Source organism: Photobacterium sp. AWH4_225, assembly GCF_056158405.1.
In genome coordinates this window covers 978,974-1,036,644 of the sequence record NZ_JBSWTF010000001.1, presented here as the reverse complement: position 1 = coordinate 1,036,644, position 57,671 = coordinate 978,974, and the positions used below count along the sequence as shown (strand labels likewise).

Genomic DNA, 57,671 nt, shown 5'->3' with positions numbered 1-57,671 from the left:
GTGTCTCTACCATATTCATCAGTTCACCTTTAGCTTGATGCCCAATTCGAAGGTCCTGCCCCAAGGAGCATAAGCTTCAACATTGATATCTTGCGGGAGGGAGCCCGCGGTCAAATCACGGTATTGCTGCACCAATCGCAGGGCTGTGTACTCCATTGCCTGTGACTCTTGCTCTGGCTGATAAGATGTGTGACCAAAAGACGCATCCGCGAAGTAACGCTCAAGCAATTCACGGCGTACCACAGACTGGTAGCAAACATCCTCGAGTACATGGTAAATCACATTCTCCACCACAGCAGGCTGCCCAATATCAGCAATCATCCCTGCACCTAAGGTTGTGCCGAGCGTGTTGCAATTGGTATTCCACCCTTTATAAGAGGCCAGTTGCCCGAGGATGCCAAGTTTGTTAAGGAAGCGGATCAGTTCGAGATCACCACCATTGGCAAAGGCACTATCAGCCACCACGACTTTCTTGCCCGCTTCAAGGTAGTCTTTGATCCTAAGTGCAAAATCTTGCAGGTTTCGACCAGAGCTATAGGTTAGGTCCTTATTGCCCTGCTGGGCAGCTTCCTGCATGACCTTGCCCGGAGCATTAATCGCCAATATCAGGTCGGCTTCTTGGCTGTTATCACACCACCGGCCACCGACGGCACGGATATGTGATTTCACCGATTCATTCATCGGCCGATCTTCGTAAAGTGGAATGATCTGTGGACCAAGGGTCGAAGCATAGAATGGGAAGACCTTCGGCACCTTGCCATGGTATTCATTAAATGCCCGGCCAAGCAGGGTTACCCCGACCTCATCAGCCCCGGGATAAATGGCAATATCAAACGAGAGATCCTGCTGCTCGATATATTCCAACACCCGTTTCTGATCCAGTGCGGTATATCCATATGGGCTGGAGTCATCCTGAGGGATCACCAGAAAATCAATGACCTTATCCTTGACCAGTTCAGCAACAGCCATGTTAACTGATGAGTTGAAACGACGACGGCTTTCAAAATCTGCTAGCACATTTTGCGGCACGGCATCCTGAAGGCCAGCAAGGCATTCGCTCTCATCGGCGTCCAAGCCATGGCGTGCCAGCTTGTCCTGCAAGTACTTTCGCTTGAAGATTTCAGCACCGAAATCATCATAGTAATCGGGCTCTTCATCGCTGGAGCTATAGCTCGGGCAGCGCATGATGCAGTTATACGCGTAGATTTTGGTATCCGGGAACTCATCGCGCAGACGGCGAAGATTGGCAATAAATGCTTCTTTGTCATCTTCCTCTAATGCATGGAGCCGAGATGGGATCAATCCACCGTACATCAGCATTTCTACCGACAGGATCACCGCATCAGCACCTGCCATATTGTCAAACACATACTGCCAAAGCTGCCCGGTATTTGCCGGACGTTTTTTATTGCTCAACAGAGGATCGGGGACGTTAACCAGTTCAATATCGGCGGTATTGGCTATGTACTCGGGATAGAGCTTATTACATGGCCGCTCGTCTAAAGGAATAAACAAAGTTTTCATTCGCGCTCCCCCTTGAGGTCACAGCCATTGACTTGATTAAGTGCTATACCATGCTGCTTGGCGAGTGTACAAGCACGACCTGCGGCATCACCCATGTCCCGGCAAGTGTGCTGAATACGGATACTCGACTGCATTTTGAAATCGCAGGAAATGATCCGGCCAACGAAAATTAAATTAGCCACTTCACCACAAACAAGTGAGCGATAAGGGATCTCATAGTATTCACCCTTATCATATTTCTTCTTGAATGACTCGTCTTCGACGTCAAGGTCATCGCTGTGGATATCGATATACCAATCCCCCCTCGCAATGCCATCATCGAATTTGCGGCGCTGGGCGTAATCATTAGCCGTCATCACATAACGCCCTTTGACGCGGTTGGACTCCCGAACCCCGAGCATATTGGCTTCCTGGGAGATAAACGCTTGCTCAAAACCTGGAATATTAGCGGCAAGGAAAGCTGCCAGTTGATGCTGCATCTTACGGCCGTAGCGAACATACTCCGAGAAGACCTGGGGATCCTCAACATTTCCCAGCTGTGGCATTTGCGGGTTGTTGAAAGACAGGCAGCCCGGCTTACCCGGCATCGAGAAACCTTGGATGTAACGTGCAATCTCTGGCGTCAACTCACCATTTTGCTGAGCCTTGGCAAACACTTCTAAGAGACCACCACAAGCTTCGACACCCGGCACGTGGACAAACTCCATGAAGGTTTCATCTGCCGGATCACAGAAGGTGTAATTCGCCTGAGCCAAGTATTGGCGTAGGCGGGCGAAATCGATGTTGGCCATTTCAAAACGGAACGATACTGACTGGCGGCTACCATCGGTATCACCGGTCATCAACTGGGCACCAGCAAACCGCGATAATAGCGCATCACCAGAAGCATCAATAAATTGCTCGGCTTCAAACATGTAGAAGTTATCAAAAATCAGTGCCGTCACTGATTTAATCACCCCATCCTCAGTGTCCGCCGCTATCACAGTCGCATCGTAAAATATCTCGACACCGTTTTCAGTCAATACTTGCTCATTGAGCAGCTTGAAGCTCTCCGGGGAGTACAATTCCATATTTCCCGGCAGGGTCAAACGGCCTTGGCCTACCATGTGCTTACGATAAGCGTGGGTTAACAAATCCGCGGTTGCAGAGCCATGTACATGGGACGGCATGAACGGCGTAACCATCGCATTGGCCTGGGTGCCGGTCAACGCAATTCGTTTCTCGAGCAAGGCAACTTTCAATCCTTGCAGTGATGCCGATAGTGCAGCAGCAACACCTGCTGTACCACCACCGACCACCACAACATCATAGCCAGCATAGGTCTTATTGGGTTTCACTTTCATCCCCTATGAATAATTCGTCAATTAGCAATGGGTTAAATGGCGCCTGACAGGCTCTGTGGGCAAAACGGTTGCTGGCAATCTCAGAGGGGGAATGCAGGTGGCCGTAAAACGACTTACCCAGCAGGGTCAACCTGACAACCTTGCGCTGCAAGACCGGATCCTCAACTTTCCCTGACATTTCCAACAAATGGAAAAACTCGTGAGCAAGATAGAGCGACTCGATCATTGCCGAACTCGCCTCAACGCCAATTCGAGCCAGATCAACAATGGCTTGGTCAATACTGTCACGGTAGATCAGTACCCGTTTGCCAAGGTTGTCTTCAATGATCTCTGCCCGCATCATCAAGCCGTGCTTGAGGGCCTGCTCTAGGTTTCGGGTATATTCAATCTTGTAGCCCGCTTGCTCAAAAGCCTGGTGGAAGTTGGTGTGGCGGTATACATCCGCCACACGCTCACCCAGTGCCAATGCCTGCTCCACAATGCCTTGGCGCTGATCTACCGGGATCTTAGCGGCATATTTATCCATATCCAGTTGCTTCAGCGCATAGGCAAAATCGGTATCAGACATCATTTATCCCTGTTATTTTTTGGCTGCGACCAACAGGACATCCTGCTGGGAATCAAGGTGTTCAAGATCCATACTCATCATTGAGCTAAGCTGGTCGGTGCTAAATAGCCCGGAGTAGTCAAACATCCTCGAGCCGGTAAAGGCATACACTTTAGGGATAGTTTGGCCAGCATCTGAATAGGAAGATAGCTGGGCAACCAGGGTATTGAGGGCGTCGCCATAACCGCTGCGGGCGGTTTTGATAAACTGCGCGCCCTTGAGCTTAAGCGGGATCATGCCATCGTTTTTCACGACTGCGTAATGCTCTTCCGTCTTGCGGATCAAATTGAACAGCTTGCGTGATTCCTTCGGCGCCTTGACGATGTGGAACGCGCCTGACTGGGCCTTAGCTTGCACCAACTTGCGGTCAACCGAAAACACATCTGCCACCTTGGCGGTAATGGCCTCTTCGGTCAGGTTCTCCGCCCCACCATCATTAGAAAACTCGGTCGCGCCAGTAGCTGTGGCAATCAAAATATTACGTTGCTTGTCTACTTCAATGGCTATCTCAACCGATTCTTCCTTGGCCCCCTGGGCAACAATCTGATCCATGATATCGGCACGGATCTTTTGGATATCACTGGACGAAGGATCCACCACCGAGCGCTCGATCTGCTCTCGCACCATCGCCATTGCTACCCCGATCGTTGAGATATAAGGTGCATTCTGGGCAGTTTTAGCCTTGAAGCCATATTTCTCACCCAGGGCAAATGTGGTGATCGCGGCACTACCACCACCGCCGACAAACTCAATGTACTCAGGATTGACTTCGTACTCTTTGATCATTGGGCCGACGATATTCCAAATTTTCTCACAGGCAATATCCATCACTTCCCGGGCAACTTCGTCGACAGTTTTCCCGCAGTAGTCTGCCAATGGCTGCCAAGCAACTCGTGTCGCTTCAACATTGGCATAAGCGTAATCATCTTCTGGCACATAACCGAGAATATTCGCCGCCCCCGCAAGGGTATAGGCGTAATCACCTTGATCTGAAGTGATAATGGCATGGTCTGGGCTATCACCCGGCAGTGGTGTGATTTCTTTCAGTTTGGCATTCGTCACCGGCGCATCGACAAAACACTCATAGTGCTTGTCTGCGAGGTGGGCCGAGCGTGGGCCAACATCAATCACCTTTCCACCTGCGATGCGGATCATCGAACCACCCGCAATACCAAGGGTACGGACGTCAAGTGCCTTGAGGTAAGTCTTGTGTTTACCCACTTGGGCATTGTTGACAATCACCTTACCGTCTTTGATCACCGAAATATCAATCGACGTACCACCTACTTCAAAGAACACGCCGTCAGAGATTTTTTCGTACATCAGTGCGCCGGCAACACCGGCAGCCAGGCCAGATAGCATGGTCAGGATGGGCCGCTGTCGGACTTCGTTCACTGACATCACGCCGCCATCGGCACGCATGATCATCAGCTCTGAAGGGATCCCTACACGCTTGACCACTTGCTCGGTCATATTTGCCGTTTCGATCATTTTCGGGATCAGCGATGCATTGACTACCGCAGTACGGGTACGCATGCGCAGGCCATAAAGCTGGGAGATCTCATGGCCACTGGTTGCATAAAGCCCTTTCTCGCGAGCCAGTTCGGTGACAAGCTTTTCCAAATGAGGGTCATCGACCGCATAGGCTTCAGAAGCGACAATCACCTCGCACCCTTTGGCAACCAACTCATTAATGGCCTGTTCCGCTTTTTCTTTGGTGATCTCATCAACATCAAAATAGCTGAATTCAGTTTCAAGAAACTTACCCGGTGCCAACTCAATGTGTTTTACATTCAATTCGTTGAATGCCGCCTTGCTCTTACCCATCCCTATGATGCCAACTTTTGCCACATCGCCTTCCAACAAGGCATTGGTTGCCTGTGTCGTGCCATGGGCAATAAACACCACCTGCTCTGGGGAAATATTATTGTTGGTCAGTACTTCGTTGATGATCTCAACAATGCCTTGGGCCACACCATCTTCATGGTGGTGGGTTGTTGGCCGTTTGGCCTTGGCGATCACTTCACCCGTCTGGTTATCAATAACCACGGCATCGGTAAACGTACCACCGACATCAATACCAATTCGTACTTTACGCATTCTTCTCTACCTTATCAGTGTGCATGAGCGGGTGCCCGGCACCCGCACCGTGGGTTAAATCAATGGGATTTGGTCGATAACAATGGCCCAAGTCAGGGCAATGAAGGTGATCACCAGGCCGACCCAGAACAAGCTCTTGGTAATGTCATTCGGGTCAACTTGGACGAAGTCGGCAATCCAGATATTCTGCGAGTTTGTCGGGTCACCGAAGCCCTGCATCATACCGGTTGAACGAAGTACCCAAACCACAGCAATCGGTGAGAAGCCGGCAGTTGCAAAGATTGCTGGCAGTGAACCGCCGATACCCCATGAGTTCAATGGACCGCGGTACAGCACCAATGGCGTCGCAAGGGTAAAGCCAATCACATACGTCATCGGGCTTTGCAGCATTGCAACCAGTGTTTCGATAGCAGGGGTAATAATCGGTGTCACGGTATAGAACTGCACACCGCGGATAAGGATACCCAAGCCTATTAGTAGCACCACGGCACCAGCCACTTCTTGGGTGCCCTGGACGAAAGACTGGGCGATTGCATTAACCTTATCTTTGATTTTGCAGACAAAAACGGTGTAGAGGATACCGACAATGATTGCCAGCTCAGCTGTTATGACTTGCGGTAGCAAGTAAATTGAACCCAGTACCAGAGCGACCGGGACAATAGGAGAAATCAGCGCCCAGTTGCTAAGCTCATAGGCTGATTGGGTTTTTCTAGTATGCCAGGCACTACGCTGTGAATTTTTCACATTCAGCAGGATATAACCTACCGATACGACAGCTGAAATGATGAACAGCGTAATTGCCATACGGGCAACTATCTCATACGCGGCATCATAACCACCGGCAATCACTGGCTCAAGAATAGTGGCAAAGAAGGCGAAGCCTGCTGGGTTCATCACCCCTCCGGTCGTTAAACCAAGCAAGATAATTGCACCAGCAACGGTACCAGAAATACCTGCAGTCATCATGATTGGCAGGGCCACCGAGCCAATCAGGATAACAGCCCCTAGGCCACCGATGGCCGAGAAAATGACCACAGTGGCAAGGTAGAAAATAAAGGCAATCACGCGAACACGGTCTCCGGCAAGTTCAGCCGCTTTCTTAATGATTGCCTCAGCAATGCCAACCTTGCGCAGCAATACCGCAAAGGCCCCACCAAAGATTGAGGCGGCGATGGTTGAAGCCATCATGCGTGCACCGTCACCAAGAACGGCATTCATGATACCCTGAACTGTCTCGCCCTGAGCATTTTCATGGGCAAACAAGCCAAGGAAAGGCAAGGTACCGACACTGGCAACCACTGCTGTCAGCACACCCATTATTGGAAGAGCAATTAAAGTGGAAATACGTTTGGTGATCATGGCATACACGAAGTAGACCAGTATCGCCGCGATTAAAAATAAACGAATCAGTTCCAAGTTCGTCATAGTTCGCCTCAAGAGTTACAGAGTAGATGGGGCATGCCTGCCCCATAACGTTCAAATTATTGGGAATGTGCGATACGCACTGTAAGAATTTGTTTTGGTTTAATTTCAGAGACCGTAGCTAGGTGTCGTCCATCAAGGGCAACCACCCGGTAAGCCTTATTCAGGGTAAGTGGCTGGATGTCTGCGGTTGGGTTCCATACCCTCAGTTCGAGCTCATCGCCTAGGCGCCTTACCGCAGAGACCTGTAATGCCTCATTGCTAAGCACCACATTATCCAACCATTTTTGGCTATGGCCCTGAAGCAACATCGGCTTGTGCCTGAACCATGCCGCGCGGTTGCAAGCTGCTGCAGGTTCAAAGTCCGCCATTACTAAGCTAAAGCGATATTCATGCTGGCCAAGGCACTGTGCTCCTGGGGTGGGCAGGTCTGGCCCTGCACCATTGCCACGGGTTGAGAAATCACGGCGTGACAACCAGCCCACACTGCGTAGCAGAGTAATAGCCAGTTCGTCGCAGTCATCTGCAACCACACGGTATTCTGGTGTTCCCTGGTGGATGTACTGAACCCCACCAGCATGGACAAAACTCTGGCTCGGGTTAACTGAAACCTTGGCCTCTCTGTTAGCCTGAACCGGGTTGTTATCTTGATAAACCACTTCACGGCTAACCACTTCAAACGCGCTGTCAGCATGGGTGACTGCAAGCTTTTCGCCGGTAGGGATATGCAATGACAGGCGATGATCTTGGGCGTTGTTTTGCCACACCAAACGGCACTCAATATGCTCACTTCCCTTGAACAGGCGTACTTGCATCTGGCCATGGCTTAGCACTTCAGTCTCTACCGCATGGCGTCGGTGATCAGACAGTGCCGCAGGCTGCGCGAGCTCAATATCAAAGTTCAGCTCGCTGAATGACGGGTGCAAGCGCGTTTGTAGGTTGCCACTCAATTTAGCCTGGCTGAAGTTATCCTGCATAGGAGGCGCAAAGTTGTAGCTATCCCCCGCATCCATACTGCTTTCAACACGGCCTACCCCGTTAAGTACCTTACCGCTTCGTTTGTCGGTGATAGTCAAAGTGGCATCATCCCGTAGCTCAATACGGTAGATATCATTTTCAATGGAACGGCGGCATACCTGTTCCGCGATTTGCATAGCCTGGCGTTCAGTCACGGTAAACTCGCAGTGGGACAAACCCTCAACTTCAGAAATAAAGCCAAGCTCATACCAGTGGCCTTCGATTCTGTCCGGGAAGTCATCGATCGGAGAGGTGAAACGGAAACCCGGTTCAGCCTTAATCACTACCGGTTCAAACTCATCGCCCTCCTGTTGCGAGAGCACCAAGTGTTTACGTAACTCGCCTTGAAGGAAGATCTTTTCGGTGATCCAACCTTTATAACGTTTAGGGCTTGGGTTAAACAATGTGAAGCGGACATCATCGGCAAACGGGTCCACGCTACCTTCAGCATTCTTTTCATCGCTGATACAACCGAGAGATAGCAATGCCATCGATTCCATCGCATCACAGCGCTGGGCCAGCTTTTCGGTTCTTGATTCCATTTCACGGTGGACTTCATCAACAGAACAGCCACAGATTGAATCATGGGCATGCTGTACCAGCAGCATTTTCCAACTTTCTTCCAAATAGCGATTTGGGTAATGTTCGATCGGAGCCATTGCCAGCAGTGGCTCAACCTGTGCTGTCAGGCGGTCTTCACCCTGCTGGTTCTGCTGCTTGAGATAACGCCGGGTAGAGAGTACATCCGGCAACACAAATGCTTTTTCGTTACCGCGCAGCTCACCCTGCATAGAGGGTAATTGCCCCAGTGCTAACCCTTGCTGAAGTTCATTAATGTAATCAGTCAGGTTGCTCTGCTTGAGTTGATAGTGCTCGGACTGGGTGTTGAACAGTGCAATACGTTCAGCCATGTTGCCCTCGGATGGACGTAGGTGGTCCCCTCCTTGAGTCAGCAGCAACTTGTCACTGGTAGCCCGTTCAGTAATTTTATCGAGATAGACATTGATGCCTTCAACAAAGTTGTCGATATTCAACGGGTGCTGATAGTAGCCTTCGCTCAAAAACAGCATGAACACTTCACTGCCATCTTCAGCCTGCCAGCACAACTCGGATGATTGCTGATCGATACCGCGCCACATCACGGCATTATTAATATCGAAGCCTTGCAGTAGCTGAGGCATCTGGCCAATGTGGCCAAAAGTATCAGGCAGGTAACCGACCTTCTGGTAGTTACCCAGTGACAGAGCCAGCTTGCAACCCACCTCAAGGTTTCGGATCAGGCTCTCACCACTGCAAAGAAACTCATCCGCCATCACATACCATGGGCCCAATACCAAGCGGCCTTGCTGCATCAAGATATTCAGGCGCTCGGCCAACTCAGGTTCACAAGTGGCCAAAAGGTCTTCTGCCGCAACCACTTGGCCATCAAATAAAAAGCTATCAAGCTCATTATTCTCAAGGGCCGATGCCACCCGCTCCATCACCCTGATCAAACGAGCACGAAAAGTTTCAAACGGGAAGTACCACTCTCTATCCCAGTGCGTATGAAAAACAACTGAACAAATTTTCTTAGTCATGATTTTTATCCCAGGCTACATTTTGCAACCCGTTAGGTCTTAATCTTGTTGATGTTTGATTGATTCGAAGTGGTTGAAAACCATACGGGCCGCACCGTACATACCGGCATCATTACCGAGGATTGCCGGCCGTATCGGGGTCATCACGCCGCATTCCTTAAGGTGGCGGGCCAATAAGTCCCACCAATAATCACGGGAGTTGATCATCCCGCCGCCTAGCAGTACCAATTCAGGGTCAACGGTCCAGCGAATGTTGGCGATGGTTTTTGCAAGCAATTTGAAGAAGTCTTCAACAGCCGCGATCACCTTGGGATCCCGGTTGGCATAGGCTTGGATGATGCTGATACCGTCTGGGTAGTTTTCATGTTCCTGTGCTGGCAATTGGAACAGCAAGGTTTCACGTAAGCCTGTGCCTGATAGCAAAGATTCAAGGGTTACCCAATGCTGCGGGCGGTAAGGGTGTGGTACTTCCATCCTGCCCCAGTGGCCTGCCAAGAAGCCCGCACCATGGACAAGTTCACCTCCGCTCGACATCGCACCACCAAGTCCTGTGCCTAAGGTCAGCATCACCACGTCCTGGTAATCTTTTGCCCCCCCAAGCCATTGCTCACCTAGCAACGCGCAGTTGACATCGTTATCGGTGCAAACATGCAGGCCGAATTCTTCCTCGAGCAAATAACCCAACCTTGTTCCGCGCCACTGCGGCAGGCTATCGGTAGCGTCGATGACCGTACCAGAACGCACGTTGATCACACCAGCAGCAGAAATACCAATCCCCATCAACAACTTGCCTTCTCGGCGAGCACGAGTGAGCAATGGGGCAATAGCACTGATAATGCTATTCATAATGCCTTCACGGCCATTGGAGATATCGGTTGGGTAGGTATTGGCAATGACCAACTGACCCTGTTGGTCAATCAACCCTGCCCGAATTTTGGTTCCACCCAAATCTAAGCCCAGAGCAAGTTCACTCATTACGCATCCTCCGAGTAGCTTGCCATGGCATCACTGAAACGTTTGGCAATCAACTGAGGACGGGTAATCGCTGATCCGACAACCGCTGTGTATGCACCGGCAGCCAACACCTGACCCAACTGCTCTGGGCTCCAAATGCGGCCTTCGGCAATAACGGGAACGGATAGCGCTTGGCTTAAGCGGCGAATCAAGGAAAAATCAGGAGTATCACCGCGATGTTGAGTATCCGGGGTGTAACCTGACAAAGTGGTGGAGACACAATCAGCACCAATCGCCTCGGCAACAATGCCCTGTTCGTAAGTTGCAATGTCTGCCATCACCTGGCGGCCAGCACGATGAACAAGCTCGACCAATTCTTCAACTTGTTCATTCGCAGGTCGGGCACGCCCTGTCATATCCAGAGCAACCATCTCAGCGCCCGCTTCAATAATGGCAGTCACTTCTTTCTTAGTTGGCGTAATGAAGATTTCCGAATCACTGTAATCTTGTTTAATCAGGCCAATGACAGGGATTTCAGGGAAGGCAGATTTTACTGCACGGATATCATCAACTGATTGGACACGGAGTGCCTTTGCCCCACCATCCAATACAGCACCGGCCATTTTTACCATGGTCTCAGAGCCATGTAATGGTTCATCCGGCAGTGCCTGAACCGAAGCAATCAATTGGCCTTTTAGTGCCTGTAACATAATCAACCTCTGCATAAATATTCTTTTACTTTGCTCTTTTTTGCTAAAGAACGGCTAGCAGAACAAACTAAAAGAAGCTTTTCTTTCTTATCAATCACTTAGCCGACAGCGAAATTTCAGGGATATTTCCCCTTGTTGATGGAGCGAATGCAGAATAATAAAAATTTTCATAGCCCGAGATTTGCTCGGGCTTTTTTTTCATTCAGGTGATCAATGTCACATCGAGGGACTGACTTTGTGATGGGTGCAGCGATCAAGATCACACAGCATTGTTCTAACTGTTTTCAAAGCCACTCAAAAGGCCAAAATACACGTGCCAGAAAACAGAGCTATAGCATAGGATGCTTGTAAGGCACTGAATTAAATCACTAAAAAATAACGCCTGACAAACAGCCGATCGGGTTCACAAAAATGCGAACGTGATAAGCATCACATACGCCTTGATTTTATGAACCACTGTTTCGATAAGGATCACTTATTGAGGATTTATTCATCATTGACTGAATGAATCTTGAATTTTTGCTGAATAATCGCTGCGACAATGAACATCTAGCGAGACTACAATGACAATTACTACAAATAAAACGCTTCTGTCAGCAGCAGTAGCCCTGAGCCTCTTACCCGCTGTAGCTATGGCTAATAACGGCGGGTGGATTCAAAACGAAACAGAATACCGCCATTTCCGTTATGACTACGATAATGCGCCCAACCCATATTCCCGTGATGAAGTAGAAGTCAACAAGAAGCTGCTGCAGGGTATGCTTCAGCTAACCGAAAATGTAGACCTGTGGCTCGATCTACGCCGCATTGATTACTTCACCGATTTTGATGATGGCCGTGGCATGGTCAAAAATGGCTACCACTGGGACCATGAGGCCCACCTGCGTTACCATTTCCGAGGCTTGAATTTCTGGGGTCGCGAGTGGACTTTCCGACCAGCCTTTGCCTGGGAAGGGGACTGGAACTTCAAAAATACAAACAATGACTTCAACTGGAGTTCCAATGACTACTATTTACAATTTGATTTCCTGACTTCTTTCCCCAACGGTATCACGCCTTGGGATAGTGGCAGCCACACCTTGAATTTCCGCCCGCTGTTAACCGAATACATTGTGTTGGGCGGTGCGAGTAAATTCCACGAAGACGGCAATACAGGTAACGTCCGAGGACACCGCCAGCAGGTGATGAATTTCTTCCTTGTCTCGAAATGGAATGACCGCCTGAGCTCCATCGTAAGCTTCCGTAACTACCTAGATACCATGGCAAAAGATGGCATTAAGTATCATTACGGTTCAGAGAACGAAATGTGGTTTGATATTATCCAGCACGACAACTTCAAGCTGACGTGGCACAACAAACTTGAGTTTTATCTCGGTATGGATGATTCGAGCGAGGTGCTAAGAGATAAATTCGTCGAATTCTACACCCGTATTGAAGCCAGTTACCGCAAAACTTTCGATAACGGTATTACAGTCACAGGCTTGGTTGGTCAAGATATGTGGGATTACCACTACAATGACAGCCCTTGGGTTGGCGGCGAATACAGCCGAATGGAAACCATCGGTAAACTAACCATCAACGTGCCTTTAGGCTACTAACTTAACAGCAGGAAATCTATGTACCGTCTTGGCCTTGATATTGGTGGAACCAAAATTGCCGCCGCTGTTTATTCTCCGGCAGGTGTTCAGGTTTACTACCAGCGCTATGAAACTGAGAAGCAAAGTTATAATGCGTTTATCGCTCAAATAAAACAGATCGTGGCCTGTGCAGCCAACCAGATCCCAGAACGATTTAGCATAGGTATCGGCTTACCGGGAGCTATCTGCCCGAATAGCGACAAGATAAAGAACTCCAATATTCTGATCCTCAATGGCAATGCCTTAAAAGAGGATTTGAGCCGGGAGTTGGGGCAGCCAGTATGGCTAGCCAATGATGCCGACTGCTTTGCGCTTAGCGAGGCAATTAACGGTGCAGGGCAAGACTTCCATAGCTGCTTTGGTGCCATATTAGGTACGGGTTGTGGCGGCGGGGTTGTTTATAACAAACACCTTGTCAAAGGGCCTAATAATGTTGCCGGTGAATGGGGACACAACCCTTTAGCTGATTACCACCCGGTTACAGATGGCACACCCGAACCATGTTACTGCGGACGAAATGTCTGTAACGAAAGCTTTCTATCTGGAACCGGTTTTGCCAAAGGGTATAACCAAAAACACCAGACTGCCTTTAGCAGTAAAGACATTATGGATCTCGCTAACCACGACCAGTCAGCCCAAGCGCACTATGAGCTTTATCTCGATCAATTGGCCCGAGCTTTGGCCCAGGTGATTAATTTCTTTGACCCTGCTGTTATTGTGCTAGGTGGGGGTATGTCGAATCAACAAAGCCTATATGATGATCTGCCGTCACGGCTCGGCCAATATGTCTTCGGTGGTGTGTGCAATACCCCTATCCGCCAAGCAAAACTTGGCGATGATAGTGGCGTACTTGGTGCTGCATTGCTTCCTGTCTAAATTAGCTTCCTGCATAAACTGTCCCCCTGTGGTGGCTGCCCGGATCTTGGTTTAGGCAGCTATCACCCCAATAAAAAAGGTTGCCAATAGGCAACCTTTTCTTATTTCGATTCAGGTACATCAAACCCAAAATGCAGATAGGCCCGGTGGGTGGCAATACGGCCACGCGGGGTACGCTGCAGGTAACCTTGCTGGATAAGGTATGGCTCAAGCACATCTTCGATAGTGTCACGCTCTTCACCGATAGCTGCAGCAAGGTTGTCCAAACCAACCGGACCGCCCATGAACTTATCGATAATCGCCATCAGCAGTTTGCGGTCCATGTAGTCAAAGCCACTGCTGTCGACATCGAGCATATCCAAGGCTTTTGCTGCCACATCCGGGCAGATATGGCCATTGCCTTTTACTTCAGCAAAGTCACGCACTCGGCGCAGCAAGCGGTTGGCAATACGCGGTGTGCCGCGGGCTCGCATCGCGACTTCCAAAGCACCCGCCTCTTCCATTGAGAGGTCAAGGCAGTTTGCACTGCGCTGGACAATCCCCTTGAGATCTTCCACCTTGTAATATTCAAGGCGCTGGGTAATACCGAAGCGATCACGCAGCGGCGAGGTCAACGAGCCAGCCCGGGTCGTAGCACCGATCAGGGTAAAGGGTGGCAAGTCAATCTTGATGGAGCGTGCCGCCGGGCCTTCACCAATCATGATATCCAGCTGGTAGTCTTCCATCGCCGGGTACAAGACTTCTTCAACCTGCGGGCTGAGGCGGTGGATCTCATCGATGAACAACACATCGTTCTCTTCGAGGTTGGTCAGCAGCGCCGCCAAATCACCGGCTTTTTCCAACACAGGGCCAGACGTGGTACGAATGCTCACCCCCATTTCATTGGCAACAATGTTGGCCAGCGTGGTTTTACCCAACCCCGGAGGGCCGAATATCAGCAAGTGATCCAGAGCTTCATCTCGCAGCTTGGCAGCCTTGATAAAGATTTCCATCTGATCACGGACATGATCCTGCCCCTTATAGTCCTCAAGGAGCTTGGGGCGGATCGCGCGATCAATAATGTCTTCTTCACGCGTGGTCGGGTAATCATTGGCGACCAGTCTGTCTGCTTCTATCATCAAGCCTTACCTACATTCAAAATCAATAAAAACAGCACTTACACCATTGAACGCAGCGCGTCACGGATAATGGCTTCGCTGGTCATCTCCGGCTGGGCAACCTGGGCCACCACTTTAGAGGCTTGTTGTGGCTTGTAACCAAGGGCAACAAGGGCACTGACCGCTTCGTCTTCGGCACGAGCCTGAGAGGCCGTGTCCTGAATCGGCGCGTTCGATGCAGCAGTATCAAGCGCCGGGGTAAACAGATCACCCTCGCCCCAACCTTTAAGGCGGTCTTTCATTTCGACCACCAAGCGCTCGGCAGTCTTCTTACCGACACCTGGGATTTTCACCAGAGTGGTCACATCTTCGTTTTCAACGCTCAATACGAACTGGCTCGCCGTCATTGCCGACAGAATCGCCAAACCAAGCTTAGGGCCTACACCGTTAGCTTTAATCACTTCACGGAACAGGTCACGCTCACTTTTCTTATTAAAGCCATACAGCAACTGCGCATCTTCACGCACCACAAAGTGAGTAGAGATAACCGCTTCTCGGCCAACTTCCGGCAGCTCGTAAAAGCAGCTCATCGGCATCTGGACTTCATAGCCCATGCCGTTCACCTCAAGCAATACTTCAGGTGGTTGTTTTTCAATGATGATTCCACGTAGTCGGCCAATCACAGCAAGATCTCTTTTCTCAATCCACAAAATTGGCTCTAGGATAGTAAAGAGCTGGATGTATATCCAGCTCTTTTTTCTTGTTGATGATTACCGACAGCCCAAACATTACGCCATACGCTGACGCAACCCCACAACCTTATTGAGGCTATCGGCTAATGCATTCAGTCGTTCAACCTGCTCGGCCAACAACGCCCCTTGCGAAGCCACCGCATCGGACACCTGGTTGGTTTCCACCACACTACTTGCTACTGCCTGACTGGCAACCGTCAGCTCTCTAAGTGCTTCAACCTGCTGACTGATGGTAGCAGCCAACTGACTGACATCTACCGAGACACTGCTTACCTGTTCGATGATCCCGGTTAATTCAGCGGTACTGTTTTCAATCACCGCCTGGCCTTGAGATACCTCTCTTCGACTACGCTCGAGCAAGGCACGAATATCCACCGCAGAACTATTACTCTTGGCAGACAGCTCCCGCACTTGATCAGCAACAACGGCAAAGCCCCTTCCCTGCTCTCCGGCCCGTGCGGCTTCTATCGCAGCATTGAGTGCCAGCAAGTTAGTCTGCTCAGCGACCGAGGTGATCACATCGGCTACCGACATGATTTCATCATTACTGCTAAGAATACGGGCAATGGCCTCTTTAGAGGCTTGCAGGGATTCAGAGCTGGTTTCTGCCTGACGATAGATAATATCGCTACGCTGTTTCAGCTCAGTCACAAACTGATCGGACGCTTCCATGCCTTGGGTAAGGTGCTTGACCTGTTCGCTCATCTGCTCTGCCGCACTGGCCTGTGATTCACAGTTTAGGTTGAGTGTGCCTACCTGCTGATGCAACTCGGTCGACTGCTGCTCTATCACGGTAGAAACATCGCTCAATGATGCAGCATTGCCACTTGCCTTATCGAGCACTTCAGCCAGCTGACTCGCTCCTTGCTTGGCCTGCTCAGCAATTTCTTCACTGGACTGGTGAGCAGACTCTGCCTGCGAAATGGCCTGTTGCCGCTGGCGAGAAGCCCATGCCTGCGCCATCACTATCACCACCAAAGGTAGTAAAAAGCCCGACCAGGTTTCTACAGCCAACGCAGAAGGGCTAAGTTCAACGTTAGGGAAACTCTGACCCGCCAAGTGACTGTTGACCATCCATGCAGATACTACCACCACTAGCAGTGACCATGCGGTAGCCATAAAAAGCCGAGCCGATAAATAAAACGCCACAATCAATAAAGGCAACCAGAAGGCTTGGGTCGATTCTACGATACCACCGGTTTGGTAAATAATATTCACCGCATGGATCACCATACCGAGAAATCCAACGTTCAACGCCGCTTCCGCTTGTTTGCTCAATCGAAAGATGATGCCGGCCAAGCACTCCAGTACCACCAGCAACACAGAGGTCATCACCAGCGCACTGTGATCGTGGCTATACCACTTAAACAGGCTATATATGCCGACAAAGAAAGAAGTGAGAGTAAAAAATAAGAATGTATCGACATAGCGTGCGCTCTCACCGTGCCAACTTGCGTTTGTCGGCAAAAACAGCGCGCGCCAAATAGCCAATGGCGTCATGGAATCCGTTCCTTGTTGTGTCTAGGTTATTATTGTCAGTTATGTTCGAGCTTGATATGTAGCTATCACCATCACAAGGTCATATGACCTCTGACCAATATATGCCAAGAAACAATATCGCAACAAAATAAAAAAGCAGCCAAGGGCTGCTTTTTTGATCAATCACTCATTATGCATATATCTTAGTAACGATATAACACTTTGTATTAAATGTAGTTATCTATATCGTCCACGACGAGCACCACGAGCTTGGCCCGCCATCGCCACCAAGGTTTTATGGGTATGGGCATGACAAATTGCCACCGCCAAGGCATCGGCGGCATCCGCTTGCGGCTTGCCCGGCAACTTCAGCACTGAACATACCATGTGCTGGACCTGGGCCTTGTCTGCCCCGCCGGTACCTACCACTGCCTGCTTAATCAAACGCGCAGCATATTCATTGACAGGCAAGTCAGCATTCACTGCCGCAACAATGGCACTGCCTCGGGCCTGACCCAATTTCAGTGCCGAACTGGCATTCTTGCCCATGAATACTTCTTCGATTGCAAAGACATCGGGCTGGAACTGGGTAATGACCTCGCTCACCCCGGCATAAATTTGTTTGAGCCGGCCGGGGATATCCTCGACAGAAGTGCGGATACAACCACTGCCGAGGTATTCAAGATGTCGCCCAACTTGGCGGATCACACCATAGCCGGTGATCCTTGAGCCGGGGTCTATCCCCAAAATAATAGACATACTCTTCAGACGTTACAGCTGAGCCGCAACCTCATCAGAAATATCACCGTTATGGTACACTTCCTGGACATCATCCTGATCTTCCAATGCATCAATCAGGCGCAGTAGTTTCGGTGCCGTGTCGGCATCCAACTCTGCTTTGGTAGAAGGTACCAAAGTAACTTCGGCGTTCTGGGCTTCAAAGCCAGCTGCATCCAAAGCATCTTTTACCGGGCCGAAATCGGCTGGTGCAGTGTAGACATCGATAGAACCGTCATCGTTGGTTTCGACATCATCCGCGCCACCTTCCAATGCCGCTTCCATCACTGCATCTTCATCAAGACCCGCCGCGTATGAGATAACCCCTTTCTTGTCGAACAGGTAGTTAACACTGCCATCGGTACCCAAGTTACCACCGGCTTTGGAGAACGCATGGCGAACACCTGATACAGTGCGGTTACGGTTGTCAGTCATACACTCAACCATAACCGCGGTACCACCAGGCCCGTAACCTTCGTAGATCACGGTTTCCATGTTGTCGTCGCCTTCACCGCCAGCACCGCGGCTGACAGCACGGTTGACCGTATCACGGGTCATGTTGTTTGACAGTGCTTTATCGATTGCAGCACGCAGGCGTGGGTTGTTTTCAATCTCACCACCGCCTTCTTTTGCCGCCACCACGATCTCACGGATCAGCTTGGTGAAAATTTTACCGCGCTTGGCGTCCTGTGCCGCCTTACGGTGTCGAATGTTGGCCCATTTACTATGACCTGCCATATCACTCTCCAATTTATTGCTCGCCAACTGGCGAATGTTCCACAAATAACCAACCTAAAAATATTTTGATAAGTGCCTGAGTCGGCTTGCAAGTAAAGGTTGGGAAAATCTAGCCCTAAAACAAAGACTGGCCTTTCGGCCAGTCTTAATCAAGGTTGTTGCTTACTCTTGCTCAGCGCTTTCTTCTTTCGCCAAGTTGACCGCAATCGCCAGCTCTTCAAGCGCGGCCGGGTTAGCCAGGCTCGGTGCGTCTGTCAGCAGACATGCCGCTGCCGTTGTTTTCGGGAAGGCAATCACGTCACGGATGTTTTCCGTACCGCAAAGTAGCATCACCAAACGGTCAAGACCAAACGCTAGGCCTGCGTGCGGCGGTGTACCGAACTTCAGTGCATCCAATAGGAAGCCAAACTTCAACTGCTGCTCTTCGGCATCAATACCTAGAAGATCGAATACTGCAGACTGCATTTCAGCGTTGTGGATACGTACAGAACCACCACCAACTTCGTAGCCGTTGATAACCATGTCGTAAGCGTTAGAGTTCGTCGCTGCTGGGTTTGCCTTCAGCTCTTCAGGGCTAACGCCTAGAGGAGAAGTGAATGGGTGGTGCATCGCGTGCAGGTTACCTTCGTCGTCTTCCTCGAACATTGGGAAGTCAACAACCCATAGCGGTGCCCAAGCATTTGTATCAGTCAGCTCAAGATCAGTGCCTAGCTTCAGACGAAGTGCGCCCATTGCTTCTTCAACAATACGCTTCTTGTCTGCGCCGAATAGGATGATGTCGCCAGACTCAGCCTGAGTACGGTCAAGCAGCTGTGCAACCACTTCTTCGTTCAGGAACTTAGCTACTGGAGACTGAACACCTTCGAAGCCCGCTTCGCGGTCGTTCACCTTCATCCATGCCAAGCCTTTCGCACCGTAGATGCCAACGAACTTGGTGTACTCGTCGATTTGCTTACGTGTTAGCTTTGCGCCACCCGGTACACGGATAACTGCCACACGGCCTTTCTCGTCGTTCGCAGGGCCAGAGAACACTTTGAAGTCTACATCTTTCAGAATGTCGGCGACGTCTACTAGCTCAAGCGGGTTACGTAGGTCTGGCTTGTCAGAGCCGAAACGGCGCATTGCTTCTTCGAATGGCATGATTGGGAACGTGCCTAGGTCTACGTTTAGTAGCTCTTGCCACATTTCAGTGATCATGCGCTCAGTCACGCCACGTACCTGCTCGGCAGACATGAATGAGGTTTCGATATCGATCTGGGTGAATTCTGGCTGACGGTCAGCACGTAGATCTTCGTCACGGAAACACTTAACGATCTGGTAGTAGCGATCGAAGCCAGACATCATCAGCAGCTGCTTGAATAGCTGTGGTGACTGAGGCAGAGCGTAGAAGCTACCTTTGTGAACACGGCTTGGTACCAAGTAGTCACGTGCACCTTCAGGTGTCGCTTTGGTCAGTACTGGCGTTTCGATATCCAGAAAATCGTTGCTGTCTAAGAAACGGCGAACAAAGCTAGATGCTTTTGCACGTAGCTTGATGCGGTCGCTCATTTCTGGACGGCGTAGGTCTAGGTAACGGTACTTAAGGCGCTGCTCTTCAGTGTTCTTCTGGTTGAAGTCTAGCGGTAGCACGTCTGAACGGTTGATGATTTCCAGGCCAGTTGCCAAGATTTCAACTTCACCAGTTGCCATGTCTTTGTTTACTTGGCTTTCTGGACGTACACGTACTTCACCAGTTAGGCGAATACAGAATTCGTTGCGCAGTTGGTTAGCGATCTCGAATACATCTTTCATATCCGGATCAACAACAACCTGAACAATACCTTCACGATCTCGCATATCAATGAAGATAAGACCGCCTAAATCACGGCGACGGTTAACCCAGCCGCATAACTCTACTGTTTGCCCTGCTAGGGACTTGTTCAGGTGACCACAATATTGGGTGCGCATATGAAATTCCCGATCTGTTTACTAACTTTCCTGTGCGTATGGCTGTGCCCAAAGCAGTCGGCCACACACAAGCTGAATCCTTCCCGGCCAATTTGGTTAAACATCGCGCAACTATCGCGATCAGCCAGGCCGAGAGACAAAAATAACGAGGCATTATATACCCAAGCGCCTTCAACATACATGATCCACGAGAATTAATTGGCAATCCGCCTCACCCGAAAACACTTGAGCTGGCAGCTTGTCGTAGACGTAGCACTTTATATGTAGAAAATGCAGGGGAAATAAAGCGAAATACCACTTTAGGGAAAAGTGCCTAATGAGATCAAGGAAAAATCCAAGATCAATGACTTAAAAGATTGACCTAGTACTCAAACCCTACGCACAATGACCAGTAAACACAGCTAGGAAGCCTCGCCATGTCCGCAAATCAAGCTAACCTCCCTGTTCGCCTCGGCCTTGCCATGTGGTCCCATAACCACTGGCAGCAAAGCTTATATGGCAGCGGCTGCAAAGCAGGCGACAGACTGGCAAGGTATGCCGAGATTTTTCATACCGTCGAGGGCAACACCACCTTCTATGCCACACCGGGGATCCCAACCGTTAAGAAATGGCATGATGCAACGGGTGACGACTTTCGTTTTACCTTCAAGCTGCCGCAAGCGATTACCCACCAAAACCAGTTAGTGCATTGCGATCAGCTGCTGGCTGACTTCTTTACCACCATGGCACCGCTTGAAGGCAAAATCGGGTTATGGAAAGTCCAGCTACCGGCCCAGTTCGGTCCGGCCGCACTTCCTGCTCTAGAGAAGTTTCTCCAAAGGCTGCCTGCCAACTATCCCATTGGGGTTGAAGTACGTCATCCGGCATTCTTTGCCAAGGGTGAAGAAGAAAAACAGCTAAACCGCCTGCTCATCGAACACGGCGCCAACCGCATTATTATGGATAGCCGCCCGGTGTTTGCCGCGCCGCCGACAACTGAAGCTGTGATCGACGCCCACCAGAAAAAACCAAAGGTGCCGGTCCATGCTATCTCTACCGCGGGCTCGCCGATGATCCGATTTATCGGTCATCCCGATGACGCCAGCAACGACGCTTTCTTTGCCAACTGGCTAGTCCGCCTTCCCCAGTGGCTTCGCGACGGCAAGCAGCCATACCTGTTCATCCATACCCCGGACAATAACCATGCGCCGGAGTTGGCAACCCGGTTATATCGCTTGCTGCAACAAAAGGCCACGGACGTAAACCTACCAAACGTGGAGCTGCCAAAGGCCGAGCCAGATCCGCAGATCACCTTGTTATAGTAACGGTGTTGTAGCAGCGAACTGTCACCAAATGACCTAATCACTTGGTGAGGTGATGCTAAATTAGCAGGCTTACAAGGCGCACTTCCACGCCTTGTGACTTCCACACCTTGTGAATAGCTGTTAAGGAGATTTCACCATGAAGATAAGCGCTGCACTGTTCGTTACCGCCCTATTGACTGCTGCGCCTGCATGGGTCTCAGCCGAGCCCGTCACCCAACCCAATAATGCCTCTGTGGTTCGCCTTGACCATGTCGCGATGAGAGTTAGCAACCTCGATACCACGATAGAGTTTTACCGGCAGGCTTTTGGGTTCGACGTGAAAACACGGTGGGATAGCATGACATTAGGTAGTGGTGAAAATGCCCAGACCGTTAAAATGACAGGTGCGATGTTGCAAGACGATGCGGGCGGCATAATCGAGATATTCGGTGATGGTGATGCAGAACAGCGCCAGCCCTACCAGCAGCCAATCAATCATTTTGGCCTAAATGTCACGGATATAGAAGCCGTTTACAACAATGCACTCAAAGCCGGGGCAACCGCTATTACACCACCGACGGAAGTCAACGCCCGAGGGATGGGCGCAACCATAGCATTTGTATTAGGCCCTGATAGCGAGCGGGTTGAGCTGATTCAGTATGCGAAGTGATAGTCGGATCGAGTAGTGAACGATGGTAAAGGGACAAGAATGCCATATGGCTCCCACAAACCTAGCCGCTACGATTAAATTTTTGAAATTTATATAGTTAACCGCTAAATTCTGCCTCGAGGACAAACAAAACATTCAAACTTTAAGCTTGCGAGGATAGTCTGTTGAGAACGATCTTTATACTGCTGCTTCTGCTTCTCAGTGGCTGTGGCTCGCTTAGCGCCTTGAATAAAAATATTATCCAAATAGATAAGCAATATAAGGAAGTGACTATTACACTTCCTTCTTCAGACCGCTATGTCATTATCCAGCTAGGCTCGGATGACATCGCTGATATCAAAAATGTCGATATCAGTGATGGCACCAATAAGATCATTATACCGTCACTGATTGACCGTGTGAGTGTTATCTATCTGTTTAAAGATAAAAGCCACTCCCTCTCTTACCAAAAAGGACAACCGCTTTACCGCATCGAAACGGCTGATTTACCAGACTCGGGCCAAGCACTCGTCATTGATGATCAGTTGCTAAGTCCGCACCCACTGGAAAACCTAGAGTCAGTACCACTGCTTAGCTACTTTGATATTGATATTAAGCAAGCCAATATTGGCAATATCGTTGACTTTGAAAATGATGTTTTCAGCCCTGATGCCCAACATATGGGAATGTGGCAACCATTAGAGTTTATCGAGCGTCGGTATTCTGGTGTCTTTTTTCTCGAACCTTTGGATAAAAACAAAATTCCTGTGCTGTTTATTCATGGCATGGGAGGTAGCGGAAAAGAATTTGAATATCTAATAGATCATATGGATAGGGAACGCTATCAAGCTTGGATAATCAACTATCCGAGTGCCTTATCACTGACAGTGCTAGCCCATTCTCTCTCGTCGTTAGTCACCGCTATTGGTGATAGATATGATTTCAAAGCGCCTTTGCATATTGTCGCCCACAGCATGGGGGGCGTATTAACCCAACACTATCTCAATATCTGCAGTCTACAAACACAATGTAATCGCATTAGTTCTTTCACCTCGATAGCATCTCCATTTAATGGTGTCAGCTCAGCACAGCGAGGCGTGCAGTTTTCTCCGGTTGTTATGCCGTCATGGCGCGATATTGCACCGGATAGCTTGATCATTAAAAATCTCTTCAACCCTGAATTGGCACAGTACAAACCGCCCCACTACCTGATGTTTGCCTTTGACAATAGTGGCCTAACATCAAGAACGAGTGGAGATGGCACTATTGCACTTTCCAGCCAGTTGGTTCCGGCAGCACAAGATCAGGCGACACGTATTTCCGGATATAATGAGAACCATACTAATGTTCTGAAGAGTAAAGAGCTTAGTGATGACTTAAATGCGTTTTGGCTGGACATTGATAGTGCAAACTAATGAAGCTGTAAAGCAATTGCGAAAAAAACACCCCGCAGGCTTAAACTACGGGGTGTTCTATTTTGCAACTATAGCATATGGCTATTACTGCAAAATCTGGCCGTTGTACTCACCGTTCAGCGTCTCTAGGTAAGCCGTGATCTTACCAATCTCGGCTTCCGACAACTTCACGCCCACCTGATAGTACGCCATCTTATCAACGGCTTCTGCCAAGGTCTCTACGCTACCGTCATGGAAGTACGGCGCAGTAAGTGCAACATTACGTAGGGTTGGTACCTTGAAACGGTGCATGTCATTGTCATCACCAGTGGCATTGAAGCGACCGTTATCTACCTCGGTAACATTGCCACGATCCGCAAAGTAGTCTTTTTTAAGCCCCATGACTTCAAAGCTCTGCCCACCCATGGCTTCACCGACGTGACAGGTACTGCATTTATGCTGCTTGAACAATGCGTACCCTTCTTGCTCGTCGTCAGTCAGCGCCTCATGGTTACCACGTAGGAACTGGTCGAAGCGGCTATTTGGCGTGACCAAGGTTTTCTCGAACTCGGCAATCGCATCGGTAATACTGTGCTCTGTGATCCCTTCAGCATAAATCGCAGCAAAGGCAGCATTCATTTCGTCGTCAACCGCTAGTTTTTCGATGATCTGCTCCCAAGACTCAGACGCCATCTCAAGTGGGTTGAGTGGCGGACCACCAGCCTGTGCCTGCAAATCATGGGCACGACCATCCCAGAACTGGTGGGTATTGAACACCGAGTTAAACACCGTTGGCGCATTGATTGGGCCAATTGCACCGTCAACACCAACCGAGCTCACCAAGCGGTCAACACCACCGGTCTCTAGGGCGTGGCAGCTGGCGCAAGATACAGTGTTATCGCCTGAAAGACGGGTATCGTGGTAGAGCTTGTCACCCAGCTCGACTTTCGCCATATCCACATCGAATGTGGTACGAATTGGCTGTACCGCCTCATATTTGAATTCTTCGGTGATCTTGGCTTGGCCTTGGTGGTGACGCAAACGCTCCTGCTTCACCCAGTCCTGCAGCGTAGCCGTCTCTTCTTCAGACAGTTTAGATCGCCAGTGCATGGTCAGGTACATCGCCGGCGGCATCGAGTTGTCTTCCATCACCGACTCCAGCTTCGCCAGATCGACTTCGGAAACCAGCTCACCGGTGCGAACCTGCTCCATCATGGCTTCGATATTGAAGTGACGCATACCGCGCGTGACATCGGCATCCATCAGCTGCTTGGCAACCGGAAGGTTGCCGTAGAACGGCATTTCGCTATCGCTAATGTGGCAGTATGAACAGCCGTTTTTGTTCAGTACATCAAACGCCGCCGTTGAAAGTGGGTTGATATCCTGCTTGGCAATTTCATGGTAGCGGGTCACCGCCAGTTGCAGGTCAAACTTATCAACCGTATAAACTGAGGCCAGGTAGCCGACAAGGCCCACACCGACCGCATAATAGAATTTACGCATTTACTACTCCCCCTAAATGTGCGGGGAAGATAAAAGCTCGTAAATGAGGTTTCCAATTGAAAAAAGCGTAAAGGCTGATTGATTTATCCGATAAAACATTACCTTAACAACCATTAGCCAAGTAATAAGCAGTTTGATGCAGTTGTGCCGAGTAAATGTTATTTTTCTACACTATCGCAACAAACATTTTGTTACAGCTTAGCCAGCCATCGTTTGGCAAAAGCCGCTGAACTCTGGAGGGAGATTTTCAAACATATATTGCTAAGGATCATCAAGCCGTCACAAAAACAGTAAAGACAAATGGCCTGATTTTCACTACAATACGCGACCTTTCAGCGGTGATGGATCACCCCAGTATGTAGACTGACGCCAACGGCGCAGAAAAGTTCATACTTATCATTTGGGATCCCTGTTTTTTTGTATAGATGAGGTTCGTGAAGATGGCCGGTCACGACAATATTTTTGCGGCGCCGATAGATAAAATCGGTGATTTTACGTTTGACGAACGCGTAGCCGAAGTTTTTCCGGATATGATCCAGCGCTCGGTACCGGGCTACAGCAACATCATTTCAGCCATTGGTATGCTGGCTGAACGCTTCGCCAAACCGCACTCGAAAGTGTACGATCTGGGCTGCTCGCTGGGAGCGGCAACCTTGTCAATGCGTCGCCATATCCAACAGGAAGGCTGTGAAATCATCGCTGTCGATAACTCCAGCGCTATGGTGGAACGCTGCCGCCTACACATTAATGCCTACCGCTCAGACACGCCGGTTCAGGTCGTGGAAGCCGATATCCGTGATATCGAAATAAACGATGCCTCGGTGGTGGTACTGAACTTTACCCTGCAGTTCCTAGCGCCCGATGATCGCCAAACTCTGCTTGAGAAAATCTATGCCGGCCTGCGTCCGGGCGGTATTTTGATCCTGTCGGAGAAATACATCTTCGACGATGAGCGCGCCCATGAGCTGCTTATCGACCTGCACCACGACTTCAAGCGCGCCAATGGTTACAGCGAACTGGAAATCAGCCAGAAACGCAGTGCCATTGAAAATGTCATGCTGCCAGACAGTATCGATACCCATAAACAGCGCTTTGAAAAAATTGGCTTCACCAGCTCAGAAGTCTGGTTCCAATGCTTCAACTTCGGCTCGATGTTTGCCATTAAATAAGGTTTCTAATGTCTATCTTTACCTTTGCTGAGTTTTATCAGCTTCTCGCCCAGCATGAAACACTGCGCCCTTGGCTAAATACCCTGCCTCAGCAACTGAGTGACTGGGAAGAGAAAGCCCACGGCGACATGGCCCGCTGGATGCGTGCCCTGAAGAAATTCCCAACCGACAAGCCAGACATCATTGACCTGAAAAACGCGGTCAGTGTGCGCAACGAAGACGGTATTGCCGACGGTGAGCAAAAGCGCCTTGAAAGCCTGCTTCGCCTACTTCACCCATGGCGCAAAGGACCTTACGAAATGCACGGTATCCATATCGATACCGAGTGGCGCTCAGACTGGAAATGGGATCGTGTACTGCCGCACATCTCGCCGCTGAAAGGCCGTACGGTGCTGGATGTCGGCTGTGGTAACGGTTACCACATGTGGCGCATGCTGGGTGAAGAAGCCAAGCTAACTGTCGGTATCGACCCGTCAAACCTGTTCCTGATCCAATTCGAGGCCATCAAACGCCTGATGGGCATGGACGATCGCGCTTACTTGCTGCCGCTGGGGATCGAACAGCTACCCGAGCTGAAGGCTTTCGATACGGTATTCTCGATGGGTGTGCTATACCACCGCCGCTCACCGCTTGATCACATCATCCAACTCAAGAACCAGCTACGCAAAGACGGCGAGCTGATCCTGGAAACACTGGTGATTGACGGTGACGAGAACGATGTACTGGTGCCGACCCACCGCTACGCCCAGATGCACAATGTATACTTCTTCCCGTCAGCCAAAGCACTGAAGGTATGGATGGAAAAATGTGGCCTTGTTGATGTGAAGATTGTCGATGAATGCGTCACCACCACTGACGAACAGCGCTCGACAGGCTGGATGACCAATAATTCCCTACCGGAATATTTGGACCCTAACGACCCATCGAAAACGGTCGAAGGATACCCAGCACCTAAGCGTGCCGTGCTAATTGCACGAAATCCTGACTAACTACTGACAAGGGGGTGCTGTTCGCATCCCTTTTTGTAAGTTAAAATATTGCCGCCTAAGAAAAAATTAGAAGTACCTCCGGGAGACATAATGCTTCGCCGCTTTGTACCATTACTGACCTTTGCCATCCTTTCAGGCTGTAGCCTTACCCAGCCACAACAAGACCATGAGCAAACTATGCAAGCGATTAACGTCATGGAAGATCGTGTAAATTTCCAGCTTGCAACAATGATCAAACAAATTGATGACCAAAACGCTAATATTGACAAGTTAGAGAAGCAAATATCTACCCTGTCGGATGATATGAGCCAGCGCTATACGGATTCTGCCCTGCTGACTTACACCGAAGAGGAAGAAGAGGCGACTCCTATCCCTGTTATCGTTGATAACGACCCGCGCGTTGCCCACGGCAAGGTGATTCTGGGTGAAGAAGAGTGGGTATGGCTGGACGCGACCCAGAGCTTTTACAAAGCCCGAGTTGATACTGGCGCAACGACTTCATCGGTTAGTGCCACCAACATCCAGATTTTCGAGCGTGATGGCAAAGAGTGGGCACGCTTTAACATGAACCATACGTCGGATGAAAACCCGAGCGAGGCAGATATTGTCGAGGCTCCAGTAGTTCGCTGGGTCAAGATCCGTCAGGCCAGTGCGAATGGCGCAAATCGCCGACCAGTGATTGAAGCATGGGTAAAACTCGGCCAGCTTCATGAAAAAGCACAATTTACTTTGGCAGATCGCACACAAATGACCTATCCAGTATTATTAGGGCGAGAGTTTTTCAAAGACATAGCGCTTGTTGACGTAGGTAAAAAGTTTGTTCAGGGAATGAATGAACAACAAGTACAACAAAACTAATAACAAATGATGAGGACGTCATGACATCAAGAATCCCGTTTTATTTTCTTATTACCCTGCTAGTCATCGCAGGGGCGGCACTGAGTATGTACCGCCACGATGTCTACGGGGTGCCATGGACGCCGGGTGAAGAACGCGCGCTGTGGGAACTCGAGGCTCGAATTGAATTCGATGCTATTGGCGATCCGGTTAAAGTCTCGATGGCCGCACCGGAAACCCAGCAAGGATTCACACAAATTGATGAGAGTACCTCATCGCCAGGTTATGGCGTCGCGCTGATCGATACCAACAAAGGCCGCCGTGCAGAATGGTCTATCCGTGAAGCAACCGGTAAGCAGATCCTTTACTACAAAACCCAGATGCTGGTCGATGATCAGGCAAGCTTCAATATGGTACCGCCGAAAGGTGATACCGTTGCGGTAAGTCTAGATAATCCACAGCAAACAGCCGCTACTGCTCTGCTTGACCAAGCCCGCAGCCTGTCTTCTGACAACGTCACCCTGACCCGTGAGCTAATCAAGCAATTTAACGACCGCAATAACCAGAATGCGGCTTTGTTGCTCAATAGCCTCAGTCGCGAGCAAGCGATTATCAACCTGCTATCGCTCGAGAAAATTCACGCCCGTATCGTTGGCGGCCTGCAACTGGAAGATGGCCGACGTCGCCAAAGCATTACCCCAATGGTCGAAGTGTGGAATGGCACAGTTTGGGAGCTGTTTGATCTCCAGACAGGTCAGGAAGGTAAGCCAGACAATATCCTGCTTTGGAACCAGCAAGGTCACTCTCTGCTAGATGTCATCGGTGGTCGTAACTCCAACATCAGCTTCTCAATTATTGCTCAGGATATCACTCCGCAGCAGGCAACACGTGAGAAAGTGCAGGCAGAAGATCTGCTGAACTTCTCGATCCACAGCCTGCCGGTTGAAGAACAGGCGATGTTCAAGACCATTATGCTGGTGCCTATCGGTGCCCTGATTGTGGTATTCCTGCGTATCATTGTTGGCCTGAAGACCTCGGGTACCTTCATGCCGGTTCTTATCGCGGTCGCATTTGTTCAGACCCAACTGATCACCGGTATCCTCGGCTTCCTGCTGATTGTCGGTACCGGTTTGGTGATCCGTAGTTATCTCTCCAAGCTCAACCTGCTATTGGTAGCAAGGATATCCGCGGTGATCATCACGGTAATCATGATTATCTCGGTCTTCACCGTTGTTGCCTTCAAGATTGGTTTGGTGGAAGGCCTGACGATTACCTTCTTCCCAATGATCATCCTATCGTGGACTATCGAACGTATGTCTATCCTGTGGGAAGAGGAAGGGGCTAAGGAAGTCTTGGTCCAAGGTGGCGGCTCGCTGCTTACCGCGGTCTTCGTTTACCTAGCGATGACTAACCCATTGATCCGTCACCTGACATTCAACTTTATCGGTATCCAACTGATCATCCTGGCGTTGATCCTGATGCTGGGTAACTACACGGGCTACCGTTTGAGTGAGCTACGCCGCTTCAAGCCATTAGCGGAGGACTAAACTATGTCACTGTTTTCACAGTTTACGTCCCCGTTCAAGCTGCGCGAGCGAGGGATCATGGGAATGAACCAGCGCAACCACAGCTACATCGGTCGCTATAACGACCGAAGCCTGTATCCGCTGGTTGATGACAAGCTCAAAACCAAGCTGATTGCCAAACAAGCCGGGGCTACGGTTCCGGAATTGATTGGCGTTATCGACAGCCAGGTGTACGTTAAGCGCGTTCACGACATGGTCAAAGACTGGCCGGGTTTTGTAATCAAGCCTGCTCAGGGCTCTGGCGGTAAAGGCATTCTGGTTGTGGTTAAGCACAAGGATGGCGTGTATGTAAAACCGTCCGGTGCAGAGATGAACAAGCAGGATGTCGAGCGACACATCACCAACACCCTAGCGGGACTGTTCTCGCTGGGTGGCAAAAACGATGTGGCAATGGTTGAAAACCTGATCCAGTTTGACGATGTGTTCGATGGCTTCAGTTACGAAGGTGTGCCTGACGTACGGGTTATTGTCTTCAAGGGCTACCCTGTGATGGCGATGATGCGTTGCTCGACAGCCGCTTCTGACGGTAAGGCCAACTTGCACCAAGGTGCGGTAGGCGTAGGTATTGATATTGCCACCGGCAAAGCTATCCGAGCCGTTCAGTTTGACCAGCCGGTCGAACGTCACCCGGATACTGACCGCCTGCTGAGTGAGCTCGCAGTACCAAACTGGCACAAGCTGCTTACCCTCGCCTCTAGCGCCTGGGAAATGACCGGCTTGGGTTATATGGGTACTGATATGGTTCTGGATAAGGTTTATGGGCCGATGGTACTTGAGCTCAATGCCCGACCGGGCTTGGCTATCCAGACCGCCAACGGCGCCGGCCTACTGCCTCGCCTGCAGCATATCGAAAATCTTGGCGTACCGTCCAAACCACCGACACCGGAAGAGCGTGTCGCCTACGCGGCAGATCAATTTGGTGTGAAATCAAAGTTCTAGCGCTAGTCTCGAAACCTAAAATATCAAGCCCCAGCCATGTACTGGGGCTTTTTTATTTTCTTCTCATGTGTCAATAATAGGAGAGTTAATTTGCGCAAAGGATTCTTCATGCAGCCCGCTAAACCTGATAGCTCAGCTAGCCCTCAACCCGACCCCTTGTTTGATCAACACATTGACCGTACCAGCAGCAATAGTATCAAATGGCAAAAATACCAAGGCCAAAATGTGCTCCCTATGTGGGTCGCCGACAGTGATTTCAAGGTGCCAGAGGCTATCACCAATGCCCTACATAGCCATGTCGATCACGGTATATTCGGTTATGGCAGTGCCCCTAAGGGGCTGACGGAGCTCATCGTCGAACGTATGCAGAGCCTATATCAGTGGCATATCGAGCCAGAGTGGATTGTATATTTGCCGGGGTTAGTCTGCGGAATTAACCTGTCAGTCCGTGCCGTTTGTGATGCAGAACAAGGAGTCGCCTGCCCAAGTCCGATTTATCCACCATTCAAATCATCGGCTAAATTAGCCAAGCGTCCTTTGAGCAAATTACCGGTTGAGCTTGAAGGGCAACGCTGGTTAATGTCATTGGATGAAAAGGCTCTATTACCTGATACGCGGTTACTGCTGTTTTGCAACCCGCTCAATCCTGGTGGCACGGTATACCGCAGAGACGAACTGGATGCGGTTGCTAACTTTGCCAAACAACAAGATTTAATTGTTTGCTCGGATGAAATTCACTGTGATCTACTCCTCGAGCCTGACTGCCAGCATATTCCCTTTGCCAGCCTCAATGAGGATGCAGCACAGCGCTCTATCACCCTGATCGCACCAAGCAAAACCTTCAACATTGCTGGCCTCGGCGCCTCTATGGCGATTATTCCCAATCCGACATTACGGCGCGAGTTTGTCCGGGCCAAAGCCGGCATAGTACCGGACGTTAACGTTCTGGCATACACAGCTGCCCAAGCCGCCTATGAACACGGTCAGCCTTGGCTCGACAGGCAGCTTGCTTATCTGAGGCAGAATAAAACCACCGTTGAACAAGCTATCAATCGCATGCCCTATCTGACTCTCCATCCTATCGAAGGTACATACCTAGCCTGGATTGACGCTACGGCACTGCCGGTGCCTTCACCGTTCAAATTCTTTGAACAAGCAGGGGTGGGACTGTCACCCGGTGCAGATTTCGGTAACCCCGGCTTTGTCAGACTGAATTTTGCCTGCCGTCATCAAACATTATTAGAAGCACTCAGTAGAATGGAAAAGGCCATCACGACATTAGAGCAAAAAGAGATGGCTAAACAGTAACCAGTTGTTCACCATCGCTCTTTTTTTATTAAAGATATTAGAAGCTGTACCGATACAAACTCCATAACACTGGTATGTTTCTCGGTACAGCATAAATGCAAATCCATTCACTCGACAAAGCGCAGCTGATCAATGAAGTTCAGCTTGGCAGCCAACTCAGCCATGCGGTTGAGGGGGGACGTCGTGCTGATTTTGCCCTGATGCTGGCACTGCTCTCTCCCGAGCAACTGGAAACCACCCCAGTTGATGCGCTGCCCGCGGCTGGCAAAACAGAAAGCGAACTTCGTGCGTACTTTGAGCTGCCCGAGCCTCAGCCGCTGTCCACCACCGAGAGCAGCTACCAAAATGCCGCCCTGCAAGCCCAGGCTTTCCATGAAAGCGGCTTAGCCGATGCCCGCCTGCTCGATAGCCTGAAACCGACCCCACTTACCTACCCGCCACAGGGCACCAAAGGCATGCCCGAAGAGGTATACCACAATCTGTCAGGCCATGAGCGCCGCCTGTTGCCACCTACCGAGGATGCTACCATCAAGGCATCTCCTCAGGACCTTTATCTGTCACTGGTACAAGCCAAGCGCTTCGCCGAAATGTACGGGATCTGATATCGCTCATTGGGTGATTTTGCCTAATTTTGAAGTCAAAATGAGCCAACTTGCTAGTTATTACGTTGATATGATTATCATTACGAATTTAATTTCGTGACCTCCTTCATAGCTTTGTCACCTTTATGCTGCACAGTGATCACAGTTCACTAACATTTTAATGCTGGGTCGCAAGTTTGGGGGATTATTCACAGACAGACTCTGTGGGACTGCGTAACCTAAGTCTATGATTTGTAAGTTGGCTTTTTGACAGTAACAATGTGTCGGCAGCCTAATATAGGAAGAGCTATGAATATCGCACATTCAGTCATTATCATCACAGCGGCGGGTAGCCCACTGGGTAAAGCCCTATCGCTCCATTTTGCCTCGCTGGGGGCGAAACTGGCTTTGGTCGATGAACGCCAACATGCGTTGGGACAAACTCTTCAGGCCTGTCAGGCAGTGGGAGCGCCCTGCCAGTCTTATCTGATCCCAGACCAGAGCGAGCTCACCATAGGCACACTTATCAATAATATCCACCAGCATTTTGGCAAAATCGAAGTACTGGTGAACTGCTGGGTTGACTCTGCCCTCCCTTCGCTTTTGAGTCCTTCTTCGGTGGATCAGTTCAGCCGCTCAATGAACGAAAAAGCGACCCCTTTCTTTACCTTTGGTAAACAGACCGCCCATTACATGCGGGATCACAACTGCCATGGGGTTATCATCAACCTGGCTGCTAATGAGGATTGTTTGCACACTTCTGTCCACTCAGGTTCGAAAGCCATTGTATCGGGCTTAACCCAAAGCTGGGCCAAGGAATTGGCAGAGTTCAACATCCGCGTTGGCGGTGTGGTGCCGCTCACTATCGAGTGCCCATGCAATAGCCATCACCATAAACTCAGCTCTCCACTGCAATACGAAATTGCCCGCAGCGCCGAGTACATTGTTGCCAATGACTATTTCAACGGCAGGATGATTGAAGCCGAAGTGAGCTGATCGCCTTTACTTCCCATCAATTTTTCTTTCACATAAGTTCTAAACGAAAAAAGCCCGCCAAAATGGCGGGCTAAATAGGTAGTCTAAAGTGCGCTAGCTAAACAATGATTAAGCTTCTGCTTTCTCTTTTTTAGCTTTTGGTGCTTTCACTGCTTCCTGGTCTTCTTTTTTCTTGATGACCGTTGTGCCTTCGAAAGTTTCACCTTCAACAAACGCCTTACCGTAGTAAGAAGCTAGTAGGACTTCTTTTAGCTCTGCGATTAGAGGGTAGCGTGGGTTCGCACCAGTACACTGGTCATCGAACGCTTCAACCGCTAGCTCATCAAGCTTCGCTAGGAAGTCAGACTCAGCTACACCCGCCGCCTGGATAGACATTGGGATTTCTAGGTTAACTTTTAGCTCATCCAACCATGCTAGTAGACGCTCAATCTTCTGTGCAGTGCGGTCACCTTCCTGAGATAGGCCTAGGTGGTCAGCAACTTCTGCGTAACGACGGCGTGCCTGTGGACGGTCGTACTGAGAGAATGCAGTCTGCTTAGTTGGGTTGTCGTTCGCGTTGTAACGAACAACGTTAGAGATTAGTAGTGCGTTCGCTAGACCGTGAGGTACGTGGAACTCAGCACCAACCTTGTGCGCCATTGAGTGACAAACACCTAGGAAGGCGTTGGCAAACGCGATACCAGCGATAGTTGCTGCGTTGTGTACTTTCTCACGTGCGATTGGGTCGTTAGCACCGTTCGCGTAGCTTGAAGGTAGGTACTCTTTCAGCATCTTAAGAGCTTGTAGAGCCTGACCGTCAGAGTATTCGTTCGCAAGAACAGATACGTAAGCTTCTAGGGCGTGAGTTACTGCATCGTAACCACCGAACGCTGTTAGCGACTTAGGCATGTTCATCACAAGGTTAGCATCAACGATAGCCATTTGTGGAGTTAGCTCGTAATCCGCTAGAGGGTATTTAGCACCAGTCTTGTCATCGGTAACAACCGCAAATGGAGTTACTTCAGAACCTGTACCAGAAGTAGTAGTGATACATACTAGTTCAGCTTTCTTACCCATTTTCGGGAACTTGTAGATACGCTTACGGATATCCATAAAGCGCATTGCTAGTTCTTCGAAGTGCGTTTCTGGGTGCTCGTACATTACCCACATGATCTTCGCAGCATCCATTGGTGAACCACCACCAAGCGCTAGGATAACGTCTGGCTGGAAGCTTTGCATTGCAGCTGCACCTTTCTCTACAACAGATAGAGTAGGATCTGCTTCTACATCGAAGAATACTTGAACTTCAATACCCTGAGCTTTAAGTAGCTTAACTACCTCATCAGCGTAACCGTTGTTGAATAGGAAACGGTCAGTTACTAGGAATGCACGTTTCTTGCCTTCTAGGTCGCCAAGCGCGATTGGCAGGCTACCACGACGGAAGTAGATTGACTTAGGTAGTTTGTGCCACAACATGTTTTCAGCTCGCTTAGCTACAGTTTTCTTGTTGATAAGGTGCTTAGGACCTACGTTCTCAGAGATAGAGTTACCACCCCATGAACCACAACCCAGTGTTAGGGACGGTGCAACGTTGAAGTTGTACAGGTCACCGATACCACCGTGGGTAGTAGGGATGTTTACAAGAATACGTGCAGTCTTCAGCTTGTCACCGAAGTAGCGGATGCGGTCTGCATTCACGTCTTGGTTAGTGTAAAGACCAGATGTGTGGCCGATACCACCGATCTCAACCATAGTCACAGCCTGAGCAACAGCGTCTTCGAAGTTGTCAGCGCGGAATAGACCTAGAGTTGGAGATAGTTTCTCGTGAGCGAATGCATCGTCGTAAGACACTTTGCCCAGACCTTCACCTACTAGTACTTTGGTGTCAGCTGGAACTTTAACACCTGCCATTTCAGCGATAGCTGGAGCTGGCTGGCCTACGATTTTCGCGTTTAGGTTGCCGTCGATAAGCAGTACTTTACGTACTTTCTCAGCTTCTGCCTTAGATAGAACGTAAGCTTTGTGAGAAGCAAAACGCTCTTTCACTTCGTCGTAGACTTCGTCAACAACGATTGCAGCCTGCTCAGAAGCACAAACTACGCCGTTATCAAAAGTCTTAGACATCAGGATAGAAGCAACAGCACGCTTAACGTCTGCAGTTTCGTCGATAACAACTGGAACGTTACCCGCACCTACACCGATTGCTGGCTTACCAGAAGAGTAAGCAGCTTTAACCATGCCTGGACCACCAGTTGCAAGGATAAGTGCGATGTCATCATGCTTCATCAGTGCGTTTGAAAGCTCTACAGAAGGCTGGTCGATCCAACCGATGATGTCTTTTGGTGCACCAGCAGCGATAGCCGCGTCTAGAACCAATTTAGCTGCATCGTTGGTAGAGTTCTTCGCACGTGGGTGTGGCGAGAAAATGATACCGTTACGGGTTTTAAGAGAGATTAGAGATTTGAAGATAGCAGTAGAGGTTGGGTTTGTGGTTGGTACGATACCACAGATGATGCCAACTGGCTCTGCGATAGTCATAGTACCTAGGTTGTCATCCTCTTCAAGGATGCCACAGGTCTGCTCGTCTTTGTATTTGTTGTAGATAAATTCTGAAGCGAAGTGGTTTTTAATAACCTTATCTTCGACGATACCCATACCTGACTCTTCTACCGCTTGTTGCGCTAGAGGAATACGTGCTTGGTTAGCCGCTAGAGATGCAGCACGGAAGATTTTGTCTACTTGCTCCTGAGAGTAAGTCGCAAACTCTTTCTGAGCCGCTTTAACGCGTGCAACCATTGCATCTAGTTCAGCCATATTAGTAACAGGCATAGTTAACTCCTAACTTAAGATTGAAAACTTTTTAGTAAGGATGCGTTCACATCCTTTTGGGTTATCCGGGAGCCATCCTGCTCAAAAAAACCGGTAACACACATACTTAGTAAATTGCTTTCAAAACTGATTATATTCTTTCACACCGCGAAAAAAATTGATTTAGATCACTTGTAACCATTTAGAGTTACACTTTGTTATTTTTTGACCCATATCACCCAAAAACAATAACCTAAGCGGTTGATTTGTGACCATACCGCTTGAAGTGCAGCAAAGTGACGCTAAATCACGCAAACATCAAGCCATAATATTACGTAATAAAGCTACACAATTTGTCATATATAGACAATAACGAGAGCTAAATCACAGTTTTCAGAGCATCAGCATTCAGTTTTGTTTCATTAATGTAGCACGCAATGTGCTCACCAAAGGATAACCCATACCATGAGCATTTACACCAGCGCAACAAGATATTCATAAATAACTTTAAATAGGGAAAGATATAACTATTTTTAATTGGTGAAAGTCCGGCAATTGGCTTAAAGTATCGCCGATCAACAGGTTTATACTGTTTTAATCGAAGGTTAGATCATTGGAAGAACAAGCCTTGCTGACTCAGCCGTGGTTTCCCGTCACGCAATTATTCCGACCTTTGGCTACACTAAGCTCCTGTTGGGCTCTAAACTCCCATAATTAGCACTAAACTTAATATGCAACCACTTGAATTAGCCATTTTTCTGCAGTTTTTCGTCGGCCTGATTGCAGCCGTCAACCCGATAGGGATTATGCCGATCTTTGTTTCGTTGACAGGCCATATGAGTCCGGAAGAACGAAACAAAACCGCCCTGACCGCCAATGTGGCCGTTGCCGTAATCCTGACTGTCTCGCTTCTTGCTGGCCAATTCCTGCTAGATATGTTCAGTATTTCCCTCGACTCATTCCGGGTTGCCGGTGGTTTGCTGCTATTGACCATCGCCTTTTCGATGATGAGCGGTAAGCTGGGTGAGGATAAGCAAAACAAGCAGGAAAAATCCGAATCTGTTAGTCGTGAACAAATTGGCGTCGTCCCCCTTGCTATGCCATTGATGGCAGGTCCCGGTGCAATCAGTTCAACCATCGTCTATGGCTCACGCTACCCGGGAATGACTAGCACGGTCGGTATTGCACTCACTATCGTTGCCTTTGCGACCTGCTGTTGGATGCTATTTCGCGCCGCGCCTATTATCGTTCGCTTCCTCGGCCAGACTGGCATCAACGTCATCACCCGTATCATGGGTTTGATCCTTGCCGCACTGGGTATTGAGTTTATTGCCAACGGCCTGCGTGCCTTGTTCCCGGGCCTTGCTTAACAAAGCAGAGGCCTCAAACTGTCACCAGTTCCTACCCTTGTTATGGCCGGATAGCTTTTGAACAAAGCTTCCGGCCTTGTATCACTCCTCTCGACAAAAGAACAATAGTGCTTACTTCTTAACAATAATTAGGTTTATTATTTATACACTTATCGTATTTTAATGAGACCTATCGCTTTGGTTACCCTGACCCGAAAACAACGCCTGTACCAGATCATCTTCGGCACCCAGACCAAAGCCGGACGAAACTTCGATATCGCACTGATTGTCGCTATTCTTTGTTCAGAGCTTATCTTGATCCTATCGACCATCCGTTCGGTCGATTTCAAATACAGCGAAGCCCTGACCGTACTCGAGTGGGTCTTCACTATTCTCTTTACTATTGAATATGCACTGCGCCTTTACTGCTCTCCTAAACCTTGGGCCTATGCGCGCAGCTTCTACGGGGTGATTGACTTAATAGCCGTTTTGCCAAGCTACTTAGCTTTCTTGTTCCCGGGCTCAAACTACCTGCTTATCGTTCGTCTAATCCGTGTTATGCGAATTTTCCGGATCCTCAAGTTGGCGCGCTTCCTCAAAGACTCTAATATCCTGCTGCGCTCACTGCTGATGGCACAACGCAAGATCTTGGTCTTCTTCAGTACCGTCGCGATATTAGTCACCGTCTTGGGGTCACTGCTCTACATCGTTGAAGGACCCGACAACGGCTTTACCAGCATTCCCACCAGTATCTACTGGGCTATTGTGACCATTACCACTGTTGGCTATGGCGATATCGTGCCGCAGACAGATATTGGCAAAGCCATTGCTGCTTTCACCATGCTGTTGGGTTACTCGATTCTGGCTGTTCCTACCGGGATAATTACCGCCGAACTCAGCCAGGAAATGAGAACACAGCGTGAGCTGATCCGTTGTACCAACTGCTCGGCCAGCGGCCACGAAAGCGATGCCAACTTCTGCAAGAAATGTGGCACCCAGTTACCTGAACACCTCTGAGACTTAGGGGTGATTACGACTAATATCCTGCATAACAAAACGGCACCCAATGTGGGTGCCGTTTTTCAAATCTCATCTATGTGTTAATCGCTCACACTAGTTGTGCAAGAAGTTCACCGCTTTATCAGGGAAATCGGTAAACACACCATCTACATCAGCGGTGTTGTAGAAAATATCTAGCATGTCGTTAAAGTCATTGGCATAGGCTGGGATACGCCCCTCATCAGAGCGGAAGGTATAGGGGTGGACCTGCATGCCCGCCTCATGAGCAGCCTTGACCAAGCCCGTCAGCTTGATATTGCCTTTGGTTGATTCATCGGATACCACCATCGGCTTCCAAGGGCCGATACCATCGGCATACTTACCGACCATTTCCATGCCGTTAGGCTCGAACATCCAGTCATAGCTGTAAGGCGTCGCATTACCGTCCTTGCCGTATTCCATGGTTTCGTTCCAATCGGTGTAAGCCATCAACTGAACCAGTTTGACATCCATTCCCATCGCCGGCATCAACTCATCATGGATACGCTTGAGCTCATTGAAGTCGAATGTCTGCAAATACACTTTGCTGTCTTTGCTGGTATAGCCATATTGCTTAAGTACCTTGAGTACTGCGGCACTGATGTCTTTACCTTCGTGACGGTGGAACCATGGCGCTTTGATTTCAGGGTAGATACCGATGTCATAACCCAAGGTTTTATTCAGGCCATGGATCATTTCAATCTCTTCTTCAAAGGTCGGTACCTTGAAATCTGACTGCCACATCGGGAAGCGCTCAGGGAAACCCTGCACTTGCTTACCCTCTTCGAGCTTAAAACCTTCTGTTACGCTCAGCTGCTTAATTTCAGCCAGAGTAAAATCAATGGCGTAGTAGCGGCCATCTTTACGGGCGCGATCTGGGAACACCTCGGCAACGTTGGTAACACGATCAAGATAGTGATCATGCAGCACAACCAACCTATCATCCTTGGTCATGACCACATCCTGCTCGATGTAATCTGGCTTCATGGCATAAGCCAATGCTTTTGCTGCCAGTGTGTGCTCTGGCAGGTAGCCGGAAGCACCACGGTGAGCAACCACCACTTTATCTGTCTGTGTGTCTGTAGCGCTGGTTTGGGCAAAGCTTGGGGAAGCAAGTAGGGCACTGCCTATTACGGCAGCAAGGCAAGCTGTTTTCATTATTATGTCCTAGTCCATACGTTGTTATTGTGTTGTTTTGTATAAGCATAATAATGATTCGCTAATATTTCAGTAGCATGACTTTCGTTATGTGTGATCAACAACGCTCGAAATTGAACGTATTAGTTTCGAATGGTGATCTTGGTGTGATTTTTGATTATGAGATATAAAAAAAGCCGGAGTTTTCACTCCGGCTCATTTATTTCAAAGAAGGATATTCTTTACTTACGGCGCCAAGTCGTACCTTGAGGGCCGTCTTCAAGGATGATACCCATCGCGGTCAGCTTGTCGCGAGCTTCATCAGCCGCAGCCCAGTCTTTCGCAGCACGGGCATCAAGACGCTGTTGGATAAGTGCTTCGATTTCCGCGACGTCTTCATCTTCGCCAGCACCACCTTGCAGGAAGGCTTCCGGCTCTTGCGCCAACAGGCCAATTACGTCAGCCAACTCACGCATGCGCGCACCCAGTGCAGAAGCGGCATTGATATCTTCCGCTTTCAGGCGGTTGATCTCGCGAGCCATGTCAAACAGCACAGAGTAAGCTTCTGGGGTGTTGAAATCATCGTTCATTGCTTCTTTGAAGCGTGCGATAAACTCATCGCCACCGGCAGCAGCAACCGAAGTATCAAGACCACGTAGTGACGTGTACAGACGCTCAAGCGCTGAACGAGCCTGCTTAAGGTTATCTTCGCTGTAGTTCAGCTGGCTACGGTAGTGGCCAGACATCAGGAAGTAACGCACGGTTTCAGCATCGAAGTAACCCAGTACATCACGGATAGTGAAAAAGTTACCCAGCGATTTGGACATCTTCTCGCGGTCAACCATTACCATGCCGCTGTGCATCCAAGTATTCACGTACTGGGAGCCAGTTGCACAGCAAGACTGAGCAATTTCATTCTCGTGGTGCGGGAACTGCAGATCAGAACCACCGCCGTGAATGTCGAAATGATCGCCAAGAATAGCCGAGTTCATTGCAGAACATTCGATGTGCCAGCCAGGACGGCCTGCGCCCCATGGTGACTCCCACGTTGGCTCACCCGGCTTAGACATCTTCCAAAGCACGAAATCAAGCGGGCTACGCTTGGCTGTTTCGATATCAACGCGGGCACCGGCCTGAAGCTGGTCAAGGTCTTGCTTAGACAGCTTGCCGTATTCGTCAAACTTGCTTACTTCGAACATCACGTCGCCATTGTCCGCTACGTAAGCGAAGCCGCGCTCAATCAGACGCTCACACATTGCGATAATTTCAGCAATGAATTCCGTCGCACGCGGCTCGATATCCGGACGCTTCATGCCAAGTGCATCGAAGTCAGCGTGCATTTCGCCGATCAAGCGCTCGGTCAGTGAATCACAGCTTTCGCCATTTTCCGCTGCACGCTTGATGATCTTGTCATCGATATCAGTAATGTTACGAACAAAAGTCAGATCGTAACCCGAGTAACGCAGGTAGCGAGAAACCACGTCGAATGACACAAACGTACGGCCGTGACCGATGTGACACAAATCGTAGATGGTAACCCCACAGACATACATGCCAACTTTACCTGGCTGGATGGGTTTAAATTCCTCTTTTTGTCTTGTCAGTGAGTTATAGATCTTCAACATGTCTCTTCAATACTCATTTGGTGGGGTTACAATTCAAGAAGGTAATTACACCTTTATTGGCCGCCCATAGCAAGGAAAATCACGCCATCGGGACGATTCTGCAACAATATCGCCAAGGATACTGCCGCAATCGCTCAACCTCTACGACCATGGTCCATGGTGCCAAGCCTTCGCACATATTCTATAGTTAAGCAAAAGGTCAATATTTCGCCTATATATCACAGAGTTTGCCGTCGGCAACAGTTAATATTGACGCCTATGTTGGGTAAGATAGAATCCAACGTTTAAAGCAATATACACCTATTTAAAGGACAAGCTCATGGTAACGCTTCACACTACTTTTGGTGACATCAAAATCCAACTAAACACTGAAAAAGCACCAGAGACCTGTGCAAACTTCCTACAGTACTGCCGTGACGGTTTCTACAACGGTACTTTGTTCCACCGCGTTATCGATGGTTTCATGATCCAGGGCGGCGGTATGGCTTCTGGCATGGAAGAAAAAGAAACTCGTGCACCAATCAAAAATGAAGCTAGCAACGGCCTAAGCAATAAAGTGGGTACACTGGCTATGGCGCGTACTATGGAACCGCATTCAGCGAGCTCTCAGTTCTTCATCAACGTGAACGACAACAAATTCTTGGACTTCAAATCAGAGACACCTGACGGTTGGGGTTACTGCGTGTTTGCTGAAGTGGTTGAAGGCATGGACGTAGTGAACAAGATCAAAGCCGTTGCAACGGGTAACTGGGGTTACGTACACCAGGACGTACCGGTAGAAGAAGTTGTTATCAACAACGTCACTATCGAAGAGTAATGCTTCACAAAGGGTGGCCGTTGTGCCACCCTTCCCTCCTATGACCACACTTTTTATTTCCGACCTGCACCTGAGTGCCGACAGGCCAGACATTACCGCCTGCTTCCTCCGTTTTATGTCCACCGAAGCCCGTGGCATTGATGCCCTTTATGTATTGGGCGATCTGTTTGAGATGTGGATTGGCGATGATGACGATTCCCCATTCCACCAGCAAATAAAATCGGCCTTCCGCCAGCTCACCGATAGCGGTGTGCCTTGCTATTTTATCCACGGCAACAGGGACTTCCTGATTGGCAAGCGTTTTAGCCAGGAAACCGGCGTCGAGCTCCTGCCCGAACACACTGTGGTTGATCTTTATGGCACGCCAACTTTGATCCTGCACGGTGACACCTTGTGCACACTCGATGAAGGCTATCAGCGCTATCGCAAGAAGGTTCATAACCGCTATATTCAATGGTTGTTTTTCCGCCTGCCACTACGCTACCGCCAGCGTATCGGTGAAAAGATGCGAAGCGGCAGTAGCCAGACCAACCAGACCAAAAGCCAGACTATCATGGATGTTACCCCCGGAGAGGTTGTCCATGTCATGGCAGAGCTAGGGGTCAACCAGATGATCCACGGCCATACCCATAGACCTGACGTTCATGTCCTGTCAGTAAACGGGCAAGACGCACGCCGAATTGTACTTGGCGACTGGTATGATCATGGCTCTGTATTGGTTTGTACCCCGCAAGACTGCCAGCTTGAAACGCGCGATTTTCAGCCGTAGTCAACTATAAGCTACATCCCAAAACAGGTGTTCCCGGCCATACGCAAGCAATAAAAAAGGTACGCCATGCGTACCTTTTTTCACACCTAATGGGATATAAGCCCTACTTGGCAGAGCCTGCCAATGCTTCAGTGCCAGCAAGCGCGCGCTCTTTTGACCATGAACGGTACATCGTAATAGAGGTATAAAGCACGACACCAATTACCAGCCACGCCAGCAGATGTAGATCGAGCGACTTCACCAGGTACGCAGCAATCACCACGCCAATTGGGCCAGTAATTGCCACGACCAACGCCGCACGGCTGTTGATGCGGTTCATACGAATAAAGCCACCTGCCGAGAAGAAACTTAGGAAAGCACACGAACACATCATGATAGGGAATGCCGCCAGCGGGTGCATACCCAACAGGTAAACCATGGTCATGCACGGAGCATAAAGGCCAATACCCACTGTCATTAGTGCGCCAAACAGGAAGTTACCCGCAATGGCGACTGCCAGTTTCCAGCCAGACAAGCCTAGCTCAAGGCCGCCGAGCGGAAACAGCTTAAGCTGTCCCGCCAACATCAAGCTCGCTACCACCAGCAAGGCCGCACTCATTACCAAGCGGATCAACTGACGATCCCAACTGGAGACTAAACGGGCTCCGAAAGTTGCCCCTAGGCAGGCAGCCAACACCATAGAGACCATGGTCGTCGGATCAACATCCACGGCAGTCAGAAAGATCAGTGACTGAACCACGGTTGCTAAAACCGCCTGGCAATTGAGGGTGCCCGGCAGCAACTGATCATCAATAAGCTTAAACTGTTTATAGCCAGCGGTTTTGATAGCAAAGCTACCCACCCCAAGGGTGTCACAGAAATTGGCAAAGCCGCCAATAAGGCCGATAGGTAAGATTTTTGTTTGCGCTTCCTGCTCTCGATTTTTACGCCATGAAAGAAGCAACATAGCAATAAAAATCATTCCACCTACAAGCAATCCCGCTTGTATGACTGTGAATACGGTCATGAGTTACACAAAATTTTTTCGGAAAGCCGCGGATTATCTATTATGCTCACGAATAATTCCATGTTCAGTATCATGGTTGATAGGCAAAAAATGTAACACTGTCTTATTGAGATTATTTTTGTCATAATTTGTACGAAAAGCCATACATTAATCGTCAAATGCAACTACATTAATAATGGCATCACCAACGTAAGATCGATTATTTACTTACATGAATTCATATCTTGCCAGACAGCCAGTCTTAAACAGGGACAAAGACACCATCGGCTATGAGCTGTTATTCCGAGACGGTCCGAACAACAGTTTCCCTGAAGTTGATGAAGAGCATGCCACTCATCGCCTGTTGACTGACAACTTTCTCAGTACTGGCAACAGTGACGTCGCCTCCGGTAAAAAAGCCTTTATCAATTTTCCGCATGGTAGCCTGATAAATCGTATACCGCTGCTGTTCCCGAAAAAAAGCTTCATCATTGAAATTCTGGAAACGTGCCAGCCTGATGATGAGTTATTGACGGCCGTCATGGAGCTTTACCAAGCTGGCTATACCTTGGCACTGGATGATTTCACCCCAACACCGGAATGGAACCGCTTCATCCCGTTCGTCCATATTATCAAGTTTGATCTGCGTGCAACGCCGCTGCCTAAGGCCAGCTTTTTTATCCGCCGCCTTAAAGAGAAAGGCAGTAAAATTACCTTCTTGGCAGAAAAAGTAGAAACTTACGAAGAGTTTATGGCAGCCAGTGAGGCTGGCTTTGATCTCTTTCAGGGCTACTTTTTTAGTCGGCCTGAACTCGTTCGCAAAAAAGCACTTGAGCCCTCGGCCCTTACAACACTTCGGCTCTATAAAGAGATCAGCCGAGTCGACGTTAATTTTGACAAGATCGAAAAGATCATCGCTACCGATGTCACGCTCTCGTACAAGCTGCTACGTCATGTCAATAACATGACTTACACCCGTGCCAAGCCAATCTCTTCGTTCAAACAAGCTTTGGTCTATCTCGGCGAGGAAAAACTAAGGCGCTTTGTCACCTTTGTTGCCACCTCTCATGCCGTTGAAAATAAACCAGAGTCGCTGTACTTCCTGTCATTGCAACGGGCGCGCTTTAGCGAACAATTGAGTCAGCACCTACAGATCCCTATCGATAGCAACGAGGCCTTTCTGACGGGGTTGTTTTCATTGCTCGATAGTATCTTGGATCAACCCATTGAAGCACTTATCGACCAGTTACCCTTGGACGAGACGGTTCAGCACGCCCTGATAAACCGCCGGGGTTACCTGGGCGGGATCCTGCGCTTGGCCGTTGCCCATGACCAAGCGGATTGGAAAACTATCAAACGTTTATGTCAGGCCCTCAAACTGAAAGAATCAGTCGTTGCAGAAACCTATATGGAATCTTTAAAATGGGTCACTGTTTTTGAGCGAAATTTACCGAGTAAACCATGACCCAACCAATTCCGTCATGCCCTTGTGGCAGCCAACGCCCTTTGGCTGAATGCTGCCAACCTATCCACCAAAATCCAAGCCTAGCGACCCACCCTGAGCAGCTTATGCGTTCACGCTACAGTGCGCATGTACTAGGCCTGGTGGATTATGTTGTGGCAACTTACCATCCAAGCTGTGAAGCAGAGCAGCACCGTGAAGCTATTGCGGAGTCGGTAAATAGCCAGTGGCTAGGGCTGGAAGAGATCAACAGCGAGATTGCTTCAGAGGCCGAGGGATATGTCGAATTTAAAGCCTTCTACCAAGACGGCAACGAGCAATATTGCCTCCATGAACGTTCGCGTTTCCTCAAAGAAATGGTAGATGGCCAGCCTCAATGGTATTACATCGATGGCGAATACCCAGAGCCTCCGGTTGCCGAAGAAACTAAACCATTACCAGTTGTTAGTGATAAAGTCGGCCGTAATGATCCCTGCCCGTGCGGCAGTGGCAAAAAATACAAGAAATGCTGCGGTAAATAACGATTGGTTAAACCGCCTAACCTTACTTTATAGCGCCCCGAATTCAGATCTAGTCATTCAGCTCCCCTATTCATTTAGGGGAGTGTTTCCCTCTTAAAGCGCTTTGCCCAAGAAAAATTATTCATTAAACAGAATAACCCTCAATTTACCGCTCGCTTTCCCCGATCAGCAGTCGTTAACAACTCGTATATTTTCTTGTTGCAAACACCACTTCCTTTTTCAGCATACAAGCACAAATCCGTTTAATCTCTTCGCACTATGCCCCCATTTGACTAGGTTTTATCCACTGCGAAACCCTACCCCGATAAAAATTTAATATTTCGGTAAAATTGCTATTGCAAAATAAATCCAGCTTCGTTAGTGTGAATCACAAGCAAGCGTTAATAATGATTTATACAGAGTACATATCTATGCGTATCCAAATGGTAAACCTACATCACCATCATCATCCTGATTAGTCTTTCGGGAGGATACGCCTCGCTCTGGAAGACGCAAAAATACTCTTCCAGCGGTCGTGATAGCACAGATTACAAGGCCCTCGGAAGAGAAATCTTCCGAGGGTTTTTTCGTTTTCAGGCTCAACATCGAGTACAGGGATTAAAACAATGCAGACACAACGACTACGAATTGCAATTCAAAAGAAAGGACGCCTGAGTAAAGAGTGCCAGGAGCTACTCAAACGTTGCGGCGTGAAGTTCAACATGATGGGTGAGCGTTTAGTGGTTCACTCTGAAAACATGCCGATCGACCTACTACTGGTTCGTGATGACGATATTCCAGGTTTGATCATGGACGGTGTTGTTGACCTGGGCGTAATTGGTGAAAATGAGCTAGAAGAAGTGGGCCTTGAGCGTGAAGCCCGTGGCGAGCCAGCCAACTACATCAAACTACGCCGCCTGGACTTCGGAGGCTGCCGCCTATCCATTGCCATCGACAAGGATGCCGAATACAACGGCCCGCAGGATCTGCAAGGCAAGCGCATTGCAACGACCTACCCACAGCTAGTAAAGCGCTACATGGATCAGCAAGGCGTAAACTTCAGCACCTGTATGCTCAACGGCTCGGTGGAAGTCGCACCACGCGCTGGCCTTGCCGACGCTATCTGTGACTTGGTATCGACTGGCGCAACACTTGAAGCCAATGGCCTCAAAGAAGCTGAAGTGATCCTGCGCTCCAAAGCAGTACTTATTCAGCAAACCGGTGAGCTATCCGACGATAAACAAGCTCTGATTGATCGTTTGCTGACCCGTATGCAGGGTGTTATCCAGGCAAAAGAATCCAAGTACATCATGCTGCACGCGCCAGCTGAGCGCCTTGACCAAATCAAAGCCCTACTGCCAGGTGCCGAAGACCCAACAGTATTGCCGCTGTCTCAGGACAAGAGCCGCGTTGCGGTACATCTTGTCAGCTCTGAAAACCTGTTCTGGGAAACCATGGAACAGCTCAAAGAACTGGGCGCGAGCTCAATCCTTGTCCTGCCTATCGAAAAGATGATGGAGTAAGCAATGAAAACCGTTGTGTGGCAATCCCTGAGCGAGAACCAACAAGAAAGTCTGCTTGAGCGCCCTGCGATCACCGAGGGTGCCAACATCACTGCGATTGTCGAAGGCGTGATTAGTGATGTTCGTAGCCGTGGCGACCAAGCCCTGCTTGAGCTAACTGAGAAATTCGATGGCATCAAGCCAGACAGCATCAAAGTCGGTGAAGAAGAAGTCACTGCGGCTTCGGCAAGGTTGAGTGATGAGATGAAGCAGGCACTGCAGCAGGCTTACCAGAACATCGCCACTTTCCACCAAGCACAAAAACAGCCGACGTTGCGAGTAGAAACTCAGCCAGGAGTGGTATGCGAACAAGTTACGCGTCCAATTAACTCTGTTGGCTTGTATATCCCAGGCGGGAGTGCACCGCTGCCATCAACGGTATTGATGCTAGGCGTACCAGCCCAAATCGCAGGCTGCCGTCAGGTTGTATTATGCTCGCCACCGCCTATCGCTGATGAAATCCTCTATGTTGCTAAACTGTGCGGCATCAGCGAAATCTATAATGTTGGCGGCTCACAGGCTGTCGCTGCAATGGCCTACGGCACCGAGAGCGTGGCTAAAGTCGATAAAATCTTCGGCCCGGGCAATGCTTTTGTCACCGAAGCCAAGCGCCAGGTCAGCAATGACTTCCGCGGCGCGGCAATTGATATGCCAGCCGGCCCTTCAGAGGTTTTGGTAATTGCCGATAGCAGTGCCGACCCTGATTTCATTGCTGCGGACTTGCTTAGCCAGGCTGAGCACGGCCCAGATTCGCAGGTAGTGCTGGTCACCCCAGACCCAAGCATTGCCGATCGCACAGCGGATGCCATTCAGCAGCAACTCAAAGCCCTGCCGCGAGCTGACATTGCGCGCCAGGCGCTAGGTTCAAGCATTTTGATTGTGGCGGAAAGTCTGACCCAGTGTGTGTCGATTTCCAACCACTACGGTCCTGAGCACTTAATTGTCCAGACTCGCAACCCGCGTGATCTGGTCTCGCAGCTGGACAATGCCGGTTCTATTTTCCTTGGCAACTGGTCACCAGAATCGGTTGGTGATTATGCCTCTGGTACCAACCACGTACTACCGACCTACGGCTATACCCGTACCTATTCGAGCCTGGGGCTGGCTGACTTCAGCAAGCGCATGACAGTCCAAGAGTTGAGCGCTGATGGCCTGAAGGAATTGGCACCGACCGTTGTTGCCATTGCTGAAGCTGAAGGCCTCGATGCCCACAAACGCGCGGTGACTATCCGAGTTGAAAAGCTGGCCGCGGCACAAGATGTTTCAAAGGGGGCATAAGATGAAAATTGATCAACTGGCACGCAAAACTGTCCGCGAACTGACCCCCTACCAGTCGGCACGCCGCTTGGGTGGCAGCGGTGATATCTGGCTCAATGCCAACGAGTCACCGTTTGCCAACGAATACAACATCAAGTGCGATCGCCTCAACCGTTACAGCACTTGTCAGCCAACAGAGCTGATTGACGCCTACGCCGATTATGCCTCGGTTCGCCCTGAGCAGGTACTGACCTCTCGCGGTGCCGATGAGGGTATTGAGCTGCTGATCCGCGCATTCTGCGAACCAAACCAAGACAGCATTCTTTATTGTCCGCCGACTTACGGCATGTATGCCATCAGTGCGGAAACGTTCGATGTGAACACCAAAACCGTTCCTTTGACGGCTGATTGGCAGTTAGATCTTGAAGGTATCCGGGAAAATCTCGACGGTGTGAAGCTAGTCTTTGTCTGCAGCCCGAACAACCCGACTGGCAACCTGATCAAACGTCAGGATATCGAATCCCTTTTAGATATGACCCAAGGCAAGGCACTGGTCGTGGTTGACGAGGCGTACATTGACTTCTGCCTTGAAGAAACCACGGCGAATATGCTGGATCAGTACCCGAACCTAGTGGTACTTCGCACCCTGTCAAAAGCATTTGCCCTTGCCGGCCTGCGCTGTGGCTTTACCCTAGCTAATGCAGAGGTAATTGAATTACTTCTTAAAGTCATTGCCCCATATCCAGTACCTGTACCAGTAACAGATATTGCGGTTCAAGCGCTCTCCCCTGCAGGGCGTGCCAAGACCAAGTTCCAGGTACTGGATATCAGCGTCAACCGAGCTTATCTCCAGGCTGGGCTCGGTATGCTGGAAGATGTCACCGTGTATGAGGGATACGGTAACTACCTACTGGTGAAATTCCCCGATGCCGACGCCCTATTCAGTGCATTGTGGGACCACGGCATTATCCTGCGCCGTTCGCCGATAGAGAACTGTATCCGAATCAGTATCGGTAGCCGCGACGAATGCGAAAAAACACTGGCCTTCATCCGAGAGCAGCTAGCAAAAAATTAAGAGTAAGGACAACACTGTGAGCAAGGAAAAAATCTTATTTATCGACCGTGACGGTACTCTGATCGTTGAACCACCAATCGACTTCCAGGTTGACCGCCTCGACAAGCTCAAGCTGGAGCCTTTTGTGATCCCGGCATTGCTGAAACTTCAGGACGCGGGCTACAAACTGGTGATGGTGACCAACCAGGACGGCCTGGGCACCAGCAGCTACCCGCAGGAAGATTTCGATGCCCCGCACAATATGATGATGGAAATCTTCGAATCCCAAGGTGTCAAATTTGATGATGTCCTGATCTGTCCGCACTTTGATGAAGATAACTGCAGCTGCCGCAAGCCTAAGCTGGGCTTGGTCAGGGGCTACCTCCAGCAAGGCAGGGTCGACTTTGAAACCTCGGCCGTAATTGGCGATCGCCAAACCGATCTTCAACTGGCTGAAAACATGGCCATCCGTGGCATCCAGTACAACCCGCAAACCATGGGCTGGCAGCAGATCGTTAAAGATCTTACTACCCGTCCACGGATCGCCGAGGTCGTGCGTACCACCAAGGAAACCGATATCCGCGTCAAGGTAAACCTAGACGAAACCGGCGGCAACCACATTGCCACCGGCCTTGGCTTCTTTGACCACATGCTAGATCAAATCGCGACTCACGGCGGCTTCCGCATGGAGCTGACTGTGGACGGCGATCTGCACATCGACGACCACCACAGCGTAGAAGATGCTGCACTGGCACTGGGTGAAGCCTTGAAAAAAGCGCTCGGCGACAAGCGCGGTATTGGCCGCTTTGGCTTCAGCCTGCCGATGGACGAATGCTTAGCACAATGTGCCTTGGATCTCTCCGGCCGCCCGTACCTCAAGTTCGATGCAGCCTTCAGTCGAGAGCAGGTTGGCGATCTGTCGACGGAAATGGTTTCGCACTTCTTCCGCTCGCTGACCGATACGCTGGCATGCACCCTGCACCTGTCATCAAATGGTGACAATGACCACCACATCGTCGAGAGCTTGTTCAAAGCCTTTGGCCGTACTCTACGCCAAGCTATTCGCGTTGAAGGTAACGAGCTGCCGAGCAGCAAGGGAGTATTGTAATGACCGCATCTAACCAGCAAGTCGTCATCATCGACACCGGCTGTGCCAATGTGTCATCGGTACGTTTTGCTATCGAGCGATTGGGCTACCCGGTTACTGTTAGCAAAGATCCTGAGGTGGTATTGGCGGCAGACAAGCTGTTCCTTCCAGGCGTAGGCACCGCCAGCGAGGCAATGAAAAACCTCGAAGAACGTGACCTTATCAACCTAGTTAAAAAGGTCGATAAGCCACTACTTGGCATTTGCCTTGGCATGCAGCTACTCGGTGAGCTTTCTGAAGAACAAGGCCAAAACGGGACAGAGCAGGTGAACTGCCTTGGCCTATGCGGCGCGCCGGTGAAAAAGATGCAAACCGGCGATTTGCCCCTGCCCCACATGGGTTGGAATACCGTTGCCGCCGAATCGGGTCATCCACTGTTTAAAGATATCCCAGCGGACAGCTATTTTTATTTCGTGCACAGCTATGCCATGCCGGTGTTCGACGAGCCAGAGGCAGGCCGTACTATTGCCCGCTGCGAATACGGCCGACCATTTACCGCTGCGGTGCAGAGCGGCAACTATTATGGCGTCCAGTTCCACCCTGAACGCTCGAGTAAAGCTGGCTCGCAGTTGATCAAAAACTTTCTTGAAATGTAAGGACACCAAAAGGACTTGTTATGATTATTCCCGCTCTCGATTTAATTGAAGGTCAGGTTGTCCGCCTGTTTCAAGGAGACTACGGCAAGGTGACTGAATACAAAGTCGATCCTGCCGAGCAATTCAACCTCTACCACCAAGCCGGCGCGAACTGGCTGCACCTGGTTGATCTGACCGGTGCCAAAGATACCTCCGCCCGCCAGCTCGATTTGATCAGCAAGCTACTGGCTAGCACCCCGGCCAATATCCAGATCGGTGGTGGCGTCCGCACCGAGCAGGATGTCACCGATCTGCTTAATGCCGGTGCCCAGCGTGTGGTGATCGGCTCGACCGCCGTCAAGCAGCCAGAGTTGGTCAAAGGCTGGATGGAAAAGTACGGTCCTGAGCGCATTGTGCTGGCGCTCGATATCAATATCGATGCCGCAGGCAAACGCAACGTAGCGGTTTCTGGCTGGCAGGAAGATTCAGGCGTCACTATCGAAGCCCTGCTGGATGACTTCCTGACGGTTGGTTTGCAACATGTACTATGTACCGATATTTCCCGAGACGGTACGCTCGAAGGCTCAAACGTAGAACTTTACCAAGACTTGTGCGCCCAGTACCCGCAGGTTCAATTTCAGTCGTCAGGTGGTATTGGCTCGCTGGAAGACATCGCCGCCCTTAAAGGCTCTGGTGTGGCTGGCGTGATCGTCGGCCGTGCCCTGCTTGATGGCAAATTCACCGCTGAGCAAGCCTTTGCTTGCTGGGCAGAGTAAGGCAAGGAGAAAAACCCATGTTAGCTAGACGAATTATTCCCTGCCTTGATGTAAGAGATGGCCAAGTGGTCAAAGGGGTGCAGTTCCGCAACCACGAGATCATCGGTGACATTGTCCCACTCGCTAAACGTTATGCCGAAGAAGGTGCCGATGAGCTGGTTTTCTACGATATCACCGCATCCAGTGATGGCCGAGTGGTCGATAAAAGCTGGGTTGCCCGAGTAGCAGAGGTGATCGATATTCCTTTCTGCGTCGCCGGCGGCATCAAGTCTGCCGAAGATGCCAGCCGTATCTTGCAGTTTGGTGCAGATAAAGTGTCGATCAACTCCCCTGCTCTGGCCGATCCTAATTTGATCACCAAGCTGGCGGATAAATTTGGTGTCCAGTGCATTGTGGTCGGTATCGATTCCTATTTCGACGCCGACACCGGTAAATACCAAGTTTACCAATTCACCGGGGATGAAAGCCGCACCAAGGCAACCCGCTGGGAAACCCGTGACTGGGTACAGGAAGTCCAACGCCGCGGTGCCGGTGAAATCGTGCTTAACATGATGAACCAAGACGGTGTCCGTAACGGTTATGATCTCACCCAGCTCAATATGGTCCGCGAAGTATGCCATGTACCGCTTATAGCCTCAGGCGGTGCCGGTGAGATGGTGCACTTTGCCGATGCCTTCAATAAAACGAATGTCGATGGCGCTTTGGCTGCCTCGGTGTTCCACAAACAAATCATCAATATTGGTGAACTCAAGCAATACCTGAAACAACAAGATGTGGAGATCCGACTATGAGCCTAGCAAGCAGTATTAATTGGGACAAAGTAGACGGGTTAGTTCCGGCGATTGTCCAGGACAACACCAGCGGCCAAGTACTGATGCTGGGTTACATGAATGATGCCGCCCTGAGTAAAACCCTTGAGACTAAGCAAGTCACCTTCTGGTCACGAACCAAAGAGCGGCTATGGACCAAAGGTGAAACCTCGGGCAACGTGCTTCAGTTAAAAAGCATCAAGCTAGACTGTGATCAAGACACCCTACTGGTAAAAGTCGACCCTATCGGTCCAACTTGCCACTTGGGTACCCCTACCTGCTTTAGCAATGATACGGCTGAAGAAGGACAGGTCGAGCAACCTGCTCTGGTGTTCCTTCATCAACTTGAGCAGGTCTTGGCTTCTCGTAAAGGTGCCGATCCTGAATCGTCCTACACCGCCAGCCTCTATGCCCGTGGCACCAAGCGGATTTCGCAAAAGGTGGGTGAAGAAGGGGTTGAAGTCGCGCTTGCGGCAACGTCGGGTGACAAGGAGGAGCTGATCTGTGAATCTGCGGACTTGATTTACCACTTGCTGGTACTGCTGCAAGATCAAGGCAAGTCACTCTCGGATGTCACGGCTAAATTGCAGGAACGCCATAAATAACAGCGCACATTAAGAATTGAAAAAGCCCAGCTAAGAAGCTGGGCTTTTTGTATTCAAGAACACTGCCATGTAACAGAATAAAATGACAAAACCTATAAATTAACGCTCAAGCGCTTCTTTATAGTGTTTACGGCAAACCGAGACATAGCGGTCATTGCCGCCGATTTCAACCTGATCACCATCGGCAATCGCTTTACCGCTGGCATCTTGGCGAATAACCATATTGGCTTTACGACCACAATGACAGATAGTCTTCAATTCAACCAATTTATCTGCCCACGCCAGCAAATAACGGCTGCCTTCAAATAGCTCACCACGGAAATCACTGCGCAAGCCATAGCAAAGCACGGGGATATGTAGCTTATCGACCACTTCCGTTAATTGATATACCTGCTCTTTGGTTAAGAACTGACATTCATCAATCAGTACACAATCGACTTTTTTTGCCGTATTCATATCCTGCATACGCGCATAAAGATCATCGTTGACGTTAAATAGCTCTGCCTCTTCCTGCAAACCAATACGCGAGCTGACCTTGCCTTTGCCATAACGATCATCAATCGCAGCGGTAAAAATAACCGGTGTCATGCCGCGCTCGCGGTAATTAAATGATGACTGCAATAATGTTGTCGACTTACCCGCATTCATTGCCGAGTAATAGAAATACATCTGGGCCATTAAGCTTCCCTAGTAATACGATTGGTGCGTGAAAAAATCAGCCGGAATGCTACAGAAAAGCCCTTCAGATTGAAAGGAGCAAGCTCATCTTCTTTGTTACCAATTCACGCTAAAATGGATAAAAATCGCCAATCTGTTTGATTTGCCACAAAAACAAAAAAAGGCCTGTATCAAATACAGACCTTTTTATCATCAGACTATTACTTTCGAACCATCAGCACCATGCCAGCATTACGCGTTGGCTGTTGCTTCCTGAGGACGGCGGGATAGCCAAGACAGCAGGACACAAGCCACAATAAACGCCACTGTTGCGGTCATGAACGACACAGCCAACGAGCCAGTGAAGCCCAGTACCAAGAAACCGATAGTTGAAACTACAGCCATAGATAGTGCATATGGAAGCTGTGTTGATACGTGGTCAATGTGGTGACAACGCGCACCTGTCGAAGATAGGATTGTGGTATCTGAGATAGGTGAACAATGGTCACCGAATACCGAACCGGCCAGAACAGCACCTAGCATAGGAAGCATCAACATAATGTCCGTTGCCGCCGCCAAATCACCCGCGATTGGTAGCATGATACCGAACGTACCCCATGAGGTACCAGTCGAGAAAGCCATCACGCCCGCTAGCAAGAACAGGATAGCCGGAAGAAGCATTGGGTTAATGCTGCCTTCAACCAAGGTCGATAGGTATTTACCTGTCGCCATGTCACTGATAACAGTACCGATACTCCACGCAAACAACAGGATCAAAATCGCACCGAACATCGACTTGGCACCAATCCACAAAGTAGATGATACATCAGCCATTGGGATGCGCTGGCGCATTACTGGAATAAGGGCAGCAGCAAAACCAACAAGACCACCGTATACCAGAGACATACCGACATCAGTATTTTCAAAGGCACCCAGGACGCTAAATGCCAAGCCATCGGCAGCCAATGCCTGGTAGCCAGTAAACAGCATGAAGAAGAAGGTCGCGACTATCAGAGTCACGATTGGCATCACAAGGTCAGCAACGCGGCCGTTCTTGCTCTCTTCAATTTCTAGCTCGTCATTGAGATCTTTTGCGCGGCTGTCGTCATCACCTTCATCGAAACCACGGCAATGGCTCGCTTCCAGCTCATGCTTTTTCATTGGGCCCACATCAATTTGGAACCAAGCCACCACGAATACCATCAGCAGTGCAAATACTGCATAAAAGTTCATTGGTGCCAGCTGCATGAAAGCGCCAAGCGGAGTGTACTCAGTTACGCCGTGCGACACCAAGATACCGCCGATAAGGGTAATAATGTATGCACCCCAGCTAGAGGCAGGCATCAATACACACATTGGCGCGGCAGTTGAATCGAGGATATATGCCAGCTTCGCGCGCGACACGTAGAAACGATCCGTCACTGGGCGAGAAATAGAGCCAACAGCCAAGCTATTAAAGTAATCATCAACGAAAATGAACACGCCCAAGAAAGCTGCCAGCAGTTTTGCCCCGCGCTTGCTCTTGATTTTTGTCTGTGCCCATTCAGCAAAAGCACGAGTACCGCCAGAAAGTGTCAGTAATGCTGTGGTCATACCCAGCAAAATAAGGAAGGCGACAATACTCATGTTCCAGCTGTTGATGGCACCGTCTTCAATAAACAGGCCAGTCACTGTGGTACCGATATAGGAGGCCGTGCCACCAATTGAAAAATCAGTCAGCAGGAATGCGCCCAGCAGGACACCGACACCCAATGAAACTAAAACACGACGTGTGAGGATAGCCAAGCCAAGTGCAACCAAAGGTGGCAACAACGACATGGCGGAGTGTGAAAAATCTACAATATTCATGATCTCGACTACAACCGATCCTGGTTGGAGATCTACTGTTTTACACGACATCGTGTCGTGTATAGAAGAGCATTAGGAAGAGAAGTTACCCTTTTCCGACTCCACAGTAGCGCTCCATAGTTAATGTAATTATATACTATGGCAGTGTTGTCCCTATTCGGTGACAACCCCAGCAAGCTGGCTTGATAACCCGAGCTTACTTCGGCATCGGCTCCTTTCGTAAATCCTCATCGGAATCACCCTCCGATTTACTACTAATAGACGATGCGCCTCTACCCTTAGTCTAGGTCTGGTCAATTCTACGGAATAGATATCCAAATGCAACAAGTTAAGATGAAAAAAATGACAAAAATAGTGAATAGTCTTGCTGAGCAGTACAAAAATCATTCACTTAATAGCAATTTATTATACCTTTCACATATGAAATTGATGGCAAATATTTATCAGTACGAGATGATTTTGGATAAGAGTATTTACTTATCCTGACCATTACATTTTATTACAAATGAGAAATGAACCTGATAAATTGCAAAAAATTAAATGAACCCTTCATTTTTTATTTGGCATCGCCGTATTAAAAGTATTATTATTGCAATTATTGAATTGTCACTGCTATTATTATTTTATAGTTTTGGACCTACAGGAAATAAAAAATGTCTGATGCAATGAAAGCGCTACTTAACCTTCGCAGCCTTCGCGCACTTTCTCGTGAATATTCTCTTGAGCAACTACAAGAAGCACTAGAAAAGCTTCAAACTGTCGTTTCTGAGCGTGAAGAAGCAGAAGCTGAAGAAATCGCTAAAGAAAAAGAACGTACAGAGAAACTAGCTCAATACCGTGAAATGCTACTAGCAGACGGCATTGACCCAGAAGAGCTTCTAGCAACTCTAAATAAAGCACCTAAAGCAAAACGTGCACAGCGTCCAGCTAAATACCGTTTCCTTGATGAAAATGGTGAAGAGAAAACGTGGACTGGCCAAGGCCGTACTCCAAGCGCACTTAAAAAAGCGCTTGATGAAGGTAAGTCTCTAGAAGATTTTGAAATCAAATAATTCAACTTCTTTAACGAACACCTAAAAAAACCCAGCAATTGCTGGGTTTTTTATTTTCTGAATCCAACC

50 protein-coding genes, 1 riboswitch and 1 other annotated feature (1 of these 52 cut by a window edge) are annotated in these 57,671 nt (G+C 49.5%); of the genes, 28 read left to right on the top strand and 22 right to left on the bottom strand.

Features of this window, described 5'->3' with window-relative positions; translation table 11 throughout:
- The 9 genes in view from ACXAD4_RS05215 to ACXAD4_RS05175 are tightly spaced (at most 56 nt apart) and all read right to left on the bottom strand, a layout consistent with a single transcriptional unit that may run on beyond the window.
- Window positions 1-19, bottom strand: partial view of a MurR/RpiR family transcriptional regulator gene (locus ACXAD4_RS05215; RefSeq protein ID WP_475239285.1) — the beginning only. It extends 803 nt beyond the left edge of the window; 19 of the gene's 822 nt are visible here — the first part of the coding sequence; it begins with the start codon at window positions 17-19; the stop codon falls past the left edge of the window.
- A complete protein-coding gene (locus ACXAD4_RS05210) occupies window positions 19-1,524 on the bottom strand; it encodes a DUF4127 family protein (RefSeq protein ID WP_475239282.1) in 1,506 nt (501 codons plus the stop codon). Before ACXAD4_RS05210 ends, ACXAD4_RS05215 begins: the two co-directional genes overlap by 1 nt.
- Window positions 1,521-2,861, bottom strand: coding sequence for an FAD-dependent oxidoreductase (locus tag ACXAD4_RS05205; RefSeq protein ID WP_475239281.1), 1,341 nt, complete (start codon window positions 2,859-2,861; stop codon window positions 1,521-1,523). The genes ACXAD4_RS05210 and ACXAD4_RS05205 overlap by 4 nt, the downstream gene beginning before the upstream one ends.
- Window positions 2,848-3,435 carry a hypothetical protein gene (locus ACXAD4_RS05200; protein WP_475239279.1) on the bottom strand — a complete coding sequence of 196 codons (588 nt, stop codon included), beginning with the start codon at window positions 3,433-3,435 and terminating at the stop codon, window positions 2,848-2,850. The genes ACXAD4_RS05205 and ACXAD4_RS05200 overlap by 14 nt, the downstream gene beginning before the upstream one ends.
- A 12-nt stretch (window positions 3,436-3,447) precedes the next feature.
- On the bottom strand, window positions 3,448-5,574 hold the full coding sequence (locus tag ACXAD4_RS05195; RefSeq protein ID WP_475239277.1) for a hydantoinase/oxoprolinase family protein: 2,127 nt from the start codon (window positions 5,572-5,574) through the stop codon (window positions 3,448-3,450).
- A 54-nt stretch (window positions 5,575-5,628) separates the two neighbouring features.
- Window positions 5,629-6,999, bottom strand: coding sequence for a transporter (locus tag ACXAD4_RS05190; protein ID WP_475239274.1), 1,371 nt, complete (start codon window positions 6,997-6,999; stop codon window positions 5,629-5,631).
- Window positions 7,000-7,055: 56 nt separating this feature from the next.
- Window positions 7,056-9,590 (bottom strand): glycoside hydrolase family 38 N-terminal domain-containing protein, encoded by a 2,535-nt coding sequence (locus tag ACXAD4_RS05185; protein WP_475239271.1) that lies wholly within the window; start codon window positions 9,588-9,590, stop codon window positions 7,056-7,058.
- A gap of 39 nt (window positions 9,591-9,629) precedes the next feature.
- On the bottom strand, window positions 9,630-10,565 hold the full coding sequence (locus tag ACXAD4_RS05180; protein ID WP_475239269.1) for an ROK family protein: 936 nt from the start codon (window positions 10,563-10,565) through the stop codon (window positions 9,630-9,632).
- Complete coding sequence (locus ACXAD4_RS05175; protein ID WP_475239267.1) at window positions 10,565-11,269, bottom strand: N-acetylmannosamine-6-phosphate 2-epimerase; 705 nt, start codon at window positions 11,267-11,269, stop codon at window positions 10,565-10,567. The genes ACXAD4_RS05180 and ACXAD4_RS05175 overlap by 1 nt, the downstream gene beginning before the upstream one ends.
- Window positions 11,270-11,817: 548 nt before the next feature.
- Here ACXAD4_RS05175 and ACXAD4_RS05170 point away from each other — a divergent pair.
- Together ACXAD4_RS05170 and ACXAD4_RS05165 are read left to right on the top strand one after the other, a co-directional pair.
- The gene (locus tag ACXAD4_RS05170; protein ID WP_475239265.1) at window positions 11,818-12,852 is read left to right on the top strand and encodes a hypothetical protein; all 1,035 of its coding nucleotides are present in this window, start codon (window positions 11,818-11,820) and stop codon (window positions 12,850-12,852) included.
- An 18-nt stretch (window positions 12,853-12,870) separates the two neighbouring features.
- Window positions 12,871-13,767: an ROK family protein gene (locus tag ACXAD4_RS05165; RefSeq protein ID WP_475239262.1), complete on the top strand. Its 897-nt coding sequence runs from the start codon at window positions 12,871-12,873 to the stop codon at window positions 13,765-13,767.
- Window positions 13,768-13,868: 101 nt separating this feature from the next.
- On the opposite strand, the gene ruvB is transcribed toward ACXAD4_RS05165, so the two are convergent.
- The 6 genes from ruvB to aspS all read right to left on the bottom strand — a co-directional run bounded on the left by ruvB (window position 13,869) and on the right by aspS (window position 20,557).
- Window positions 13,869-14,885: a Holliday junction branch migration DNA helicase RuvB gene (gene ruvB, locus ACXAD4_RS05160; RefSeq protein WP_475239260.1), complete on the bottom strand. Its 1,017-nt coding sequence runs from the start codon at window positions 14,883-14,885 to the stop codon at window positions 13,869-13,871.
- 38 nt (window positions 14,886-14,923) lie between these two features.
- On the bottom strand, window positions 14,924-15,547 hold the full coding sequence (gene ruvA, locus ACXAD4_RS05155) for a Holliday junction branch migration protein RuvA (RefSeq protein ID WP_475242717.1): 624 nt from the start codon (window positions 15,545-15,547) through the stop codon (window positions 14,924-14,926).
- A gap of 105 nt (window positions 15,548-15,652) precedes the next feature.
- Window positions 15,653-17,116 carry a methyl-accepting chemotaxis protein gene (locus ACXAD4_RS05150; protein ID WP_475239258.1) on the bottom strand — a complete coding sequence of 488 codons (1,464 nt, stop codon included), beginning with the start codon at window positions 17,114-17,116 and terminating at the stop codon, window positions 15,653-15,655.
- Between the two features lie 216 nt (window positions 17,117-17,332).
- Entirely contained in the window at window positions 17,333-17,854 is a 522-nt protein-coding gene (gene ruvC, locus ACXAD4_RS05145; RefSeq protein ID WP_044622848.1) for a crossover junction endodeoxyribonuclease RuvC, read from the bottom strand.
- 12 nt (window positions 17,855-17,866) lie between these two features.
- Window positions 17,867-18,610, bottom strand: a complete 744-nt coding sequence (locus tag ACXAD4_RS05140; RefSeq protein WP_317523388.1) for a YebC/PmpR family DNA-binding transcriptional regulator — start codon at window positions 18,608-18,610, stop codon at window positions 17,867-17,869.
- Window positions 18,611-18,772: 162 nt separating this feature from the next.
- The gene (aspS, locus tag ACXAD4_RS05135; RefSeq protein WP_475239254.1) at window positions 18,773-20,557 is read right to left on the bottom strand and encodes an aspartate--tRNA ligase; all 1,785 of its coding nucleotides are present in this window, start codon (window positions 20,555-20,557) and stop codon (window positions 18,773-18,775) included.
- Between the two features lie 416 nt (window positions 20,558-20,973).
- Here aspS and ACXAD4_RS05130 point away from each other — a divergent pair, with 416 nt between their 5' ends.
- From ACXAD4_RS05130 to ACXAD4_RS05120, 3 genes are all read left to right on the top strand, one after another.
- A complete protein-coding gene (locus tag ACXAD4_RS05130; protein WP_475239253.1) occupies window positions 20,974-21,858 on the top strand; it encodes a DUF72 domain-containing protein in 885 nt (294 codons plus the stop codon).
- Window positions 21,859-21,997: 139 nt separating this feature from the next.
- Window positions 21,998-22,510 carry a VOC family protein gene (locus ACXAD4_RS05125; protein ID WP_475239251.1) on the top strand — a complete coding sequence of 171 codons (513 nt, stop codon included), beginning with the start codon at window positions 21,998-22,000 and terminating at the stop codon, window positions 22,508-22,510.
- Window positions 22,511-22,674: 164 nt separating this feature from the next.
- The gene (locus tag ACXAD4_RS05120; RefSeq protein ID WP_475239248.1) at window positions 22,675-23,904 is read left to right on the top strand and encodes an esterase/lipase family protein; all 1,230 of its coding nucleotides are present in this window, start codon (window positions 22,675-22,677) and stop codon (window positions 23,902-23,904) included.
- 84 nt (window positions 23,905-23,988) lie between these two features.
- On the opposite strand, the gene ACXAD4_RS05115 is transcribed toward ACXAD4_RS05120, so the two are convergent.
- Window positions 23,989-25,386, bottom strand: coding sequence for a cytochrome c peroxidase (locus ACXAD4_RS05115; RefSeq protein WP_475239246.1), 1,398 nt, complete (start codon window positions 25,384-25,386; stop codon window positions 23,989-23,991).
- A gap of 440 nt (window positions 25,387-25,826) precedes the next feature.
- Here ACXAD4_RS05115 and cmoA point away from each other — a divergent pair, with 440 nt between their 5' ends.
- From cmoA to ACXAD4_RS05075, 8 genes are all read left to right on the top strand, one after another.
- A complete protein-coding gene (gene cmoA, locus ACXAD4_RS05110) occupies window positions 25,827-26,555 on the top strand; it encodes a carboxy-S-adenosyl-L-methionine synthase CmoA (protein WP_317523394.1) in 729 nt (242 codons plus the stop codon).
- 14 nt (window positions 26,556-26,569) lie between these two features.
- The gene (gene cmoB, locus ACXAD4_RS05105) at window positions 26,570-27,544 is read left to right on the top strand and encodes a tRNA 5-methoxyuridine(34)/uridine 5-oxyacetic acid(34) synthase CmoB (protein ID WP_317523471.1); all 975 of its coding nucleotides are present in this window, start codon (window positions 26,570-26,572) and stop codon (window positions 27,542-27,544) included.
- Window positions 27,545-27,634: 90 nt separating this feature from the next.
- Complete coding sequence (locus ACXAD4_RS05100; protein ID WP_475239243.1) at window positions 27,635-28,402, top strand: ATP-dependent zinc protease family protein; 768 nt, start codon at window positions 27,635-27,637, stop codon at window positions 28,400-28,402.
- 20 nt (window positions 28,403-28,422) lie between these two features.
- Window positions 28,423-29,928, top strand: a complete 1,506-nt coding sequence (locus ACXAD4_RS05095) for an inactive transglutaminase family protein (RefSeq protein ID WP_475239240.1) — start codon at window positions 28,423-28,425, stop codon at window positions 29,926-29,928.
- A 9-nt stretch (window positions 29,929-29,937) separates the two neighbouring features.
- On the top strand, window positions 29,938-30,906 hold the full coding sequence (locus ACXAD4_RS05090) for an alpha-L-glutamate ligase-like protein (protein ID WP_475242715.1): 969 nt from the start codon (window positions 29,938-29,940) through the stop codon (window positions 30,904-30,906).
- 108 nt (window positions 30,907-31,014) lie between these two features.
- Window positions 31,015-32,214, top strand: a complete 1,200-nt coding sequence (locus tag ACXAD4_RS05085; protein WP_475239238.1) for a MalY/PatB family protein — start codon at window positions 31,015-31,017, stop codon at window positions 32,212-32,214.
- A gap of 95 nt (window positions 32,215-32,309) precedes the next feature.
- Entirely contained in the window at window positions 32,310-32,816 is a 507-nt protein-coding gene (locus ACXAD4_RS05080; protein ID WP_475239236.1) for a VC2046/SO_2500 family protein, read from the top strand.
- Window positions 32,817-33,104: 288 nt separating this feature from the next.
- Entirely contained in the window at window positions 33,105-33,791 is a 687-nt protein-coding gene (locus tag ACXAD4_RS05075) for an SDR family oxidoreductase (RefSeq protein ID WP_475239234.1), read from the top strand.
- A gap of 108 nt (window positions 33,792-33,899) precedes the next feature.
- Here ACXAD4_RS05075 and adhE read toward each other — a convergent pair whose 3' ends face one another.
- Window positions 33,900-36,599: a bifunctional acetaldehyde-CoA/alcohol dehydrogenase gene (gene adhE / locus ACXAD4_RS05070; RefSeq protein ID WP_475239232.1), complete on the bottom strand. Its 2,700-nt coding sequence runs from the start codon at window positions 36,597-36,599 to the stop codon at window positions 33,900-33,902.
- A 710-nt stretch (window positions 36,600-37,309) separates the two neighbouring features.
- Between adhE and ACXAD4_RS05065 the strand changes: the two genes are divergently transcribed.
- Window positions 37,310-37,948 carry a YchE family NAAT transporter gene (locus ACXAD4_RS05065; protein ID WP_475239229.1) on the top strand — a complete coding sequence of 213 codons (639 nt, stop codon included), beginning with the start codon at window positions 37,310-37,312 and terminating at the stop codon, window positions 37,946-37,948.
- Window positions 37,949-38,110: 162 nt separating this feature from the next.
- Entirely contained in the window at window positions 38,111-38,944 is an 834-nt protein-coding gene (locus ACXAD4_RS05060) for an ion transporter (protein ID WP_475239227.1), read from the top strand.
- Window positions 38,945-39,040: 96 nt separating this feature from the next.
- On the opposite strand, the gene glpQ is transcribed toward ACXAD4_RS05060, so the two are convergent.
- Window positions 39,041-40,123, bottom strand: a complete 1,083-nt coding sequence (glpQ, locus tag ACXAD4_RS05055) for a glycerophosphodiester phosphodiesterase (protein WP_475239224.1) — start codon at window positions 40,121-40,123, stop codon at window positions 39,041-39,043.
- A gap of 221 nt (window positions 40,124-40,344) precedes the next feature.
- Entirely contained in the window at window positions 40,345-41,727 is a 1,383-nt protein-coding gene (gene cysS, locus ACXAD4_RS05050; RefSeq protein WP_475239223.1) for a cysteine--tRNA ligase, read from the bottom strand.
- A gap of 319 nt (window positions 41,728-42,046) precedes the next feature.
- On the opposite strand from cysS, the gene ACXAD4_RS05045 reads away from it, so the two are divergent.
- Window positions 42,047-42,544 (top strand): peptidylprolyl isomerase, encoded by a 498-nt coding sequence (locus ACXAD4_RS05045; protein WP_475239221.1) that lies wholly within the window; start codon window positions 42,047-42,049, stop codon window positions 42,542-42,544.
- A 40-nt stretch (window positions 42,545-42,584) separates the two neighbouring features.
- On the top strand, window positions 42,585-43,313 hold the full coding sequence (lpxH, locus tag ACXAD4_RS05040) for a UDP-2,3-diacylglucosamine diphosphatase (RefSeq protein WP_475242714.1): 729 nt from the start codon (window positions 42,585-42,587) through the stop codon (window positions 43,311-43,313).
- A gap of 103 nt (window positions 43,314-43,416) precedes the next feature.
- Here the strand turns inward: lpxH and ACXAD4_RS05035 are convergent, their stop codons facing one another.
- Complete coding sequence (locus ACXAD4_RS05035; protein ID WP_475239218.1) at window positions 43,417-44,319, bottom strand: sulfite exporter TauE/SafE family protein; 903 nt, start codon at window positions 44,317-44,319, stop codon at window positions 43,417-43,419.
- A 211-nt stretch (window positions 44,320-44,530) separates the two neighbouring features.
- Between ACXAD4_RS05035 and ACXAD4_RS05030 the strand changes: the two genes are divergently transcribed.
- The 10 genes from ACXAD4_RS05030 to hisIE all read left to right on the top strand — a co-directional run bounded on the left by ACXAD4_RS05030 (window position 44,531) and on the right by hisIE (window position 54,045).
- On the top strand, window positions 44,531-45,763 hold the full coding sequence (locus tag ACXAD4_RS05030; protein ID WP_475239215.1) for an EAL and HDOD domain-containing protein: 1,233 nt from the start codon (window positions 44,531-44,533) through the stop codon (window positions 45,761-45,763).
- An 8-nt stretch (window positions 45,764-45,771) separates the two neighbouring features.
- Window positions 45,772-46,281: a YchJ family metal-binding protein gene (locus tag ACXAD4_RS05025; RefSeq protein WP_475242713.1), complete on the top strand. Its 510-nt coding sequence runs from the start codon at window positions 45,772-45,774 to the stop codon at window positions 46,279-46,281.
- A 433-nt stretch (window positions 46,282-46,714) separates the two neighbouring features.
- Window positions 46,715-46,851, top strand: a sequence feature (His leader region).
- 35 nt (window positions 46,852-46,886) lie between these two features.
- Window positions 46,887-47,783: an ATP phosphoribosyltransferase gene (gene hisG, locus ACXAD4_RS05020; RefSeq protein WP_475239212.1), complete on the top strand. Its 897-nt coding sequence runs from the start codon at window positions 46,887-46,889 to the stop codon at window positions 47,781-47,783.
- Between the two features lie 3 nt (window positions 47,784-47,786).
- Window positions 47,787-49,100: a histidinol dehydrogenase gene (gene hisD, locus ACXAD4_RS05015; RefSeq protein ID WP_475239210.1), complete on the top strand. Its 1,314-nt coding sequence runs from the start codon at window positions 47,787-47,789 to the stop codon at window positions 49,098-49,100.
- Between the two features lie 7 nt (window positions 49,101-49,107).
- A complete protein-coding gene (gene hisC / locus ACXAD4_RS05010) occupies window positions 49,108-50,154 on the top strand; it encodes a histidinol-phosphate transaminase (RefSeq protein ID WP_475242711.1) in 1,047 nt (348 codons plus the stop codon).
- A gap of 16 nt (window positions 50,155-50,170) precedes the next feature.
- On the top strand, window positions 50,171-51,241 hold the full coding sequence (gene hisB / locus ACXAD4_RS05005) for a bifunctional histidinol-phosphatase/imidazoleglycerol-phosphate dehydratase HisB (RefSeq protein ID WP_475239208.1): 1,071 nt from the start codon (window positions 50,171-50,173) through the stop codon (window positions 51,239-51,241).
- A complete protein-coding gene (hisH, locus tag ACXAD4_RS05000) occupies window positions 51,241-51,876 on the top strand; it encodes an imidazole glycerol phosphate synthase subunit HisH (protein ID WP_475239205.1) in 636 nt (211 codons plus the stop codon). The genes hisB and hisH overlap by 1 nt, the downstream gene beginning before the upstream one ends.
- A gap of 20 nt (window positions 51,877-51,896) precedes the next feature.
- Window positions 51,897-52,631, top strand: coding sequence for a 1-(5-phosphoribosyl)-5-[(5-phosphoribosylamino)methylideneamino]imidazole-4-carboxamide isomerase (gene hisA, locus ACXAD4_RS04995; RefSeq protein WP_475239203.1), 735 nt, complete (start codon window positions 51,897-51,899; stop codon window positions 52,629-52,631).
- Window positions 52,632-52,648: 17 nt separating this feature from the next.
- Window positions 52,649-53,422: an imidazole glycerol phosphate synthase subunit HisF gene (gene hisF, locus ACXAD4_RS04990; RefSeq protein WP_475239201.1), complete on the top strand. Its 774-nt coding sequence runs from the start codon at window positions 52,649-52,651 to the stop codon at window positions 53,420-53,422.
- On the top strand, window positions 53,419-54,045 hold the full coding sequence (hisIE, locus tag ACXAD4_RS04985) for a bifunctional phosphoribosyl-AMP cyclohydrolase/phosphoribosyl-ATP diphosphatase HisIE (RefSeq protein ID WP_475239200.1): 627 nt from the start codon (window positions 53,419-53,421) through the stop codon (window positions 54,043-54,045). The genes hisF and hisIE overlap by 4 nt, the downstream gene beginning before the upstream one ends.
- Before the next feature lie 99 nt (window positions 54,046-54,144).
- Here hisIE and ACXAD4_RS04980 read toward each other — a convergent pair whose 3' ends face one another.
- A complete protein-coding gene (locus ACXAD4_RS04980; RefSeq protein WP_317523415.1) occupies window positions 54,145-54,723 on the bottom strand; it encodes a thymidine kinase in 579 nt (192 codons plus the stop codon).
- Window positions 54,724-54,954: 231 nt separating this feature from the next.
- On the bottom strand, window positions 54,955-56,550 hold the full coding sequence (locus ACXAD4_RS04975; protein ID WP_475239197.1) for a Na+/H+ antiporter NhaC family protein: 1,596 nt from the start codon (window positions 56,548-56,550) through the stop codon (window positions 54,955-54,957).
- A gap of 99 nt (window positions 56,551-56,649) precedes the next feature.
- A riboswitch (Lysine riboswitch) is annotated at window positions 56,650-56,833 on the bottom strand.
- Window positions 56,834-57,203: 370 nt separating this feature from the next.
- On the opposite strand from ACXAD4_RS04975, the gene ACXAD4_RS04970 reads away from it, so the two are divergent.
- Entirely contained in the window at window positions 57,204-57,602 is a 399-nt protein-coding gene (locus ACXAD4_RS04970) for an H-NS family histone-like protein (RefSeq protein ID WP_317523417.1), read from the top strand.
- Window positions 57,603-57,671: the final 69 nt, after the last annotated feature.

Bases quoted from the DNA above. Each gene is read 5' to 3' on its own strand.
- ACXAD4_RS05210 (WP_475239282.1), bottom strand. From the start codon at position 1,524: ATGAAAACTTTGTTTATTCCTTTAGACGAGCGGCCATGTAATAAGCTC.
- ACXAD4_RS05200 (WP_475239279.1), bottom strand. From the start codon at position 3,435: ATGTCTGATACCGATTTTGCCTATGCGCTGAAGCAACTGGATATGGAT.
- ACXAD4_RS05195 (WP_475239277.1), bottom strand. From the start codon at position 5,574: ATGCGTAAAGTACGAATTGGTATTGATGTCGGTGGTACGTTTACCGAT.
- ACXAD4_RS05190 (WP_475239274.1), bottom strand. From the start codon at position 6,999: ATGACGAACTTGGAACTGATTCGTTTATTTTTAATCGCGGCGATACTG.
- ACXAD4_RS05185 (WP_475239271.1), bottom strand. From the start codon at position 9,590: ATGACTAAGAAAATTTGTTCAGTTGTTTTTCATACGCACTGGGATAGA.
- ACXAD4_RS05180 (WP_475239269.1), bottom strand. From the start codon at position 10,565: ATGAGTGAACTTGCTCTGGGCTTAGATTTGGGTGGAACCAAAATTCGG.
- ACXAD4_RS05175 (WP_475239267.1), bottom strand. From the start codon at position 11,269: ATGCAGAGGTTGATTATGTTACAGGCACTAAAAGGCCAATTGATTGCT.
- ACXAD4_RS05170 (WP_475239265.1), top strand. From the start codon at position 11,818: ATGACAATTACTACAAATAAAACGCTTCTGTCAGCAGCAGTAGCCCTG.
- ACXAD4_RS05165 (WP_475239262.1), top strand. From the start codon at position 12,871: ATGTACCGTCTTGGCCTTGATATTGGTGGAACCAAAATTGCCGCCGCT.
- ruvB (WP_475239260.1), bottom strand. From the start codon at position 14,885: ATGATAGAAGCAGACAGACTGGTCGCCAATGATTACCCGACCACGCGT.
- ACXAD4_RS05150 (WP_475239258.1), bottom strand. From the start codon at position 17,116: ATGACGCCATTGGCTATTTGGCGCGCGCTGTTTTTGCCGACAAACGCA.
- ruvC (WP_044622848.1), bottom strand. From the start codon at position 17,854: ATGTCTATTATTTTGGGGATAGACCCCGGCTCAAGGATCACCGGCTAT.
- ACXAD4_RS05140 (WP_317523388.1), bottom strand. From the start codon at position 18,610: ATGGCAGGTCATAGTAAATGGGCCAACATTCGACACCGTAAGGCGGCA.
- aspS (WP_475239254.1), bottom strand. From the start codon at position 20,557: ATGCGCACCCAATATTGTGGTCACCTGAACAAGTCCCTAGCAGGGCAA.
- ACXAD4_RS05130 (WP_475239253.1), top strand. From the start codon at position 20,974: ATGTCCGCAAATCAAGCTAACCTCCCTGTTCGCCTCGGCCTTGCCATG.
- ACXAD4_RS05125 (WP_475239251.1), top strand. From the start codon at position 21,998: ATGAAGATAAGCGCTGCACTGTTCGTTACCGCCCTATTGACTGCTGCG.
- ACXAD4_RS05115 (WP_475239246.1), bottom strand. From the start codon at position 25,386: ATGCGTAAATTCTATTATGCGGTCGGTGTGGGCCTTGTCGGCTACCTG.
- cmoA (WP_317523394.1), top strand. From the start codon at position 25,827: ATGGCCGGTCACGACAATATTTTTGCGGCGCCGATAGATAAAATCGGT.
- ACXAD4_RS05100 (WP_475239243.1), top strand. From the start codon at position 27,635: ATGCTTCGCCGCTTTGTACCATTACTGACCTTTGCCATCCTTTCAGGC.
- ACXAD4_RS05095 (WP_475239240.1), top strand. From the start codon at position 28,423: ATGACATCAAGAATCCCGTTTTATTTTCTTATTACCCTGCTAGTCATC.
- ACXAD4_RS05085 (WP_475239238.1), top strand. From the start codon at position 31,015: ATGCAGCCCGCTAAACCTGATAGCTCAGCTAGCCCTCAACCCGACCCC.
- ACXAD4_RS05080 (WP_475239236.1), top strand. From the start codon at position 32,310: ATGCAAATCCATTCACTCGACAAAGCGCAGCTGATCAATGAAGTTCAG.
- ACXAD4_RS05075 (WP_475239234.1), top strand. From the start codon at position 33,105: ATGAATATCGCACATTCAGTCATTATCATCACAGCGGCGGGTAGCCCA.
- adhE (WP_475239232.1), bottom strand. From the start codon at position 36,599: ATGCCTGTTACTAATATGGCTGAACTAGATGCAATGGTTGCACGCGTT.
- ACXAD4_RS05065 (WP_475239229.1), top strand. From the start codon at position 37,310: ATGCAACCACTTGAATTAGCCATTTTTCTGCAGTTTTTCGTCGGCCTG.
- ACXAD4_RS05060 (WP_475239227.1), top strand. From the start codon at position 38,111: ATGAGACCTATCGCTTTGGTTACCCTGACCCGAAAACAACGCCTGTAC.
- glpQ (WP_475239224.1), bottom strand. From the start codon at position 40,123: ATGAAAACAGCTTGCCTTGCTGCCGTAATAGGCAGTGCCCTACTTGCT.
- cysS (WP_475239223.1), bottom strand. From the start codon at position 41,727: ATGTTGAAGATCTATAACTCACTGACAAGACAAAAAGAGGAATTTAAA.
- ACXAD4_RS05045 (WP_475239221.1), top strand. From the start codon at position 42,047: ATGGTAACGCTTCACACTACTTTTGGTGACATCAAAATCCAACTAAAC.
- lpxH (WP_475242714.1), top strand. From the start codon at position 42,585: ATGACCACACTTTTTATTTCCGACCTGCACCTGAGTGCCGACAGGCCA.
- ACXAD4_RS05035 (WP_475239218.1), bottom strand. From the start codon at position 44,319: ATGACCGTATTCACAGTCATACAAGCGGGATTGCTTGTAGGTGGAATG.
- ACXAD4_RS05030 (WP_475239215.1), top strand. From the start codon at position 44,531: ATGAATTCATATCTTGCCAGACAGCCAGTCTTAAACAGGGACAAAGAC.
- hisG (WP_475239212.1), top strand. From the start codon at position 46,887: ATGCAGACACAACGACTACGAATTGCAATTCAAAAGAAAGGACGCCTG.
- hisD (WP_475239210.1), top strand. From the start codon at position 47,787: ATGAAAACCGTTGTGTGGCAATCCCTGAGCGAGAACCAACAAGAAAGT.
- hisH (WP_475239205.1), top strand. From the start codon at position 51,241: ATGACCGCATCTAACCAGCAAGTCGTCATCATCGACACCGGCTGTGCC.
- hisA (WP_475239203.1), top strand. From the start codon at position 51,897: ATGATTATTCCCGCTCTCGATTTAATTGAAGGTCAGGTTGTCCGCCTG.
- hisF (WP_475239201.1), top strand. From the start codon at position 52,649: ATGTTAGCTAGACGAATTATTCCCTGCCTTGATGTAAGAGATGGCCAA.
- hisIE (WP_475239200.1), top strand. From the start codon at position 53,419: ATGAGCCTAGCAAGCAGTATTAATTGGGACAAAGTAGACGGGTTAGTT.
- ACXAD4_RS04980 (WP_317523415.1), bottom strand. From the start codon at position 54,723: ATGGCCCAGATGTATTTCTATTACTCGGCAATGAATGCGGGTAAGTCG.
- ACXAD4_RS04975 (WP_475239197.1), bottom strand. From the start codon at position 56,550: ATGAATATTGTAGATTTTTCACACTCCGCCATGTCGTTGTTGCCACCT.
- ACXAD4_RS04970 (WP_317523417.1), top strand. From the start codon at position 57,204: ATGTCTGATGCAATGAAAGCGCTACTTAACCTTCGCAGCCTTCGCGCA.